Consider the following 53,075-nt stretch of genomic DNA (forward strand, 5'->3'; position numbering starts at 1 on the left):
TCACCAGCGCGTCTCGCCCGCGAAATACCGGGCCGCCTTGCGCAGGATGTCGCGCTCCTCCTCGAGCTCGCGAATCCGCTTGCGCGGCGCGGCGTTCTCGTCCTCCGGTGAACCCGACGACGACGCGGCCGCGGGAGCGGCGGCGGTGTGGGTTCCGGTGCGTCGGCCGTCGTCGAGCCGGATCCAGTTGCGCAGCGTCTCGTGGTTGACCCCGAGGTCGTCGGCCACCGACTTGATCGTCGCGCCGGGTCGGGACCGGTAGAGCGCGACCGCCTCGGCCCGGAACTCCGGCGGGTAGTGCTTCATCACCATCTGAACGGGACTCCTGTCCACCCGGATCGCCAGGACCCAAGTGTGTCCGGTGTCCAACATCCAGGGGCAAGTCCCACTCTTCTTTGCGCGTGTCCTGTGTGTCTCCGTAACGTCGTGCCGGATGCGCGCGATGACACGGAGGAGTTGCGCAGCTCTCCCATTGTGATTGCCGGTTCCGCGTTGCGCGGTGAACTGGAAGGAGATCGCTGTGCGCAAATCCAGTGCCAGATCCACCCTCGGAGCGGTGGTGAGCGTGGTTGTGGCGGCTTCGTGGTCGCTGGTGGGTGTGCCCGCCGCACACGCCACGACGACCTGTGACGGGCTGCCCGCCACCATCGTGGGCTCCGCGAGCGGCGAGACCCTCACCGGTACGAACGGTGACGACGTGATCGTCGGCTTGGGCGGGGACGACACCATCGTCGGGTTGGCGGGCAACGACCGGGTCTGCGCCGGGGACGGTGACGACACCGTCTACGGCGAGTTCGTCGTGGTACCCGACGTCCTCCCCGGCCTGCCCGCCCCCGGCCCGCTGGAGAACCTCTCCGACCGCGTGTTCGGCGAGGCCGGCGACGACGTGCTGGTCGGCAACTCCGGGACCGGTGTCATCAGCGTCTCGGCGGCCTACGTCGCCGACAACGACCACATCGACGGCGGACCGGGTTCGGACGTCATCTCCGGCGGGTTCCTCGACGTGACGATCACCGCCGTCTCCGGGGGGATCGTCGGTCTCAACGACACCCTCATCGGCGGCGACGACCCCGACACCATCTACGGCTACGGCAGGACCATCACCGTGGGGACGGGCGCGGGTCTGGCCGGAGCGGTGTTGATCGGCAACCTCAACGACACCATCTCCGGAGGCGGTGGCGGCGACACCATCTACGGCGACGCGCAGACCGCGACCCTGGGCGTCAGCGCGCCGGTGACCGCCGAGACCTCCAACGACACCATCACCGGCGGCGAGGGCAACGACACCATCTACGGCGACTACGAGACCTTGAACTCCCTCTCGGGCGCGAAGGCGGTCACCAGCGGCCACCGCGACACCATCGACGCCGGACCGGGCGACGACGTGCTCTACGGCGACGCCAAGAACGGGAACGCGAACTTCATCAGCCTGGTCGTCGGCAACATCGACAGCGTCAACGGCGGGATCGGCACCGACACGGCCGACGCCGGCCCGAGCCTGGACACGTGCACCAACGTCGAGAACAAGGTCAACTGCGAGCTGTGACCGCGGCGACGACCGCGGCGGTGGGCACGTGCTCACCGCCGCGGTGAACGCCGGGTGAAGGTCGAGATCAGCTCGCGGAGCGCGAGCAGCCGGCAGCGGTAACCCTCGCGGGCGAAGCCGGGTGCAATCCGCGGCGGTTCGGGATGTGTGGAAGGCCGGATACGGTCTCCGTGATCAGTGCGGCCCGGCCAATCGGCACTATGACTGGTGTGTTGTGACTGATTCGTGCTCTGCGGCGCGATTTGTTCGCCGAGTGCCGCTCGAGGTCGTTGTCAACGACCGGGAACGCAAGCCTATCGGGTGAGGACTCTCCCGTGGTTCGACGCGATGATGTTGCCGCGGTGGTGGTCGCGGGATGGGCGTATCTTTGCAGTCGCTGCAAACGTTTCAGTGATGGGCCACAGGGTTCTCCGGTTGGCGGGTGCGTCGTGGAGCTGGGCGGGTGAGGTTGCGCCAGATGCTTGCCGGGAGCGTCGGGGCGGGGTCACGGGGTGGGATCCAGGATGGGGGCGGGGTTCGGCCGAGGTCGTCGAGGATGTGTTCGGCGCATTCGATGGCGCTGTCGGCGGCGAGTTCGGTGCCCACGCCTCTGCCGCCCGCGCCGCAGCCGGCCAGGTAGAGGCCGTCGACGGGGGTGGTGACGGGTGGGCGGTGTTTGCCGACCTGTCGTGGGGTTTGGCCGGTAGAGATGGCTGGGCCGTACTGCTTGCCGATCCAGTGTTCCATCCATCTGGTGGTGGTGCGGTCGACGAAGAGGATGTGGTCGTCGATGCCGGGCACGATCCGTCGTACGGCTTTCATCAGTGCGTCGTTCCCATGCGCGCGGTGACGCGGACAGTTCGACATCCGTTGTGGGGGCGGGAATGCACACGGTCAACAGTTGATGCCCAGGGGTGCGAGCGAGGCGTCGAAGTTGGTCGGAACGGTGCAGTGGAGCGGGATGACGTCTGGTATGTCCCCCCTTGTGAGGGAGCCCATCATCGAGGTGGGCATCGTGGCGTCGGCGCGTAGCGGGTCGATGGAGTCGCTGACGGCGCCGACGAGACAGCCGGCGTCGACGAGCTTCCTGCTCAGTCCGATTTTCGCCTGGATGGCGATCATGGAACCGGTGATGCCCTTGGCGTGGTCGACGAAGGCAGGTGGCAGCGTGGCGGGATCGCACAGTTGTAGCGCGGTGGTGCGCACGCTGGAGGTGGAGACCACGATGTCGGCGTCCAGTCGGGTGCCGTCGAGCAGTTCGACACCGTGGACGCGTCCGTCGTGGATGAGGATTCGTTTGACCCCTGTGCCGGTGCGGACGTCGGCGCCCAGTTCCTCGGCGATGCGGCAGTAGGTGGTCGGTACCGCTTTCGAGCCGCCTTGGGCGTAGGACAGGCTGTTGTCCAGCAGTCCCCGCCGAAAGCAGTGCAGGGCTTCTCCTGCGGAGACGTCGCGAGGCGACAGGACGAAGCCGAGTCCTGCGAGGAAGTAGAACGCGTTGGCGATCGTGGGGTCGTTGGTGTGGCGCCTGACGAAGTCCTCCAGATCGCGGTACGGCCAGGCGTCGGTGAACCTGTCGTCAGCGGTGACGGCGCGCGTCAGGAGCCGCATCGCGTGGCGACGGCCCGAGGGGACAGTCGGCATTCCCGGATGGCCCGGAGTGCGAAGGGCGGCATGCGCCATGCCGAAGCCGGAACGGTGAGCGATCGGTGGCCGGGGCGTGGTCCGGCCCACCGGAGTTCGAAGACGTCGGGTGGCGTCGGAACTCGATGGCGGCAGGGCGTTTCACCCGCTTCAGGACCTGCCCGAGCGGGCCGCGTTCCCCGCGGGGAAAGAGATGCGTGCCGAAGTCGATCTGGAAGCCGTGTTTTTCATAGCTGGCACAGGAACCGCCGAGGTAGCGGTTCTTCTCCAGCAGGGTCACTCGGAGCCCGGCGTGCGCCAGCAACGCGGCCGATGCAGAACCGCCGATGCCCGCTCCGACCACAATCACATGGGGCTTGGTCACCGCGAGACGGTAACGCACAAGGGGTGCTACATGGGCGAAGAAGCCGCCGCCGCGCACGTCGGTGCCGGAGCCTGCCTACGGACGGATCGACGCGATGCCGCAGGAGGATCTGAGCGTGCCACGCAAGCAGATGCACACCACGATCCGGATCCACCACCGGCTGGCGTGCAGGGATTCTGCGACGGTTGTCGTGTGTTGCTGCTTGGTCGACGACGCCACCAGGACAAGGTGCTCATCGCCGATGAATGCCGTCCGGGATGTCCTGTCGATCGCCGACTCGACTGGGATCTCGACTACCTCGGACTGGTGTTGAGGACGTCATCACTGGTGTCCGACGAGCGCTTGCCCACGGGATGCCGCTGCCGCGGCAGTGCGTCACCGCGGCGCAGGCGGCGTTGGTACGGCGACTGGCCGGATGTCGGGGAACTCGGCTGGCGTGGTCATGGCTGAGCTGGGAGGCGTCAGTGGCGGGAGTCGGGTTGGGTGTGAGGGGACGGCCGTTGGTGTTCGGAGGAAGTGAGGGCGGCGCCATGGCGGCGTTGGCGTCGGCCGTACTCGGTGATGGCCTGCCACAGGTCGCGTCGGTCGACGTCGGGCCAGTGGTCGGGGGTGAAGTAGAGCTCGGCGTAGGCGGTGTGCCAGGGCAGGAAGTTGGAGGTGCGCTGTTCGTCGCCGGTGCGCCACAGCAGGTCGACGTCGGGCATGTCGGGGTGGGGCAGGTGGCGGGCGAAGTCGTCCGGGCCGATGAGGCGGGGGTCGACGTCGCCGACCCGGGCTGCTTGGGCGAGTGCGGCGGCGGTGCGGGTGATCTCGTCGCGGCCGCCGTAGTCGAGGCAGATGGTCAGTGTCAGTCCGGTGCGGTCGCGGGTGCGGTGCTCTTCGCGCTCGAGGGCGTGGACGAGGTCCTCGGGCAGTCTGTCCGGGCGGCCGGACCAGCGCTGGCGCACGTTCAGATCACGCAGGGGGCCGTGGTCGAGTTCGTGTTGGACCGTTTGGAAGATCGTGGTGACTTCGTCTGTGTCGCGTTTCCAGTTCTCGGTGGAGAACGTGTAGAGGGTCAGGTGCCGCAGGCCGATCTCCAGGGCGCCGTAGACCATCTCGTGCGCGGCGGCGGTGCCGACACGGTGGCCTTCTTGGCGGCCCAGGCCGCGCTGTTGGGCCCAGCGGCCGTTGCCGTCCATGATGATCGCCACGTGCTCGGGCATCTTGTCGGCGGCGATGTGCGGGGGTCGGGCACCGTCGCGGTGCGGTGGCGGGGGCCGCAGCCCGGCGTCCTCGGCCGCCGGGCCAGGACCGCTCGTCTTCACCACCACCGCCGCGGCAGGCCGGACCGCGGGCACGGTCAGCGGCGTCAGGCTCCAAGCCACGGCGGAGCGGAGGCGGGCGGGGAGCAGCACACGGGCGCGGGCCGCGACGGACGGGCGCGGCGGGCGTGCGAGCAGGGTGGGGCCGGCCGCGTCGACGGCGTCGAGTTGCAGGCGCATCAGCCCGGCCGCCGTGTCGAGCACGATGGCGGCGCCGGGGTGCATCCCCCTGGTCATGGCGGGCCTGGTCAGCCATCGGCGGCCCAGAACGGTCATCTCAGCGATCAGGGCCGCCACGGCCGGACTCCAGCGGCGTCGGATCAGGTCCTCCTCCGCGCCGGGGAAGGGCTCCATGGCTTCCCGTGGCAGGAGCAGGTGGCCTTGGGCGAGGTCGGTGCTCAGGTCGGTGAGGGTGTCGGTGAGTTGGGCGCCGTCGACGAAGTGCCGGTAGTCGGCCTGCCGGTCCAACCGCAGCGTCATCGGCGCGCCGGCCTGGTCGAACAGGTGCCGCACCTGCTCGACCCAGGGCGCCACTTCCCGGCTGCACCAGGCCCGCCACTGGGCCCAGTCGGCGAAGCGCAGACCGCGGGCGTCCTCCCGCGTCGTGGCCATCGCGCCCCGCAGGTCGGACAGGTCCAGACGCCACCGCGCCGCCGTGTCCACCAGGGCGTGCCGGATCGGATCGGTGCTCGCGCCCACCGCCAGGTCGTGCTCCAGAGCCTTGGTCCACGACTCGACGTCGGCCGCGCGCCGGGCCGGTTCCACCCCTGGTCGGTCCGCCAGGTCGTCCAGGGCGCTGGCGGCCGCCCACAGCGCCCAGCACGCCGGGCGCAACACGGCCGGCATGAGCTGGACGAGGGCGTGGATGGCGGGGTCGTGCGCTCGTGTGGTGCGGCGGCACAGCGCGTACGCCGCCCGTAAGAGCGGATCCTCGCCCACCACTGCACGGCCGGTGGCCCGGCCCCGCCGCGCGGGCCTGACGTCGTCGAAGGGTGCCGGGGTGGGCTGGGCGTGGGGGTGTGTGCGCATCGGGGGACCGGGACCTCAGGGTGTTGTCGTGTCGGATGCCGGCCCCAACGACGAGGGCGCGGCGGTTCGACGTGGCGGGGTGAGGAAGGAGTCGCTTCCCGGCTCGGGGGCGAGGGTCTGCGCGGTGGCGGGCAGTGTGCTGCGGGTGCTGCGGCGGAAACCCATCAGGGCGATCAGGGCCGCCACCGCGAACCAGGTGAGCTGGATGGCCAGGTGGCCCGGGACCGGGTTGGTGGAGAACCCCGCCGCCGTGCCGGCCTGCATGGCGCCGTAGGAGGGCAGGAAGCGCACGATCGGGTTGTCGGCCCCGGAGCTCACGATCGGGTTCTGCAGGGCGAGGTCGATGATGCTGGTCATCACGATGGCGAACATCCCCTCGACCTCCCGGCGCAGTACCGAGCCGAAGCCGACCCCGAGAGCGCCGTAGGTGAGCCCGGCGCAGAACAGCGCGGCGGCGAGCAGCAGCGGCTGCCGGGGTGTCCACGCCAGGCAGGTGACCGCGGTGGCGTAGGCGGCGACCGCCGCCGAGACCAGGGCCAGCGCGGTGACCTTGGCCAGCACGAGGTGGGTGCGGGGGTAGCCGGCCATCGCCAGTCGGCGGTCGAAGCGGCTGCCGGAGAACGTGGCGGCGAACATCATGAAACCGGTGATGAGGGTGACGGCGTTGAGCGCCCCGCTGATCTCGGTCAACTCGTTCCCAGGCGGCGCCAGCGTCTCCCCGGTAACGCGCAGCCGCAGGGGCGCCGGGGTGTCGGGCATCGCCAGGTAGGCCAGGGTCGTCCACAGGGGGATGAACAGGACCACGAGGAGCGTGGCGAACCGGTTGCGGCCATGCTCGACCAGCGCGAACCGGGTGGCCGTGGCGAACCAGGATAAATGGGCCCTCACGCCGACGCCGCCTCGTCGCGACGGAGCACACCGTCGTCCAGGCGCCACAACTCGTCCAACCGCTCGGTGTCGTAGGCCAGGTGGGAGACCACCAGCACCGAACGCCCCGCATCGCGCAACCGCGCGGCCAGGTCCCAGAACCGCTGGTAGGTGTCCCAGTCGAACCCCTGGTACGGCTCGTCCAGCAACAGCACCCGCGGATCGTGCATCAGTGCCAGCGTCACGTTCAACTTCTGCCGCGTCCCACCACTGAGCACCCCGACCCGCTCGTCGACGTACCCGGCGAAGTCCAACACGTCCATGATCTCTTCGGCGTACCGCAGATCGGGCAGGCGATAAGCCTTCCGGAAGAACTCCAGGTGCTGCCGCACGGTCAGCGCGTCGTTGAGGACCACGTGCTGCGGGCAGTACCCGAACGCGCCAGTGTGGTGGACCGTGCCGCGCGTGGGCCGCAGCTCACCGGACAGGATCTTCAGCAAAGTCGACTTGCCCGCACCGTTCTCCCCGACCACCCCGCACAACGCGCCCGGACGAAGCCGCAGGTCCACGCCCCGTAGGACGGCACGCCGGCGGTAGGCATGACGCACACCTCTGACCTCCATGCTTGTTCCCCCGTGCACCCGGATCTACCGTGACCGGATCGCCCAACGATCATGGCGCGGGAAGGGTACGGATCTTCACCCTAACGGGTCACTTTCAGCGGGTGGTTGGTCTCGCAAGTCGTTGATCGCGCAATGGGGGACAGGCTCGAGCGTCGGTGCGAGGCCTGATGAAAGGTGAGCATCCAAGGGCGAAGACGACACCCGGCGTGACGCGTACAGACGACGCAATGCCCCAGACCCGCCCGACGGAATAATCGACCGCCTCTCTGTGACAAGCACAAAATGGCTGGTAAGGCACGGGCGACTCGCGCAACGACACCCGCTCCAAGAGCGTGGTGGCCGAACGACCGACACATCCGGTGGAGCATGGACTGACACCCTGCCCTGCCCCGACGCCTTGGGAATCGGCGGGCAGGATCCGGTGGACCGGAACGGTGCAACCCGACCGCGCCGCCCTATTCCGAGCCCGCAGCGTCCGCACGGCACGCACGGAGACGTGGGACGGAACTCCCCAGGTTCCGATACCTGGGTCCTGTGCCGCTCGAAAAGTCATCGCTGCTGGTCAAGCGGCATGTCTGTACTCGTTGATGAGGTCGCCGAGGATGCGGGTGCGGTGCAGTCTGTGGGGGGCGAGGTCATGTACTGCGGCGGAGTGTTGCTGGGCGTCGGGTGGTAGTTGGTGGCGGCCCTGGTGGGGTCGGTGTCGGTTGTAGTGGTTTTCGTAGGTCTTGAGGACCTGGCGTGCGTGGGCTTCTCCCAGGATCAGGGTGTGGTCGAGGAGTTCGCGTCGGAGGGGGCCGATGGCCCGTTCAGGGTGGGTGTTCATCCGCGGTGCCTGTGGTGCGCTCTTGATGATGCGTAGGTCGTCGGCGTGGAAGACGATGTCGAACGCGTGGTTGTACTTGCCGTCGCGGTCACGGAGCAGAGGCGCAGGGGCGCCATCCGGTGTCCGGGGTCGGCGGTGAGGAACTCGCGCCATGTCGGGCCGCGGCGCGTGGTACCGGGTCGATGCCCGCATCGTGCAGGATCTGCCAGACCGTCGAGTGGGCGATGTGATGGCCGAGTCGGGCCAATTCACCCTGGATGCGCTGATGACCCCACCGGGGGTTCTCCCCGGCGAGTCGCAGCACGAGTGACTTGATCGCCGCTCGTGTCGGTGGGCGGCCGGTACGTCGGCGCGCGGAGTGGTCCCACTTACGGGTTACGGATCTGCGATGCCAGGCGAGCAGGGTGCCCGGCGTGACCGGGAAGATTTCCGGCCAACGTCGACGATCTACCAACCCGGACAGGGCGGCGAACCAGAACCGGTCCGCGGGCTCGTAGCGGACCGGACCCGTGGGTTGCCGCTGAAGGACCGCGTTCTCGTGGCGCAGCACGAGTAGTGCGGCGTCCTTGGCCGCCTCGCTGCGCAGCACCGTCGACGGCACGGACAGCGGTCGACGGGTCACCTTGCACAGCAGGGACACGATCACCCGGACATGCTCTCAAGACGGTGAAGCCCTGGCTCTACCAGCGGCGATGACTTTCCGAGCGGCACAGGTGATGCGAAACCGGTTCCACGCTGCCGCAAGCCGGGGGCGTCGCCTGGGAGGTTCCGCAGGTGGCCGGGTACCCGCGGGAATTCGAACGGCTCGGAGCGGACAGCCTCCGGGGGATCAGCCGCCGATCACGCCGATCGCGATGCCGATCATCGCGGTGTTGTAGATGAACGAGAGCACGCCGTGCGCGAGGACCCGCAGCCGGATGCCGGAGGTGCGGGACTCGACATCGGAGACGGCGAACGTGGTGCCGACGGTGAACGAGAAGTACGCGAAGTCGATGAACGTCGGGTGCTCGGTGCCGGGGAACACCAACGGCTTCTCGGGCAGGGCGCCGTAGTAGGCCTGCGCGTAGCGGTCGGCGTAGCCGAAGTGCAGGATCGCCCACGCCAGCAGCACGGCGGGCACACCCGCGGCCTTGCCGATCGCCGCCGCCGGGGTGCCCTCTTCGATGAGCACGATGGTCAGGCCGGACATGATCCCGATGATACTGGTGAACAGGGTGAACAGGGTGCCGCTGCGACGGCCCAGCGCGCTCTTGACCCACGCGCCCCGGTCGTTGCCCGCCCGCTTGGCGCGACCGAGGCGGATGACGCGGATCGCGAGGTAGACGACGGCGACGAGGTCCCACAACGCGATCCATCTGCTGTCGTGCACCTCCGCCAAGAAGATGGGGACGCCGAGCAGGACGAGCGTGCCCTCGATGATCCGGGACAGCACGGTTGACGGGCTGAAGCGCATGGCCTTCCTTCGTCGGAACGGCAGGGGTGGTTGTCGTCGCCCACCTCGTCCGGATGACGGCGGTCATTCCGTGGAGGGGACGACGTGGGGAGGAGTTGCACCGCACGCGGCCGAAGCGCGTGCGCACCGGGCAGTGGCATGGTCGAGTTCGACGCGGTGCCACCGTCCGTGGTCGGGTGGGACGAGCGCCAGGCGGCCGGTGGGCCGGCGCGGTGCGGGAGGTGATCAGCGGGCAGGGACGTCCCGGACCGGGACCGCGGTGAAGGCGTCGGCCGGGGCGTGGGCGTCGAGGAGCCGTGCGAACTTCCGCGCGCCGGCCGGCCACGGGTTCGTGACGGGACCGTCGGAGTCGAGCTTGAACCAGGACCGGACGCCGCCGGGCCACACGGTGCGTGCCAGCGCGGCGTCCAGTCGGCGCCGATAAGCCGCCATCGCCGCCGGGGTCACCGCGGTGGGCGCACCGAGCCGCGCGTTGAGCTCCAGGCACCTCATGATGTAACGGACCTGGTGTTCCTTCATCGACGGGTTGCTGTTGGTCGGGGTGAAGCTGTGCGGTCCGGCGATCAGGTACATCGACGGGAACCCGGGTACGGCGAGCCCGAAGAACGCCTCCGGACGACCTCGCTCCGCCCAGTGCGCGTGCAGGTCGACGCCGTTCCGGCCCCGGACGGTGATGCCGCTGAAGAACTCCGGAGCGCGGAACCCGGTGGCCCACACGATCACGTCGGCATGGCGGTGCGTGCCCGTGACCGTCCGGATGCCGTCGCCGGTGACCCGGTCGACGGGATCGGTGACCAGTTCGACGTGGGGCAGGGTCAGCGCCGGGTAGAACCGGCTGTCCACCAGGATGCGCTTCTCGCCGATGCGGTAGTCCGGGGTGAGCTTGTCGCGCAGCGCCCGATCGGGGACCTGCCGTCGCAGGTGGGCGAGGGCGAGCCACCGGGCGGGACGGGCCGACCAGCCTTCGCGCGTGATGGGGGCCAGCAGCAGGTCGGCCCCGAGGTACAGGCCCGCCCGGTAGAGCCGGTGCAGACCCGGCAGGTGGGCCAACGCCCACCGGCTCACCGGGCCGAACCGGTCGGCGGGTTTGGGCAGGACCCAGGGCGGCGTGCGCTGGTACAGCGTGACCGTCGTCGCGGTGCGCGCCAGTTCCGGAACCATCTGCGCCGCCGACGACCCCGTTCCGACGACCGCGACGTGCCCGGTCAGGTCGGCGTCGTGGTCCCACCGCGCCGAGTGGAACGCCCGACCGGTGAAGCTGTGCGCGCCGGGGAGGTCGGGAACGGCGGGCCGGTGCAGTTGGCCCACAGCCCACACCACCGCGTCGGCGTGGAGGAGCTGCCCGTCCGCCGTGGTCAGCGTCCAGGTCCCGTCCGCGTCGACGTAGGTCGCCGACGTGACGGAGGTGTTGCTGCGCAGGTGCCGGCGCAGTCCGTTCCGGTCGGCGACGGCGCGCATGTAGCCGAGGATCGATCCCTGGTCGGGGAAGCGCACCTCGGCGTCGCGGTAGGGGTCGAAGCCGAACGAGTACAGGTGGGACGGGACGTCGCAGGCCGAGCCGGGGTAGGTGTTCTCCCGCCACACCCCGCCTACGTCGTCACCCTCCTCCAGGATGACGAAGTCGTCGATCCCCGCTGCTCGCAGCGCCGCCCCCATGGTCAGCCCGCCGAATCCGGCGCCCACCACCACGATCCTGTGCCTCGACATGGTCAGCCCGGATCTTCCTGTCGTCGAATCGGGTTCCGCGCGGTCGTCCGCGGAGCCGACGTGGCGATTCCGCGCGTGCCCGCCGGTTCGCCGTCGTCCGGTGACGAATACTCGTCCACCCGGGTGATCCGACTGCGCGAACCTGCTCGGAAATGCACGACTTCCGGCACGAAGGGGCAATGCCGGGTGGGCCGCTGTCCGGGGGTGTTGGTCGACGCCGGCCCACCGGGCGTGGCGGTGGAGCCGGCACGGGAGTCCCGGAGCCGGTCTTGAGGGAGCTCTGAAGCCGGTCTTGAGATGGCCTGAAGACGGCTCTTCCACACTTCTGCCCGACAGCGGGGCGAGGACCGGGAGAGGTTGCCGTGGAAGCGACGAGGAGAGCCCGCGAGGTGGTGCGGGAACGAGTGCGGGTGCTGGTGCACTCGGCGGACCCGTTGAGCGCGGTCGGGCTGGCCGGCGTGCTGCGGTCCAGGCCGGAGTTCGCCGTTCTCGTCCCGGGCTACGGGATGGACGGCGGGATGGACGGCGGGATGGACGGCGGGACGGGGGTGGACGACCGCGGGGTGGACGTGGTGGTGCTGGCCGCGGACCGGTTGGGCACCCGCGAGCTGGCCGTGCTGAGACGGGTGGCGGCCACCACGGGGGCACCCGTGGTCCTGGTGGCCGACGGGGTCGAGCCGTCCCAGCTGCTCGCCGTCGTGGCGCAGCACGTGGTGGCGGTGTTGCCGAGGCCTGCCGCGGCGGGCCGGCAGTTGGTGCAGGCCGTGCACGCCGCGGCGAACGGCGCCGGGGTGCTGTCCCCGCTCCTGCTCGGCGAACTGCTCAAGGATCTCCAACGCCTCCAGCGCGAGGTCCAGATCGCTCACGGCCTCGGCACGGGCGACCTGTCCTCCCGCGAGGTCGAGGTGCTGCGCCTGCTGGCCGAAGGGCTCGACACCAGCGACATCGCCGGCTTCCTCAACTACTCCGAACGCACCGTCAAGAACGTCATCCACGTCCTCACCACCCGGCTCAACCTGCGCAACCGCCCCCACGCCGTCGCCTACGCCCTGCGCGCCGGGATCATCTGACCGCCCGAGGCGCCACTGGCACGGGCCCGGACCGGTCCCGTGCGCGCCACGGCGGCACGCGAACCCGCTGCCCGCACCCGGAGCGACGCGGCGACGACCAGTACGAGGAGCATGAGATGTCCGAGGCCGCCGCGGTGGGTTTCTCCAGCCGCTGCTTCAGCCCCGCCGACTACCGCCTGGCGGTGCTGGCCAACCAGGCGCACGGCGGCGACGCGCTGGAGATCGGCTGCGACGACGCGGGGCTGCTGCCCTACCTGGAGGGCGAGCTGCCGCTGTTGGACCTGGACGGCTTCGAGCGGGTCACCGTGCAGGCGCCCCGGTTCACCGACGACGACGAGCGGGTGACCGCCGAGCGGCTGGGCTCGCTGGACCTGCCGCTGGTCGTGCACGCCGACCGGGTGCGCGACGTCGACGCGTGGCGCGGGCCGGGCCGTCGGGTCATGGTGGGGAACACCGGTGGGCCGGACCGCTTCGGCAGCGCGGCGGAACACCTGGACGGGATCTTCCGGGCCCTGCCGGAGGCCGGCTTCTGCCTGGACGTCGCGCACGCGTTCACCGCCGGTGGACCGGACCTGGTCGAGCGCTTCGCCCGGCGCTTCGGCGACCGGCTGGAGCAGTTGCACGTCGGCCGCCCTGACGTGCCCCGACGCCCTGACGCGCCCCGACGTCCCGGCGGGTCGCTGCCCGACGATCCGACACTGGTCGGGATCGCGCTGGGGGCGCTGGGCCGGCAGGTGCCGGTGATCATCCGACGCCCCGTGCCCACGGCGTGGACGCAGGAGCTGTCCCGCACCGTCCGGGTGCTGCGGGAGGTCGTCGTGGGCTTCCCCGCGGCGGTGCCGGTGTGAGCGGCCCGTCAGACCGACCGGTCGAGCACCCGCGCCCGCGCCCGCCGCTCGTCCCACGCGGCACCGAACCCCCGGTACAGCGCGAGGGCCTCGGTCAACGCGCCGTCCGCCTCGGTGACGAGCCCGCGGCGGGCCAGCAGCACCGCCTGGTCCTCCAGGGTCTGCGCCAGCTCGAACGCCCTGCCCACCGCGCGGTAGTGCGCGATCACCCCGGTCAGGCCGTCCGGGTCGCCGTCGAGCACGCCGCGGCAGCGCCGGGCGGCCGCGGCGGCCCTGGCCCGGGTCGTCTCGCGGGCGGCCTCCGCCTCACAGGCCGCGGCCGCCTCGTGCGCGGTCGCGGCGTCGCCGCAGGCCAGCGCGTACCGGACCAGGTCGGGCAGCCACTGGTGGCGCAGCATCATCTGCGCGTAGCGGGTGTCCAGGATGCCGCCCAGCACGGACGCGGCACGCGCCGGGTCGCCGTCGCGGTCGGCGGACGCCGCCCGGGCCGCGACCAGGAAGTCGCAATTCTCCCGGTCCGCGGCGGTGACCAGCGGCAGGTTCTCCCCGGCGTCGAGGTGCGCGCCCAACCGCGCGCTGTCGTCCCGGTGGGCGGCCACCAGCGCGGCCACGCCGTGCAGCAGCAACACCGGGCCGCCCTCCCGCAGCCCGAAGCCGGTGAACCCGGACGAGTCCTCCAGCACGGCGTCGATCTGCGCGACCACTTCCTCCCAGCCGCCCAGCCAGAAGTGGTGCACTGCCGCGGCCACGCGCAGCCCGGCAACGGGCGTGCCGTGCCCCGCGATCTCGAAGGCCAACCGCAGGTCGGCTTCCGCGTCCGCCGTCCGGTCCAGGCACTGGAGGGTGAAGATCCGGTTGTCCAGCAGCACCAGTCGCAGGTCCGCGAGGCTGATGTCGGTGCCGACCACCGCCAGCGCCCGGTCCAGGTGGCCGACCGCCGCGGTGTAGTCCCGGCGCACGGCGTCGACCTGCCAGAGCACCTCCAGCGCCTGGCCGACGGAGAAGCGGTCGTCGACCCGCTCGCCCAGCGCGACGGCCTCGCGGGCGCTCGCCGCCGACGCCTCCAGGTCGCCGACGCCCGCGCGCTGCACCAGCGCCAGCAGCGACACCAGCCGGGCCCGCCACACGTCGGGCAGGACCGGGTCCTCCAGCGCCTCGTGCAGCGCGACGAGCGCGGCTTCGGCCCGCGAGGCGCGGTAGGGCACGTAGGCCAGGACCCACCGCACCTCCGCCACCCGGTCCGGGTCGGTCAGCCGGGGCAGGGCGCGGCGGGCGGACTCCTCGGCCTCGACGTCGCGCCCCATCCGGAACAGCACGCTGCTCAGGTGTGCCGTCAGCGTCGCCCACCGGGCGTCCCGCACGGGGGTGGAGCCGGTGCAGCGGCGCAGCAGTTCGATCGCCACCAGCGGCGCCCGGTAGGTGAGCGCGGGCGCGGCGCCCGCCAACCAGTCCACCACCCACGCCGCGACGTCACCCTCGGCGGCGAGCAGCTGCCGGGCCACGTTCTCCACCGGGGCGCCGGCCTCGGCCAGGGTCTGGGCGGCCTGGTGGTGCAGCGCCACGCGCAACCCGCCGGGCATCCCCTCGTACAGCGCCTGCCTGATCAGCGGGTGCCGGAACGCCAGGCGCAGGCCCGCGTCGCGCAACACGCCCGCCTCGACGGCCTCCTCGAACGGCTTGACCAGCTCCGACACCGGCCTGGACAGCACCAGCGCCAGGTCGTTGACGGCGAACTCGCCACCCAGCAGCGCCGCTGACCGCAGCACCTCCCGCGTGGCCTCCGACAGGAAGCCCAACCTGTCCGCCACCGCCGACACCAGGGACACCGGAACGCGGTCCAGCGCGTCGGGCCCGACGTCCGCGGTGCCCTCCCCGACGTGGACGACCCCCTCGCGGACCAGGGCGTCGGCCACCTCCCGCACGTACAGCGGGTTGCCGCCCGCCCGTGCGGTGATCCGCCGCAGGCCGGGGCCGGGGACCGCGCCGACGAGGTCGCCGACCATGCCGGCCACGTCGTCCTGGTCCAGCGGCTGCGGGGTGAGCAGCTCACCGCCGCGGACGCGCACGTCGCGGCGCAGCTGCTCCACCTCGGGCCGCCGGGGCAGCGGTCGGGCCGCGCCGACCAGCAGCAGCGGCAGCCGGTCGACCCGCACACACAGCCGGTGCCACAGCTCCATGCTGGCTTCGTCGGCCCACTGGAGGTCGTCCAGGGCCAGGGCCAGGGGGGCTTCCTGGCACAGCTGCTCCACCAGGTCGACCAGCCGGTCGATGGCGGTCAGGACCGGGTCGCCGCCGCCGAGGACCGACCTCCCGGGCTGGTCGTCGCGCAGGGCCCGCGAGATCGCCACCCGGCGCGGGTCGGGGGAGCGGGTGTGCACCCCGAGGCAGTCCAGCGCCAGCCGCAGCGGGAAGCCTCGGCCCAGCTCGTCGGCCACCGCGTGCGCGACCTGCGCCCCGGCCTCCGCCGCGTGCGCCAGCGTCGCGGCCACCAGCGCCGACTTGCCGATGCCCATCTCGCCCTCGACCCACAGCGCGCGGCCGTGCCCGGCGCGCACGTCGTGGAGCGCTTCCCGCACCACGCGCTCCTCGCCCTCCCGGCCGACCAGGACCGGGGCGCCGGGCAGTTGCGGTCGGGGCAGGGTGACCGAGGAGCGGGCAGACGCCGCCGCGGGGGTGACCACGACCGCCGCGGCGGTCGGCGGCAGCAGCGCCGGGTCGTCGCTCAGGACCTGCTGGTGCAGGGCGCGTAGCCGGGGGCTCGGTCGCACGCCCAGCTCGTCGACCAGGACCTGCCGAGTCTGCCGGTACACGTCCAGCGCCTCGGCGCCGCGACCGCAGCGGTACAGCGCCAGCATCAGCAGGGCGCGCGGCTGCTCGCGCAGCGGGTGCTCCCGGACCAGGGAGCTCAGCTCCGCCACCACGTTTGCGTGCAGCCCGTTGGCGAGGGCGGCCTCCGCCCGCAGCTCCCGCGCCGCCACCCGCAGCTCGCCGAGCCGCTGCCGCTGCGCTCGCGCGAACGGCCCGGTCAGGCCGGACAGAGCGTCGCCGCGCCACATGGCCAGCGCCGCGTCCAGCGATCGCAGCGCCCCCTCGGCGTCCTGCTCCGACAGCTGCCGCCGCGCCCGTTCCCCCAGCCGCTCGAAGGCCACGGCGTCCACGTCGCCGGGGTCGACGCGCAGGCTGTAGCCGGAACCGACGGACACCAGCAGCCGTGCCGCGACGCCGCGCCGGCGATCCGGTTCGAGGGCTTTGCGCAGCTGGGAGACGTAGGTGTAGAGGCTGCCCTCGGCCGTCGGCGGCGCCTCCTCGCCCCACACCCCGTCGATCAGCTCCTCGCGGGGCACCACGGAGCCGACGCGCAGGGCCAGCACCGCGAACACCGCGCGGGGCCGCAGGGAGCCCAGCTCCACCTCCTCGTGCGGCCGCGCCCAGGCGCGCACCGGGCCGAGCAGTTCCACCCGCAGGGCGCTGTCCGTCGTTGCCGTCATGCCGTTGCCTCCGTGCCGTCGACGGACGTGTGCCGGGTGAGCGCGTTCATCATCCGTTCCGGGGATCTTCGCGCACAGGCCCCGCTCGCCGGCGGTAGCCGCGGCCCGGCGGTGCGGGGGGGACGTCGCGCACCGCCGGGCCGGGGGCGACGCGCCGTCACGCCGCGAGGACCGCGGCCAGGGCGAGTGCCGCAGGCACCGACTGCACGAAGAGGGTGCGGCGGTTGACCGTCGCGGCCCCGTACGCACCCGCGACGACGACGCAGACGAGGAAGAACACCGCGAAGGCGGGGCCGACGGGGTCGGGCGCGACGATCGCGACGACCAGGCCGGCGGCGACGAATCCGTTGTACAGGCCCTGGTTGGCCGCGAAGGCCTTGGCCTCGTGGGCGAACTCCTCGGTGGTCCCGAACGCGGCGCGGGCACGCGGGGTGGTCCACAGGACCATCTCCAGCACCACGATGTAGAGGTGGACGAGGACCACCAGGGCGGTCAGGGCGTCGGCGAGGATGCGCACCGCCGGACCGTACCGCCGCGCCACCGCGTTCTTCCCCTTAGGACGGAGAGGGGTGCACTTCGGGGTAGGCGGTGCGAGTCGTGCGCGGGAGGTTCGTGGCGGGCGTCGACTCGCGGGGGAGGTCAGGCGGCTTCCAGGGCGGCGGGCGCGGGCAGTTCGGCGCGCAGCACCCGCAGGGCCTTGTGCACCCGGCTCTTCACCGTGCCGACCGGCACGCTCAGCACCTCCGCAGCACCGGCCGCGGTGCGGTCGGCGAAGTAGACCTCCACGACCGTGCTGCGGTGGGTCGGGGGGAGCGCCTCCAGCACCGAGCCGACCACGACCCGGTTCAGCACCTCGTCGGCCGGGCCGGGCACGCTGGTCGGGTCGCCCTCGGGCATCTCGACCTCGGTCGGACGGGCCCGGCGGCTGCGGTACTGGTCCACGACGATGTTGTGCGCCACCCGCATCAACCACGCCCGGACCGAACCCCGGTCCTCGGTCATCCGGTCCAGGTTGCGCCACGCCCGCAGCCAGGTCTCCTGGACGACGTCCTCCGCGCGGTGGTGGTCCCCCCGGGTCAGGCGGCTCGCGTAGCCGAGCAGGGCGGAGCCGTGGGCCTCGACGAGCTCTTCGAAGGCGGACATGGTGTTTCCTCCCGATCACGTTCCCGATGGGAAGAGAGTCGCGTCGCGCGAGGAAAAAATCGGTGGGCTTGTCCCTCTGCGGGGCGGGGAGGTCCCCGCCGATCTCAGGGGACCTCCCCCTCCTCCGGGGTAGGGGAATCCCCACTCCGGCGCCGGCTGAGCGCGAGCAGCCGCGCCCCGCCGCCGACCACCAGCGCGGTGGCGAGCAGCGCCAGGCCGAACCACAGCGCGCGCCTCGCCGGTCCGGGGTCCCGGTGCGGCGGCAGGGGCACGACCAGGTGCTCGACGTTGGGCGGGGGCGCGGTCCGGGTCGTGCGCAGGGTGGTGACCGCGGCCACCGGGTCCACCACGCCGCGCCCGGCCAGCGGGTGCGACTCCACGCCGGAGACCCGGTCCGCCGTGGCGAGCAACCTGTCGGCCACGTCGCCGGCGGACAGGTCGGCGTGGTAGCCGCGGACCAGCGCCGCCGAGCCCGCGACGTAGGCGACGGCCAGTTCCGGCGCGGAACCGGCGCGGTGCCCCTTGCCGGCGGGACCGATCCCCACCAGCCCGGTGGCCGGGGCCGCCAGCGCGGGTTCCGCGCCCAGCGCGACGCCCGCCACGAGCCCGTCCTCGCCCAGCGGCGCGACCGCCAGCACCCCCGGCAACGCGGCCGGGTACGCCGTGGCGCCCGGTTCGCGCGCCACGGCCGACGCCACGACCACGACGTCCCTCGCGACCGCCGCGGCCACGGCGGCGCGCAGCTCCGGGTGGTCGGACGGGGTCACCAGCCCGACGGCGACCACCCCGGCCCCGCCGTCCACCACCGCGCGGATGCCTGCGGCCAACCGCGCCGGGTCCACTTCGGCCGGCTCGTCCGTCACCCGTGCGGGCAGCACGGTCGCGCCCGGCGCCACCCCGGTGAACGCGGTGCCCTCCTGCGGCCTGGCCGCCAGCAGCCCCGCCAGGAACGTCCCGTGACCGGAGCAGTCGGTGTTCCCGGTACCGCCGCGCAGGTCCGTGCCGGGCCGCACGGCGCCCGCCAGGGCGGGGGCGCCCGCGCTCACGCCGGTGTCCACGACGCCCACCACCACCGCGCCCTCGGTCAACGGCCACGCGCGCGCGGCGCCCATCCTGCGCTGACCCCACGACTCGGCCGCGACCACCCGGTCCTCGGCACCCGCGCACCGGTCCTGCGCCCGCGCGGTCGGCCCCGGCGTCGGGCCGGTGGACAGGCCGACCGCCAGGACGGCGGCCAGGACGGCGGCCAGGACGGCGGCCGGCAGCACCCGCGCCCCCCGCGTCACGACTCCTCCGCCCAGCCGACCTGGAGGCCGGTGCCCTCGCGGCGCGTCACCAGCAGGCCCCGTCCGGGCGGCAGCTGACGGCCCCTGGCCCCGTTGAGCAGGGGCATCTCGTTCGGCGGCATGGACAGCGCCAACTCCGGGGTGTTCGACTCCTGGAGCCGGCGCACGACCGGATCCATCGACGTGCGGCCGGAACCGGCGGCGGCCCGCGCGAGCACGACGTGCAGGCCGATGTCGCCGGCCTGCGGCAGCAGCTCCACCAGCGGGTCGAGCGGACCGCCCAGCGAGCCGATCAGCAGGTCGTAGTCGTCGACCACCACGAACACCTCCGGACCCGACCACCAGTCGCGCTCCCGCAGGCGGCTCGGCGCGATGTCCGGGCCGGGGACGCGCTCCTTCAGCTCCGCCGCGACGGGGCGGATCACCTCGGCCGCGACGGCGCCGGACACCGCGACACCGCGCCGGTACTCCTCCGGGACGCTCTCCAGCAGGGTCCGCCGCGGGTCCACCACGACCACCTGGGCCTGTGCCGGCGAGTACAGCTTCGGGATCGCGGACACGACGAGCCGCAGCGCGGCCGTCTTGCCGCTGCCGCTGTCGCCGACCACGGTCAGGTGCGGTTGCTGGGAGAAGTCGTGCCACACCGGGAGCAGGTCCAGCTCGCCCGCGCCCAGGGCCACCCGCGGTCCGGGCGCCGGTTCGGGCAGCTCCGCGGCGGGCAGCACCGCGGGCAGCATCCGCACCGCCGGGGCGGACGGCCCCAACCAGGACTCGTCCACCGCCTGCACCAGCTCCCGGGTCGCGTCCGCCAGGTCGTCGACGCCGCCGCTGCCGTCCACGCGCGGCACGCCGCCGAGGAAGTGCAGCTTGTCGGGGGTGAGGCCGCGTCCGGGTGCCTTCGGCACCAGCGCCGCGGTCCGCATGTCGATCACGGAGTCGATCGCGTCGCCGAGCCGCAGCTCCAGGCGCGTGCCCAGCTGGTCGCGCAGCGCGCTGTGCACGTCCGACCAGCGGTTGGCGGTGATCACCAGGTGCACGCCGTAGGACAGGCCGCGCTGGGCGAGGTGCCGGATGGTCAGGTCGTGCTGCTCGAAGTCGGTCCGCAGCGAACCCCAGCCGTCGACGACGAGGAACACGTCGCCGTGCGGGTCGTCGGCGAACTCGCCTGCCGCCCGGCGCGCCCGGTAGGCGCCCATGCCCTCCACGCCGTGCTCGGTGAACACCTGCTCGCGGCGCGCCAGGATGCCCTGGACCTCCGCGATCGTGCGGCCCACCCGCTCGGCCTGCATCCGCGACGCCACGCCGCCGACGTGCGGCAGGCCGTCCAGCACCGACAGCGAGCCGCCGCCGAAGTCCAGGCAGTAGAACTGCACCTCGTTCGGGGTGTGGGTGAGGGCGAGCGAGGTGATCAGGGTGCGCAGCAGGGTGCTCTTGCCCGCCTGGGGGCCACCCGCGATGCCGACGTGCCCACCCGGACCGGACAGGTTCACCAGGTACAGGTCGCGCATCTGATCGAACGGCTTGTCCACGACGCCGACGGGCACCACGAGCCCGCCCCGGGCCGGCCAGCCGGCGGCTGTCAGGCCCAGGTCGGGGTCGGGCACCAGCGGCGGCAGCACCTGGTCCAGCGACGGCGGCTCACCCAGGGGCGGCAGCCACACCTGGTGCGCGGGCGGGCCCTGGCCCACCAGGCGGTCCACCGCGACGTCGAGCACGGAACCGCTGCTCTCGGTGGTGTGCACGGTCGGCTCGACCTCGGGGGCCGGGGGCATCGGCAGCCTCGCCCCGCGGAACGGGACGACCTGCCGGCGCACCTCCTCCTGGCGCTGCTCCCGGGTGCGCCTGCGGTGCTCGCCCGACACGTAGGCGGCCTTGAACCGGACGAGCGTGGCGACGTCGCTGCGCAGGTAGCCGTTGCCGGGGGCGCTGGGCAGCTGGTACGCGTCCGGCACGCCGATCACGGAGCGGCTCTCCATCGCCGAGAACGTGCGCAGGCCGATCCGGTACGACAGGTGGCTCTCCAGCTTGTGCATGCGGCCGTCGTCGATGCGCTGGCTGGCCAGCAGCAGGTGCACGCCGAGCGAGCGGCCCAGCCGGCCGATCATGACGAACAGGTCGGCGAAGTCCGGGTTGGCGGCCAGCAGCTCGCTGAACTCGTCCACGATGAGGAACAGCGTCGGCAGCGGGTCCAGCGGCGTGCCGGCCAGGCGGGCGCGCTCGTAGTCCAGCAGCGAGCTGTAGTTGCCCGCGGAGCGCAGCAGCTCCTGGCGGCGCATCATCTCGCCGTGCAGCGAGTCCTGCATCCTGGTCACCAGCGGCGCCTCGTCGGCCAGGTTCGTGATGACCGCGGACGTGTGCGGCAGCCGGTCCAGCCCCAGGAAGGTGGCGCCGCCCTTGAAGTCGACCAGGACGAAGTTGAGGACCTCCGAGGAGTGCGTCATCGCCAGGCCGAGCACCAGCGTGCGCAGCAGTTCGCTCTTGCCGGAACCGGTGGCGCCGATGAGCAGGCCGTGCGGGCCCATGCCGCCCTGCGCGGACTCCTTGATGTCCAGCTCGACGGTGGACCCATCCTCGGCGATGCCGAGCGGGATGCGGAAGCGGTCGGACCCCAGGCCCGTGCGCCACAGCGCGGTCGGGTCCAGCTCGTCCAGGTCGCCCACGCCCAGCAGGCGGGGCAGCTCGAAGTCGGCGACCATCGGCTCGGCCACCTCGGTGGTGCCCCCGAGCCGGTAGGGCGAGACCACCCGGGCCAGGGCCGCGGCCTTCGTCGGGCTGAGCCGGTCCGGCGCGCACAGGGCGGTGCGCACCTCCTGACCGGTGCGGTCGAGCCGCACCATGTGCACATGCTCGGTCGTGACCTCCAGGCGCAGGCGGGACTTGCCGCCGGTCGCGCCGAGGCCGCCCGACACGTCGAGCACGACCGCGTTGCGGTAGCCGGCGCCCGCGAGCCGCGATTCCACCGGCACCTCGACGCCGTCCAGGACGACCACGACGTACGGCTCCTCGCGGCTGGGGGACGCGCCCGACTCGAACCGGGCGCGGGGTGACAACTCGGCGTCCAGCAGTTCCGTCAGGCTGTCCAGACCGCCGACCAGCAGCCGCGCGCTCCCGGCGCCGTCCTGCTCGGTCGGGTGCTGGGCGTGCGGCAGCCACTTGACCCAGTCCCAGTCCGCGACCCGGTCGGCGCTCGCGCACACCGCGACCCGCAGGTCCTCCGGCGAGTGGAACACCACCAGTTGAGCGAGCAGCGCGCGCACCACGTCGCGCACGGCCCCCTCCTCGCCCGCGAACCGGACCTGCGCGAAGCCGCGCAGGTACAGCGCGGTCGGCTGGTTGGCGACGGTGGTGTAGGCGTTGATGAACCGGCGCAGCGCGCGGGCCGACAGCGGTTCCAGGTCGGCGACGGGCTTGGTGTTCAGCGGGGTCATGGTCATCGCCAGCCGCTGCGAACCGACGCCGACGCGCACCTCGGCGAAGTCGGCGTGCGCGGCGCGGCGCTCCCACAGGCGGTTGGTCATGGCCACGGACCACAGGCCCGCCGGGTCGGGGTGCCGCCAGGCCAGGGCCGTGCGCTGGCGCTGGGCCGCCGAGCGGACCTGCACCCTCGTCTGCCCCAGGTAGCGCAGGTAGTCGCGGCGCTCGCCGCGCATCCGGTTGCGGCGCTCCGCCCCGCCGCGGCCGACCTGGCTGAACACCATGCCCACCGCCATCAGGCCCATCATCGCGGCCATCCCCAGTCCCATGCCGATGTTGGAGCGGCCCATCATCATGATCATCATCACCGCGCCGCCCGCCATCATCGGCAGCATCATCAGGGCTTGGCCCATGCCGCCGCCGGCGCTCTCCGGCAGCACCGGCGGCTCCTGCAGCGACAGCTCGCCGCCCGGCATCTCAGGCGGTTGCTCCCGGCCCTGCCTGCGGAACAGCGTGGTGGTCATCGCACTCGGCCCCTTCGGTCGGAACTCCCTCCCGCCCACTACACGTGCGCCGACCCACCGGAGGGTTCACCGGACCACCGCTGAACCCTCCGGCCCGCCGGAACCGTGACCGGGACATGGCCACCATTCAGCCCGCCGCGACCGCGGGCTCCGGCGAGATGTGCAGGCTCACGATCTGCGGGCCCACGTCACGGGTGGAGCTCGCCGTCCCCGCCCACGTCCCGATCGCCGACCTCATGCCCACCGTGCTGGGCCACCTGGACCCGGCGCTGGCCACGAGCGGCCTGGCCCACGGCGGCTGGGTCCTCCAGCGCCTGGGCGAACCCCCGCTCGACGAGGACCGGGGCACGGCCGCCGCCGGGCTCTTCGACGGCGACCTGCTGCACCTGCGACCGCGCGACGACCTGCTGCCGCTGGTGGACTTCGACGACCTCGTCGACGGCGTCCACACCGGTCTGTCCAGGAGGGACGACCGGTGGACCGCGGCCCTCACCCGGCGCGCCTGTGTGGCGCTGGTGGCGGTGTGCTCGCTGCTGGCTGTGGCGGTGACGACGTTCGCGGCGTCGGGCACGGCGGTGGTGATCGCGGCGGGCGGCCTGGCGCTCGGCCTGCTGGCCGCCTCCGCCGCGTCCGCCCGCGCGTTCGGCGACAGCGCTTCCGCCGTCGTGCTGGGCGGGTCGGCGGTGTCGGCCGCGGCGGTCGTGGGGCTGGCCGTGCCGGTGGGCGGCGCCCCGCCGGGGGAGTGGTTCACCGGCCCGGGCGCCCTGGCCGCGGGCCTGGCCGTCGCCGTGTCCGCCGGCGCGGTCCACGGCGTGGCGGCCCCGGCCGCACCGGTCTTCCCGGCCGTGGCCCTGGCGGGCGCGCTCACGGCGGCCGGCGCCGGCGCCGCGGCGCTGGGCGGGCTCGGCGGCGCGGGCTCGGCGGCGATCGTCGTGACGGTGGCCCTGCTGCTCACCAAGGCCGCCCCCACCGCCTCGGCCCGGCTCTCGGGGCTGGCGGTGGAACCGGTCCCGACGAGCGCCGAGGAGTTCCAGCGTGGACTCGACCCGCTGCCCAGCGGCGACGTGCTCGACCGGGCCGGCCGCGCGGACTCCTACCTCACCGCCGCGCTGGTCGCGCTGGGTGCCGTGCTCACCGGTGGCCTGGTCGTGGTGGGCTCCACGACGACGTGGGACGCGGCCGCGTTCTCCGTCGCGGTCTCCGGGGTCCTGCTCCTCCAGGCCCGCGAGCTCAACGGCACCCGGCACCGGCTGTCCGCCCTGGTGCCCGGGATCACCGGCCTGGGCGCGCCCGCGTGCGCCTGGGCGGCGGTGCTCCCGCCCGCCGGGTGGGTCGCCGTCCTGGTGGGGCTGTTCCTGCTCGCCCTGGCCGCGTTCGCGGGCGGGCGCGTGCTGCCCGGGCGCAGGCTCGTGCCGCGCTGGGGCCGGTGGGGCGACCTGGCGCACTGGGTGTGCGCGCTGGCCGTGATCCCACTCGTGCTCTCGCTCACCGAGGTCTACGGGCTCATCCGGACCGCGTTCGCGTGAACCCTTGCGCACCCCGGCCGCGTGATCCCGGTAGAAGGCCCGTCCGGATTCCCCGGCGGGACCCCGGAGGACCGGGGAGAGAGCGACCCCGACCAGCCCGACCGGATCAACGACCCAGGAGAGGAGGGGACCGGTGTACGACAGGCGCGAACAGGTCCAGGCCCACAGCTTCCTGGTGGGCCGGCTCGACTCGGCGGTGCTGCGCAGCGACCCGGACGCACCGGACCGCCCGCTGCGGCGGACGTCCGCCGGCGTGCTCGGTGGCATCGCGGTCGGCGGCCTGGTGATCGCCGGCGTGCTGGTGGCGAGCCTGTTCACCTCCGGCAGCGGCACCAAGTGGCGCGAGGCCGGCTCGCTCGTCGTCGACGGGGACACCGGCAACCGGTACCTCCTGGTCGACGGCAGGTTGCGCCCAGTCCTCAACTACGCCTCCGCCCGCCTCGTGCTCGGCGCCGGCATGAAGGTCGCCAAGGTGCGCACGAAGGACCTCGACGGTACGCCGAAGGGCACCCCGATCGGCATCCTCGGCGCGCCGGACGCGATCCCGACGGCCCCCGCCCCGCAGCCGTGGACGGTGTGCGCCGGGACCGGCGAGGACGGTCCGCTGGTCTCGGTGACCGTGGGCCCCGCCGCCGGCACCGCGGAGGTGCCCGCCGACCGGGCGCTGCTGGTCCGCGTCGACGGCGAGCTGCACCTGGCGTGGCGCGACCGCAGGTTCCGCGTCACCGCCCCGTGGGCGCCCCGCGCCCTCGGCCTGGACCCGGACAGCGCCCTCGACGTCGACGCGACCTGGCTCAACGTGCTGCCCGCCGGCCCGGACCTCGGCGCCCCGCAGGTGCGGCGCGGCGGCCGGGGACCCGCGGTGGGCGGTCGGCCCACCACCGTCGGGCAGTTCGTGTCGGTGCCCGACGCGGTGGGCGGCGGCTCGTTCGTCGTCGCCCCGGACGGGCTGGTCCCCGTCACCGGGGCGGTGGCCGCGCTGGTCGCCGCCGACCCCGCCGCCCAGGGCCTCCCGGCCCTGCGGATCACGCCCGCCGAGCTGGCGGAGCAGACCGTGCTCCCGGCACCGGCGTGGCAGGCCGAACTGCCGCCCGAGCCCCCGTCACCGGTGCTCGCCGGGGACGACGTCGCCTGCGTGCGGTGGTCGGACGACACGGCCGCGCTGGTCGTGGCGCCACCGCCGAGCGGTCCCGGCCGTGGCGCCGACCCGGAGGGCGTGACCCGTGACGAGCGCGTCGCGGACCGCGTCGAGGTCGCCCCCGGCGCCGGCCTGCTCGTCCGCACCCGGCCCGCGCCCGGCGTCGCCGGCGCGAGCACCTACCTCGTCACCGAAACCGGTGCCAAGTTCCCCGTGGCGAACGACGACGCCGCCGCGGCCCTCGGGCTCCCGGTCGACTCGGCGCCGGCGGTCCCCCCGGACCTGCTCACGCTCCTGCCGACCGGTCCCGTGCTCGACCGCATCACCTGAACCACCTCACCGCAACGACCGAGGAGACCACCATGTCCCAATTCGCCTACGACGACGCGATGCTGGTGAACATCATCAGCGGCACCGGTGCCGCCCTGGACAAGATGGGCAGCGTCAACAACCAGGTGATGGGCATCGCGGGCCAGCTGCCCACGGTGAACAACTCCACCTCCGGTATCCGGTTGGCCGCGGCACTGGGCGACTGGAACTCCAGCTTCAGCCGTGTGGTCAACGACCTCAGGACGCTCAACGACAAGGCCAACCAGCTGCTCCAGGTCAACCGCACCGCCAACGCCGACGCCGACGCCGCGGCCGGTGGCGCCGCCGGCTGACCCGCCGCGCGCCCCACGGACCACGCGCCCCACGGACCACGCAGACCACGCAGACCACGCACGAGAGGACGCACGACCATGACCTCGTTCGACATCAACAACAACGGCTACCTGGACCTCAACGAGCAGCTCCTCCTCCACGTCAGGACGACGGGCGACATCCTCCAGGAGCTGAACACCGTCCTGAACAACATCTCCTCGGCCACCAAGGGCCAGGCCACGCCGCTCTGGCTGGAGCTCCAGGCCAACTGGAACAGGACCTACCAGGAGATGCAGACCAAGCTCAACACCAACACGATGGCGTCGATCAACGTGCACGAGATCTTCGGCGGCGGCGACAACCGCGGCGCCACGATCATGCTCAGCTGACCGAGCCCGGGGCGCCGGGAACACCTCCCGCGTTCCCGGCGCCCCACCCGGTCGTCCCCCGGAACAGCCGTCCACCCAGAACAGCCGTCCACCCCGAGAACGGCCGAGAGGAGGCGTCGCCATGACCGCGAAGATCACCTTCGACGAGGCGATGTACGACAAGCTGATCAGTGCCATGAACGAGTTGGAGACGAGCCTGGAGAGGAAGGCGACCACCACCGACGACATGACGCTCGACGCGGACTTCACCGTCCTGCCGGGCGAGCCGCGGTTCGAGGCGGCCGTGAAGCTGCTCAACAAGGGGCGCGAGTTCGGCGGGTCCGTCGAGCAGCAGAACGAGAGCCTGCGCCAGGCGATCGTGAAGTTCCGCAACGCGCTGGTCGCGGCGAAGGGCGTCTTCAAGGAGACCAACGACCTGGCGACGTACGACGCCGCCGGCTTCATCGCCCAGTACCCGGACTTCAACGTGGGCGGCGGCGCCGGCGTCTCGCCGGTGCCGATGCCGATGAAGTGACCCGGTAACCGACCACCCAGGACCGATCCGGAGGGGAAGACCATGGCACCGCCCGATCTCCCGAGCACCAAGGACTTCAGCAGGTCGACGTACGAGCAGATCGTGTTCGCCGTCACCGGTCTGGGGGAGGACATGCACGGCCTCCTCAAGACCGCGGGGGATTCGGGTGGGACGACGGGCTGGCTCAAGTTCGCCGAAGCGCCGGGCGCGGCGAACTCCGTGTCCTACCGCGCGTGGGACAAGTACTACTTCGGCGTCGACTACAACCACGCGACCTTCAACAACTGGAACTCGGCGATCGCCGACAACGACCAGGTCGCCTCCGCCATGTTCAAGGGGCGCGGCGGCCTGATGGACGCCCAGCGGCTGTGGGACGCGAGGGACGTCACCAAGGTCTACGGCAAGTGGCTCGGCGACAGCCTGGAGGTCGTCAAGGGGTGGACCGCCAGGTTGGACAGCGACGACTCCGCGTTCAAGGGCAAGGCGGCGTACGCCATCGGGAACAGCCTGCGCCGGCTCGCCTTCACCCTCGACGACCTGCACGACCAGATCATGGAGGACCGCAAGCCGTCGGTGCCGGGCGCCCTCGGCAACGCCGGCGACGCGACGATGCTGTTCGGCACGCAGATGTCGTACTACTGGTGGCGGGCGGAGCCGTTCCTGCGGACGGCGCCGCAGCGGGCGGCCAGGAGGTTCGTCCGCAACGTCATGGAGCACCTGGAGTTCAGCGGGCTGTTCGTGTCGAAGAAGGACTCGGTCGCGGGGTACGTGCTCGACGACTACAGCCGCTCGGAGGCCGAGGCGCGGATCCGGGAGGTGATGGCGGAGTACTCGTCGGACGTCTCCGTCCTGCCCTCGAACACCCTGCCCGAGGGGTTCCCCGTGGTGCGGGGCGACATCTCGACCAAGGCGCTCTGGGACCAGGCCAACGCCGCGATCGGCACGTACGTGGCCACCGAACTGAAGAAGCTCAACGCCACGGCGCAGGAGGAGTTCGCCAAGCTCAGTGAGTCGTTCACCCGGAACAGCCGCTCGCTCGCGGAGGTCAAGAACAACCCGCCGCCGATGCTGGGCAGCCCGCTCCCCAAGCCCGGCGCGATGAGCCTCGGCAAGGAGGGCGGCCTGGACCTGAAGGACCTCCTGGCCAAGGGGGACGGCAAGGGCGGTGGCCTCGACCTCGCCGACCTCCTCCGCGGGGGTGACGGCAAGGGCGGCGACGGCCAGGAGACGGCGATGCCCTTCACGCAGATGTCCCCGCGGACGCCCGCCGGCCAGGGGGCCGGCGCCGGCACGGCCGGCGGCCTGGACTTGGACGACGTCCTCGGCGGGGGTGGCCCCGGTGGCGGCTCGGGTGCCGACGTCGGCATGGGCGGCCTCGGTGACGGCCTCGACGGTGGTCCGGGTGCCGACGGCGGTCCGGGGCTGGGCGGCCTGGGCAACCCCGGCGGCCTCGACCTGCCGGATCCGCAGGGCATCGGCTCGGACGGCCTCGGCGGTCCGGGCGGCGCGAACGGCGGCGGCAACGGTGGCTTCGGCGCGGGTCTCGGCGCCGGCCTGCCCCTCCCGGTCCCGCCCGGCCTGCCGTCGAAGGGCAGGGGCGACCTGGCCGGCACGGACCGGAAGCCCCAGTTGCCCGGTGCCCCCGGGCTGGACTTCCCCGATCCCGCCAACGGCGGCGCGAACGCGCCGCAGGGCTGGGACCGGGACCTCGACGAGGGCTGGAAGCCCGAGGTGCGCACCCCGACCGACCTCGACCTCGGCTCCCCGCCCCCCGGTCTCAAGGCCCCCGCCCTGGACCTGCCCGGCGGCTCGTCGGCGGGCGGGGGCGCGAACGGCGGGATCCAGTTCGGACCCGGGACCCTGCCCGCCCCGCTGGGCGCGGGTGGTGAACCCCTGCTCGCGGATCTGCCCGGTGGGCCCGCTTCGGGCGGTCTTTCAGGAAGCGGTCTCGGCGGGAGCGACGATTTCGCCGGGGGCGGGGCTACGTTCGACCCGGCCGGCGGCGCAGGCCCCCTGAACGGCGGCGCCGACCCCCTCGACGGGGGCCGGAACGACTGGTCCGACCTGTCGGGCGGGGCGACTGCGGGCGCCGGGCGGACCGATGGCGGCGCCGGTGCCGGGGGCCGCGACAACAGCGGAGGGGGGATGCCCTTCTTCCCGCCGATGATGGGCGGGATGGGCGGAGCCGGCGGCAACCAGCAGCAGCAACAGGAGCGCGAGCGCCAGACCTGGCTGTCGGAGGACGAGGAGGTCTGGGGCACCGACGTGAACGTCGGCTCCGGCGTGATCGGCCGGCCCGACGCGGGCGACGTCGAGACCGACGAGGTCCTGGCTCCGACGCACGTGCACCTCCGCTCGACCGCGCCGCGCGGCAGGGCGTCCACCGAACGCGAAACCGGCCAGGTGGCGGAGCCCACCTCGAACTGAGAAAGGGGACCGGATGACGACCCCGCTGCACAACGAGATGGCGGCCGCGCTGGCCGAACTGCGGGAGCAGCAGACCCGCATCACCGAGGCGGTCACCAGGCTGAAGGCGGCCGAGGTGACCGCGACCAGCGACGACCGCCTCCTCCAGGCGACCGTCGACAGCCAGGGCAGGTTGACCGAGCTGAAGTTCACCGGCAGGCGGTGGCGGGACCTCGCGCCCAAGGAGTTGGCCGCCCGCCTGGTCGACGTGGTCAACCGCGCCCAGGACAAGGCGGCCGAGCAGTCCGCGGGCATGGTGGCCGGCCTGATGCCCGCCGGCATGGACCTCGACGCGCTGCGCGCCGGCGCGCCGGGCCTCGACGCGCTGTTCGAGGCCGCGATCGGCGACGTGACGACGGGTCGGTGGGCGCGGTGAACGACCGGCTGACCGTCGACACCGACCTGCTCAAGAGCGGCGGCGTCTACATCGACAGGATCGCGCAACTCGCGAGGTCCATCGCCGGCGACCTGGAGCAGGCCACCGAGATGTACCGCAACGCGGGCGGGACGTCCGAGCTGGGTGAGAAGTTCGACCAGAACTACGTGCCCATGGCCCAGCAGGCGGCGGGGTTCCTCGTCCTGCTGGAGGAAACCATCGGCGGTGCCGGCGAGCGGACCGTCGACACCGCGCGCTCGTTCGCCGACGCGGCGGACGAGGCCGACGCGGTCACGAGCAAGAAGTAACGGCGCAGGAGCGGTAGTCATGGCGATGATGGTCTCGGACGAGGTCCGCAAGCTCTTCCAGGTGCTCACCGGTGAGGAGTGGCCGGACGCGAACGAGGACCACCTGCGTGCCCTGGCCGATGCGTGGGAACGCGCTGCGAAGCGGCTCGTCGACGAACTGGCCCCGCAGATCAAGCACGCCGTCGTGACCACCCGGGGCACCTTCGAGGGCCAGGCCGAGCAGGCCTTCGCCGCCAGGATGAGCCCGTTCGTGGAGGGCCGGGAGAACTACCTGGCCGCCGCGGCGGCGCAGTTCGGCGACATGGCGAAGCTCCTGCGCGACCTGGCCCTCGAAGCCGAGTACGTCAAGCTCGTCTCCTCCATCACGCTCGCCACGCTCGTCGCCGAGATGGCGTGGGCCACGTCGATGGCGTTCGTGACCGGCGGCGCGAGCATGGCGTGGCTCGCCGCGCGCGTCGCCGTCGTCCGCTTCCTGCTCCAGCACCTGCTGGGCAGGCTGCTCATCCGCCTCGCGCAGGCCGTCGCGTTCGGCGTCGCCTTCCAGCTCGTCATCGACGTGCTCGCCCAGGGCATCCAGTTCGGCATGGGCAACCGCACCTCGTGGGACGCCGAGATGACCAAGAACTCGGTGGGCGTCGGCGCCCTGGGCGGCGCGCTCGCGCCGTTCCTGGGGAGCGTGGGCAACACCCTCGCGGGCCTCACCACCAAGGGCCTGGACAGCGTCCTGGGCAAGGTCATCGGCGGTCGGAACTGGCACAAGGACCTCCCCCAGGCCATCAACGAGATGGGTACCGAGGCGTTCCAGGAGACCCTGACCGAGGGTCTCTACAAGTACATCACCGAGGGCGAGTTCGAGATGAACCCGTACTCGGCGTCCTCCGGCGCGGTCTCCGGCGCCGCCAACGTGGCGGGCGACGAGCTGGGCATCGCCCTCAAGGGCGCGGGGACCCTCCCCGGCGTCGTCCCGCCGGCGGTGGAGACGACCCCCGACTCCGCCGGCCTCGACAGGGCCGGGGACACCTCGTCCGACGGTTCCCGGGGTGTGGACGCACCGTCCGCCGTCGTGGGCGGTTCGCCGTACGCGGAGGCGGGCACGCCGCTCGTCCCGGGTTCCTCCCACCACGGCGGGGGCAGCGGCTCCGCACCCGGCTTCCGGGGGGACGACGTCCGGCGCTCCGACGACCCCGCGGTCGGTGAGCGCGGCGGAGCCCTCGGCGGCCCCGTCCGGCACGTTCCCGACCAGGCCCCGCAGGGCGACCGGGTGGTCGTCGGCGACGACACCCCGACGACGGGCGCCGGCCCCGACGCCGCGCCGGTGCCCGTCGCCCCCATCACCCCCACGAGGCCCGTCGCGCCGGTCGTCCCGACCACCCCGCCTGCCCCGACCACCCCGGTCGTCGGGGAGCAGGCGTCCACCCGGAGCGGTGACAGCCGGCAGCCGGGTGCCCAGCAGCCTCCGGCCGACCGGCCTTCCGGCGACCAGCGCTCCGCCGCCGAACAGGACAACGCGACCGAACCGCGCACCGCGGCGCCCGCGCCGGGCGCCGGCACCGCACGGGAAACCGGGCCGCTCGACCCCCGTGGCATCGAGCGCACGGAGGCCACCACGCCACCGGTGGGTTCCGCCGACGGACCCGCGAACACCACCCGACCGGACGCCGCGCCCGCGGTGGCCACCGCCTCGCCGGAGGGCGTACGGGTGGACACCCCCGCCGGCACCGCGCCGTCGACGGCCCCCACGACCACTCCTCCGCCGGCTGACGCGTCGGGCGGTGTCGAGCAGCCGGGTCGCGTCGAGCAGCCTGGCCGCGACGCGGTGGGAACGGAGCCCGTCGCCGCACCAGGTGCGCCCGCCACCGCGACGCCGGAGTCCTCGGCGGTCGTCGAGAGCTCCTCGACCGCCCCCGCCACCCCGCACACCGCACCCGTCACCACGAACCGGACGGACACCGGGGTGTCGCCGGGCGACGCACCGCAGACCGCCCCCGCCCGTTCCGGCGCGGACCAGGTGACGACGACCGAGTCCGGCCGCGAGGCCGTGGCGGGCGCGTCCCCGGTCGACGTGCGCTCGACGTCCACCCCGGCCGCGGTGGGCACGACCACCTCGCCGGACGACGTCGCATCGCCCGACCAGGTGGCTTCACCGGACCGGACCACGGCACCCGACCGCGCCGCGTCCCCCGACCAGGTCACGTCGCCGGAGCGGACCGCGTCCCCCGAGCAGACCGCGACAGCCGGCCCCGTCACCGTGCCCGTCACCGCCCCTCCCACCACGGCGCCGCGGTCCCCCGCCAAGGGCAAGCGGGCGGCCGCGCGCGAGGACGGGAAGACCGTGCCCCGGCCGGTCGCGGACGACACCGCGGTCGTCGAGGACGAGGCCACCCCGCCGTCGACGGAGGCCGGCACGAAGGCCCCCGTCACCGGTACGCCGGAGACCCCCGCCCGGGAGGGCGCCGCCACGGCGTCGACCGGCCAGGAGGTCGCGGCGCCCGCCGGCACGAAGGCGCCCGAGGCCCCGAGGACGAGGTACCCCGAGGCGCCGAGGCCCTCGGGGGCCACGAACCGGCGGCCGTCCCCCGACGGGGAGACGACCGTCGAGACCGCGTCCGCACCCCGGCCGGCCGGCCCGGTGGCAGGACCGCTGTCGGTCGGGGGACTGGTCGCCGAACTCCGCGGGTCCGTCGTGCCCGACCCCACCGCCCCCGAGGGCGTGCCCCTGGCCGGTCCGGACCTGTTCGGCCTGCTCGCACCGTCGGCGCCACCGGATTTCCTGGCGGATTTCGACTACAGCGGCATCACCGCTGGGCAGTCGGTGTCCTTCTTCGAACTGCTGGACATGGCTACCGACCGGACCCCCACCGCTGCGGACATGGACCCGGCCGCCCTGCCCGAGGCGGCGGAGGACATGGTCTCCGTCCCCGACCGCGAGGACAAGCTGCTGGACGCGTGGGCTCCCGGTGACGTCCCACCGCTGCCGGAATCCACCGAGATGCCGTGGACCGTGCACGCGATCTGGCTCGGCGGACCCCTGCGAGACGAAGGCCGCACGGTCAACTTCCGGCGGAACTACGGCTGGGCGGCGAAGGGGTACAAGGAGGTCGTGCAGGCCGTCCTGTGGACCGACGTGCCGCGCAGCCGGTTCGAGGAGGCCCGCTCCCAGGGGGTCCCGGCGTCCGGTGGTCCGGACCCGCTGGCCGACGTGCGGGACATGCTCGACTGGGCTGCCGAGAACGGGATCGTCCTGGTCAACGTCGACGAGGTGTTCAACGCCAACTCGCCGATGCAGCTGCACGACATGTACCGGGTGGAGACGAACAAGCAGGTCGGGCCGGGTTACGCGGCGGCGAGCGACATCCTCCGCATGGAGATCCTGCGCCGGTTCGGCGGAATCTACAGCGATGGTGACAACGGCATCGAGGACCTGTCCGAGATCGAGGACGTCCTCGACTCGCAGGCGGAGTTCGCCGTCAACGGCAACGACCGGGGAGAGGTCGGCAACTCGGCCTTCGTGATGCCCAGGAACCACCCGTTCGCGCAGCTCTACCTGGACGAGGTGCGGAACCGGTATGGCGAGAACCAGCAGGACCTCCTCCCCCCGTCCGTCGCGACCATGAGCGACGCGTTCTTCGACAGCCCGCTCGGCCGCATCCACAGGCACTCGGTCATGGTGCGCACGGGGCCGACCATCCTGACCGCGCTGACGACGAAGCTGGGGTACCCCAACGGGTTGCCCGACTACCCGATCGTCACCGGCATCAGGATGAACAGCGACGGCAGTTGGGCCGCCCCGTCCGCGCCCGCGGTCCGCGCCGCGGAGCCCGGTCGGTCGGCGACCGTCGACCTCACGAAGAAGGTCGTGCAGACCCTGATCCGGGAACTGCACAACCGGGACGGCGACCTGCACCTGACCCTGGTCGAGGGCGCGGTGAACAAGCACCCGAGACCCGACCTGGTCTGGGAAGCCGCGCTGACCTTCATCGCCTCGCGTCCCGAGTTGGCCTCCCTGGTCCGCACCGTCACCGACAGCAAGCTCTTCATGGGCAAGCACACGACCGTCTCGCTGCCGGAGACCGCCCGTGCCCTGCTGCGGGTCGAGGACGTCGAACCGGTGCATCGGCTGGGCGAGTACCAGAAGCCCGCCACGCTCGTCCCGCCTGCCGGGGAAGGGCTCCTCGGTGACACGGCGCGGGAGCTGCGCGACTTCCTCGCCGCCACCGACCTGCGCGACGAGCGGAACGGCAGGACCTGGCCGGGTGACCCGGGCGAGGCGACCCGGGTGATGGCTGACCACGTCGAGTCGACGCTGCCCGACCGGGACGCGCTCGACAGGTTCGTGTCCACCGCGCGGGAGCAGCTGCGCGACGAAGCCGGTCGCGCGGCGTTCACCGCGCCCCTGGACGCGCGCATCGACGAACTCACCGGGCTCATGGTCGCTCCGGCCGAGCAGGCGGACTACGAGCGGCTGGCCGGCGAGCGCGGCCGGTTGGTCTCCGAGCGGGAGCGGCTGCTCGCGCGCCTGAGGGCCGTGGGTCGCATTCCGCTCGACGGCGATACCACTCGGGACGTGACCGGTACGGAGGGCCCCGTCGACGAGTTGCTGGAGATCCACGCCGACGACGTCGTCGAGCGGGTCCGCGCCAACGTTCCGGGTGCGACCCCGGCCGTCGAGCAGGTCGTGCGCGTGCTGGCGTTCTCCGGTGGGTCGCGGAAGCTGCACGACCCGCGGTCCGAGGAGCAGACGCTGGCCGCGTTCGGCCTGGTGGAGTCCGAGTTCTCCGAGGCGCTCACGACCCTGGGCGGCGGCGAGTTCGTCCGCGCCGACCGGGAAGGTCTGCACCTCACGAGCCGCGGGTGGAAGACCTTGGTCCCGATCAGCGTGCCGCCGGAGGCGCACGCCCCCGGCGAGTTGCCGCCGGTGGACCTGGAGCAGGCCCGGACGACCCTGCTGGACGCGATCCAGCAGGTCGGCGCACCGCCGACGAAGACGCCGGAGCCGGGGACGCCGGAGCCGGCCGGGGCGGAGCAGTCGCCGAGCCGCGTGGCCACGCCCGTCGAGGACCCCGCCGCGATCCTGCACATGCACAGCGGCGCGCGGCAGCGGCTCGACGCCCTGCCCGAGCGGGTGGCGGAGGGCCTGCGGCGGCGCGCGGAGCAGGTGCTCGAAGGCGTGAACTGGGTGTCCCGCTCGCCGTGGCGGAATTACCGGGGCGCGGTCGACGTCGTCGCCCAGTGGATGTACGAGGGCGGCCAGGACACCGCTGCCGAAGTGGCGGCACTGCTGTACGAGTACCGCTCGGTGCGGGCCGACGACACGACGGCCCTCCCCTCCGACACGCCTCCGGCGTCGGCGGCGGACACCGTCGGCGCCGGGGTGCGGCCCCCACGGGCACCGGGGCAGGACGGCACGGAGCGCCCCGGTGCAGGCGGTGCGCGGCACGTGGACGGGACGGGCTCCCGGCCCGCCGACCCCCCGGCGCCGCAGCGGTCGTTCCGGGACGCGCCCAGGCCCGACGAGCCGAGCGGGCTCACCGCGGAGCTGGTGGAGGCGGTCGAGACGCGTGACGCGCCGGGCTACCGGCCGCCCGTGATCGGGGCGTCCGGACCGCACGCGTCGACCGCGACACCGGTCGCCGCCGAGGCGCCGGCGTCGGCGGTGCGCAGCGCGATCCTGGACGACCCCTCGTGGCGGTACAGCACCGCCTCGTCCGCCGACTGGTTCGACGCGAGGAACCCGGTTCCCGGCGCCTCGATCGAGCGGGCGCGCACCGGTGCCGGCGCAGTCACGCGCGTCCGGGGCGAAGACGCGGTCCTGGCGGCGGACGCAGACCCGGTGCGCCGTGCCGGGGACGCGACGTCGTGGCGGGGGCGCATCGCCTACGACCACAGGTCGTTCGACGTCGGCGGCGTGCCGGTCGAGGACCACACGGTGCGGCTGCACCTGGAGGCCGAGGACGGGATCGCGCCGGAACGGCTGGCCGAGCTGGCCGCGAACGCCCGCGCGGGCGTCGACGAGGTGTTCAACCAGGGCTTCCGCCTGCCCAGTGGCGGCCAGTTCCACGTCACGGTCGAGTTCACCGACGACCCGGCCGACGCGCACGGGACGATCACCGTCTTCCCGGAGGGCGGCGGGTCGGGCCGCTACCACGCCACCAACCAGGTCGAGTGGCCCGCCGACGCCGGTCCCAGGGTCCTGGCGCACGAGATCGGGCACTTCCTCGGCCTCCGGGACGAGTACGTCAACAGCAGCCCGTCCGCGCCGGTCTTCCAGGGCGAGCCGCGCGTCGTCCGCACGAGGTTCGGCGGCGACGTGCGCATCAGCGGCCGGGTCGTGGACGACAACGGACTGATGACCGAGCGCTTCGACCAGCCCGATGTGCGGGTCAAGCCCCGCGACCTCTGGGCGATCCGGAGCCGCTTCCACGACCTGCGTGCCGCGCTGCCCGAGGTCGCGGCCGTCGCGGACGCCGGGTCGCCGACGTCGGGGGCCCCGACCGCCGCCGAGGTCCCGAGGATCGTGGTGACGTCGCCGGACGGTGACGCGCAGGTGGTCGGGGTGCCCGACGCCGTGGCGGCGGTCGCGGACACGGGCGTCCTGCTGCCGGGGACCTGGCTGCCGTCCTTCCTGGAACGCGGCCAGGCGCTGGGCACGACCGTGACCGCCGACGTCCGGGGTGTGGAGCGTGTCCTCGCGGCGATCACCGACGCGCTGCCGAAGCGGGACGGCGTGACGCCCGAGGGGGTCGACGGGATCGGCGACGCCCTCGCGCGGGAGTTCGGCACCTTCCTGGGCGCCGGTCGGGTGTTCCAGGTCAGGGTGGGCAAGCAGTGGTTCGACGCGGCGGTCGCGGCGAAGCTCCGGCCGGCGTCGGACGTCACGGCGACGACCGAGCCCCAGCCCGCGTCCACCACCGGGAAGGCCCCGAAGGGCGAGTCGGTGGCCGACCGCTCGGTGGAGTCCGGTGCCACCGCGACGACCAAGACGGCGCTCACCGCGTCCCGCGACGTCTCCCTCGGCGCCACCGCGAGCCAGGGCGTCGGTGCCTACGGCACGGTCTCGGTCGGCGTGCCGCTGGCCCGGCCGGAGTCGAGCGTGACCGTTACCACCGCCACGAAAAACGAGCGGGGCGTCGGCAACGTCGAGAGCTCCAAGCTGGTCACGTTCCCGGTGGAGTACGCGATCGCCGTGACCGCCGACCGGGGCGCCGTCACGGAGGTGGAGGTCGCGCCGCGCGGTGCCACCGCGGTCGACCCGGAGGTGGTGCTGCGACTCCCGGACTTCCTGGTGGACCTGGAGAACCGGGACAACGGCCTCGGGGTGGTCACCCCCGACTCTCCCGACTGGGGCGCCGACCTGGAGCACCCCGTCGCGGAGGCCGTGGTCGTCGCCGACCCGGGTGCCGCCTTCGCCGCCGTCGCCGGGAAGCTCCACCCGTCGATCACCAAGCCCGGGGCGGACGGGCGTACGGCGCTGCGCGACTTCCTGAGCGCGAAGGGCATCACGGAGAACCTCGGCGAGATGCTCGGCACCTGGGTGTCCTCGCCCGACCTGCTCAGCCCGCACGGCGGCCACGCGACCGCGGTCCGGATGAGGGCCCGGCTGCTCGACGCCGAACTGGTCGGCACCCACGCGTCCCCGAAGCTGAAGGTGCAGGACGGCATCACCTCCACCGCCTCGGTCGGTGCGACGGTCGGCAGTGGAGTGGACCTGACCGTCGGCGGCGGGGGCGGGGTCATGGCCCCGACCGCATCACTGGGCGTGGCCGGGCTGTCGGTCTCCGCCTCGGCGCGCAAGACCGAGTCGTCGGCGGCGGGCAACGCCCTGCAACGCGCCACCGCCATCGCCCTCAGCAGCGAGGCCGGCCTGTACCGGATGACGGCGGAGGTCGAGGTGCGCACCCCGCAGGGGGACAGCGCGACCTTTCCGGTGACCACCTACCAGTGGGTCGGTCTGCCGGAAGCCGCCGCGCAGGGCCTGCCGGTGCCGGAGGGCACCCGGAAGACCGTCGCGGTCCCGACGGACGAGCCGCGCCACCAACCCCCGTACCTCGCGGCGGGGTTCGTCGGCGGCAACACCAAGGTCGGGAAGTTCACCGACCTGCACCGGGTGCGGGAGGAGGTCGAGTCCGCGCTGCTGCGGCTGGAGGGGTTCGACGACTTCCTGCCGCGGTGGGACCGGGGCGGGGACGGGGCCCCGCGGACCGACCGGAACGCCGGCGACTTCGCCGAGCGGATGGCCAACCAGCGGCTGCTCGACGCCGCGCTGTCGCCGTTGGCGCTGCGGGCGCAGAAGGGCAGCCTGTTCGGCCGCGGTGTCGTCGTCCGGCTCAAGCGCCGCGGGGTGTTCTCCAGCCAGTACCTCGAGGTGGTCGTCAAGGCGGGGCTGTCCTCGTCGACCCACCTCGGCCAGGCGGACAAGCGCGTCGTGCGCGGTACGGCCTCGGCCTCACCCACCCTCGACAGCTCGACGAGCACGACCAAGGGACTGACCGTCACCGTCGAGGGCCGGGGCGGCGAGGTGTCCACCCCCGGCACGACGCGGCTCGTGACGACCGCCGGCGGCGGTGTCTCCGTCAGCGCCGGCCGGACCGTGACCACCGCTTCCGGCCACACCGTGAGCAGTTCCTGGGGCGACGCCGACTCGTCGACGGCCCAGGTCTTCGCGCACGACGTCGAGTTCGACGTGGAGATCACCTCCTTCAGCCGCGACCGCTCCTGGCTGCGCAGGGTCACACCGGGCACGTGGGGCCGCGAACTGCCGGAGCCCAGGACGGTCGCCCGCACGGCGGGCCCGGCGGAGGGCCCGGATTCCGCCGACCCCGGCACGGCCTGGCGGCAGGACCAGCCCGTCCGCATCCCCCCGATCACGGGTGAGGTCCACCTGTGGGTGCCGGACGGCTCCACGCCCAAGTCGGGACCCTGGGCGCTCGAACCGGGCAGGCCCGAGGTCACCTCCCTGGGCGGCGGCGTGCGGATCGCGGACCTGCTCGACCCCGCGACCCCCCGGACCGGGCAGCCGGCGTGGTCGTCCGTCGAGGCCGTGGTGAACACGGCGGAGCTGGTCGACCAGGCGGTCGCCGCGCTCGACCGGGCGGCGGGGGGCGACACGTCGTTGACCACGCCGGGTTCACCCTCGCGCCACCGCCTGGAGAAGCTGTTCCAGCAGGAGAACGTCGAGGCGGACCTGCGCCACCTGGCCGGGGCCGGAGTGCTGGTCACCGGACTCGTGCACAAGCGCCGCGTCAAGGACCGCACGGGGGCGATCGGCGTCGTCGTCGCGTTGGACAACCCCGTCCCGGTGCGCGTCTCCGACACCACCAGGACCGAGAGGAAGCTGGCGGGAGGCGCCAAGGCGAGCACCTCGACGACCCGGACCAAGGGCGTCTCCCTGATCGGCACCGGGTCGACCACCGCCCGTCCCGACGTGGTGTCCCCCAGGAACGCCGCCGCGCTGCTGGGCAACGTCCGCTGGAACCTGTGGCAGAAGTCCCGGTCGGACTCGCGAGAGGTATCCGGCAGCGTCGACCGCAAGGCCAGGAAGGAGACCGGGGAGCGCACGGTCCTGGTGCAGATGGACGCGACGTTCACCATCGTCGCCGAGAGCCGCGAGGGCAACCTCGTGCACCGGTCGGAACCGTCCTCGGAGGCGGTGCGGGTCACGCTCCCCGGCTCGTCGTTCGTGCGGGTCGACGAGCAGGTGGCCAGGGAGATGGGGCTGCTGCCCGAGGTGCGGGAGCCCGCACCGCGCGAGTTCGGCGTCATGGGGGCCCCGAAGGGCCTCGCGCGCCCCGGCATGGCCGGTGGCCTCGGCCTCGGCTTCGTGGACGACGCGCCCGACGTGTCGGGCATCCTGCGGGACCTGGTGGCCGAACTCCGGGAGACGGCCGGCGGGTCCTCGCAGCGGCTCGTCCCGCGGTCGGTCCTCGACGACGTCATGAACGGCGTCCAGCGCCTGGGCGACTTCACCTCGCCGACCTCAGTGGCGGCGCTGATCGACAGCGCGCTCGACGGCGGCGGGCGGCTCCTGCTGTCCGTGCCCGGCAAGACCTTGGGCAAGGAGAACTACCAGGTGACGCTGCGGGCCTACGCCGGCGCGCCCGAGTTCACGGGGGTCGTCAACGACGGCACGGAGATCTCGCGCACCGTCAAGGGCACCCGCAGCGCGAACAGGAGCAGCTCCTCCACGACCGGCTGGAGCCTCGGGCTCAAGGGCGTCTTCTCCGGCATCCTCAGGTCTTCGGACGGGACGATGGGCGGCCTGGGCGGTGCACTGGGGGGCTCGTCCGGCACGTCCAGGCACCGCGCGGTGACCGAGACCGAGGCCACGCACGTGATCCAGGCGATGATGGCGAGCGGCCCGCTGGCGGGCTACCGGGTGCCGGTCCTGCTGGAGCTGGTCGTCGAGGGCGACGACGGGGTGGTCGCGCGGGTCGACAGCGGTGACGGCGTGCTGGGCCTGAAGGTGCACGCGGACAGCGTGAAGATCGACGGCGGCGGGCGGTCGCCGAAGCCCCACGTCACGATCGCGTCCCGGCGGGGGCCCGAGGAGGGCACCCCGGAGGCCGTCGCCCGGTGGCAGCGGTCCGGCAACCCGGTGGTGATCCCCCCGGGCGCGTCCGTCGAGTCGCTGATCGCGGGAGCCGAACTCCAGGAGGTCGCCTCCCGGGCGTTGCGGCGGGCCGGCGCGGGCGAGGGCGTGCTGGGCGTCGGCACCGGGGCGTTCAACGCCCTGCTGGCCACGCTCAGCTCGGCGGTCCTCCAGGCGAGCCTGTCCGGCATGACGACCGCACCGCTGGAGGTGCCCGGTCTGGTCAGGTCCGGCATCCGGCCCTCGCACGCGGCCGGGATCGCGGTCCACGCGAAGCTCTCCCAGCCGGTGCTGGACTCCCTCAGCGACACCGTCGGTTCCCAGACGTCGACGAGCACCACCCGCACCAGGAGCGGAGAGAGCCAGCGGTCGGACCGCGCCGAGGTGGTCGCCGCGGTGGCGCCCGGCAACGTGGTCGAGCGCCGCAGGCACGAGGACGGGACGCCGGATCCGGCCCGGTCGGCCCTCTTCTCGACCAGCGGGGTCGAGGTCAGGCAGGCGCCTGAGGACTCCGACGCGAACTCCGGCAGCGCGACCGCCTCGACCACGCACCAGGCCGACCGGGTGACGGGGCGGACCGGGTTGGTCGAGTTCGACGCCGAGTTCCGGATCGTCGCCCGGGTCGGCGGCGGGGAGACTGTCGTCTTCGACCTGAAGATCCCCGGCGCGAGCGACTTCCGGGTGGCCCTCTCCGACGTCGAGGCGGTGCTCGGCCGGAAGGTCGACGCGGACGTCCTCGCCGCCCAGGACCGCGTGCGCGACACCGCGGACACCTGGCGGGAGGCGGAGGAGAAGGTCGGTGAAGCGCGGCACGACGCGCAGGACCTGGTCGGGCTGCTCGCCCCGGACCTCGCCGCGTCCCAGGTCGAGGTCATGGCACGCGACGTCGAGCTGCGCGGCGCCGAGCAGGCTGTCGCGCGGGCGGCGCGGGCGGCGGAGGAGCGCAGGGCCGATCTCCGCACCGCACGGGCGCGCTACACCGAGGTGAAGGCGCGCCACGCGGACCTCCGGGCCGACGCGGACGCGGACCGGCAGGTCCCGGAGCGCTCGTCGTCGGAGGTCAAGCGCGCCACCGCCGACGTCCTGCGGGGCGTGCACCGCCTGGTCGAGGCGAACGGCGAGCTCGCCCGGGCACAGCGAGCCCTGGTCGAGGCGGGCAGCGCCCAGGAGCAGGCCGTCACGGCGTTGGCGGGGCTGCGGGGGCGGATCACCGCGGCGGAGGACGCGATCGGCAGGGCGAGGGAGCTGGCCGACGACGCGCAGGCCGCCTGGTGGCGGGCCAAGGCGGAGGTGGAAGGGCTGCTCGGCGCCTTCAACGCCCGGGTCGAGCTGCACGAGCGGGCCGAGTCGGCCCGGCGCCGCCTGGGGAAGCTGTCGGAGCAGCGGTACGAGCAGGTGATGCGCGAGGCCGTCGGCATCGCGAGCACCCACCACCTGGCCCCGGTGCGGATCGACGAGCTGTCGCCGCGCGACCGGGCACGGGCCGAGGTGGTGGACGACGTGTACGACGTCGTCGCGCTGGAGCCGCTGGAGCCGCTGGAGCCGCTGGAGCACGGGGAGTCCGCGGAGGCGCACGGCACCGGCGGGGCTCGCGAAGCCGTCGAGGCGCTGTCCCGGCGGTCGGCGCGCGAGCAGGGACTCGACCGCCGTGCGGGGCTGGTCGGTGGTGCTCCCCTCGGCGGCCCGGGGACGCCCGACGGTGATCCCGGCGACGCGATGCCGCTGGACAGCGGTTCGGACGACTCCGGCGATGCCTTCGAGGGGGCCGGCTGGAAGCGGTCGGACGCCTGGAGTTCGGCGCCCGACTTGGTGTTGGAGGTATCACGCGGCAAGTCGCTGACCGCCGACCAGGTGCACACGCTGAACCGGTTCGCGACACTGGTGGACCGGGTGGCACGGGGCCGGCGGCATCACGGGTTCCCGGCGCCGCTGGTGGAGGTGGCGGGCGGCGGTGCCCGGGTCACCGCCGGACGCATCGCCGTCTTCCTCGCCACCAAGGGCGGCACCGTCGACGTGCGGCTGGTGGAGGGTGGTTCGGGGCCGACCGAGGTGCGCGTGGACTGGGTCGTGCCCGCGCCGGGTGTCGCGCGTGAGTCCTACCCGGTGGAGTTGCTGTGGAGGGCGACGCCTCGGACCAGGGGCATCCTGGAGCACCCCGGGCACCCGCTGTCCCTCGACCTCCCGGCCGGGGCGGGGAACCTCACCCCGGAGCAGAGCGGCCTCGTCGCGGACTTCGCGGCGGACTTCGCGGACGCCGTGCTCGATCGTCAGGGGACCGGTTTCCGGCCCCCGGTGGTGGAGGTGTCGGGCCGGTACTCGTCGCTGGTGGAAGAGGGGTTGCGCGCCGCCGGGATCCCGTTCACGGTGGTGGCGGGTGGTCGTGCCGACGGTGTGGACGTGTTCGTCGACTGGCGGACCGGTACCCCGGCGCCAGGGGCGGCGCACCCCGGTTCGGTGCGGGGCGTGGCCCCCGAACTGTCGCTGCGGACGTCGGACGTGCCGGTCGACGCGGGCCCGGCGGCGTTGCCGGACGAGATCGGGGTGGTGGCGGAACAGCTCCTCGCGGAGAGCCGGGCGAGGATCGCGGACTCCTACGCGCCGCCGGTGGTGGAGGTGACCGGTGCGCACGCGTACCGCGTCGTGGAAGCGCTGGTCCAGGCGGGTGTGGTGGGTGCGCAAGCGGTCAGGGGCGGCCGTGCCGGGTACACCGACGTGCACGTGGACCGGGACCTCCAGCACGGCCTGTCGGGCATGCTCGGCATCGAGGGGGCACCGGTCGAGCAGGCCGCGGTCCCCGCGCCCCACCCGGTCCTGGACGACCAGCGTTGGCGGCGCAGCCTCAGCAGGAGCGCCCTGTGGTTCGACCCGCAGCGGCCGTTGGCCTTCCGTTTCCGGTCGCAGGACCCGCGGCTGGATGCGGTCGAGCGGGCCGAGGTGGAGGAGCTGGCGGGTCAGTTGGTCGAGGCGACCGCGGTGCGTGCGCGGTGGGGCCTCCCCGTGCCCGTCGTGTCCGTGAGCGGCGTGACCGCGCAGGACGTCGTCGACCTCCTGCGGGCCAAGGGGGTGCCCGCGCAGCCGGCCCCGTCCTCCGGCGTCACCGACGGGCTCGACGTCCTCGTGGACTGGGGCGACCAGGTGTCGCCCCCCGGCAGGGCGATCGGTGAGCGGGAGGCGCGCTGGCTCCGGCTGGGCAACGCGGTGCCCTCGGACCGCATCGCGCAGGAGTGGGCCGCGGCTCCCGTCACCGGCTACCTCCGGGGGGAGCGCTACCTGCCGCTTGAGGACTCCGACAAGCCCACGAAGGGCGCGATGGTCGTCGCGCCCATCGTCGACCGGGACGGAGAGGTCCTCGACCGAGGGGGCTGGTGGTCCCAGGGGCAGCGCATACCCATCGCGCTCGACGAGCGTGACATGGTGGTCGACGGCGTGCCGGTGAAGGACTTCACGCTCAACCTGCGCCTCATCCCGGCGACCACCATCCCGGACTACCTGGTCCAGGACCTCGAGGTCCGAACTCTGGAGGGCGTCGAGGCGGTGTACAACCGCCGGGGGTACCGCCTGCCCAGCGGTCACCAGTTCCACGTCACGGTGAGGTTCACCGACGTGACGCAGGCCCACCAGTCGGTTTGGCTCTTGGACGACCTGAACACCCGGTCCTCCCAGAGCTTCTGGTCCATCGGCTTGGAAGCGCTGGTCCTCGCCCACGAAATCGGCCACCACCTGGGCCTGCACGACGAGTACGCGGAGACCTCGGGCACCCGGGTGCCCGTGTTCATGCGGACCCCCAGGTGGTACCGGGACCACGGCGCCGGGGACACCGACATGAGAGAACCCGTGCGCAACCACGTGGTGCACGACGACGGCATCATGTCCAACACCCCAAGGGATCGCAAGCCGGAGCTCAAGCCGAGGAACCTGTGGCTGTTCGAGAACCACCTCGCGGCACTGCGCTCCACCGACCCCGTCGCCCGGAACACGACTTTCACCAAGCCGTTGCGGTCACGCCGCACCTTGGCGGCGCCGTTCGGTGGCGGTTCGTCCGGTGCGACGTCGGCGATCGGCGGATCGGGCGCCGTGCCGGAGCTGGAGTGGCGGCGGTCGGGTGCGTGGAGCGGGGCGCCCGACCTGGTGCTGCGCGTGCCGGTCGGCGGACGGCTGTCGGACCTGCAGCGAAACGCGTTGCGCGGGTTGGCGGCGTCGGTGGACGCGCAGGGGCGGGCCCGGAAGGCGCACGGGTTCCCGTCGCCGTCGGTGGAGGTGTCGGGCGGGATGGCCCGGGTGGTCGGGGGGTTCCTGACCATCGCCGGGGTCGACGTGCGGGTGGTGGAGGGTGGTTCGGGGCCGACCGAGGTGCGGGTGGACTGGGTGGTGTCCGCGCCGGGCGTCCCGCGTGAGTCCTACCCGGTGGAGCTGCTGTGGGGGGCGACGCCTCGGACGAGGGGCATCCTGGAGCACCCGGGTCACCCGCTGTCCCTGGACCTCCCGGCCGGGGCGACAGGCCTCACCCCGGAGCAGAGCGGTCTCGTCGCGGACCTCGTGATGGACGTCCGCGACGTCCTGGACCACCGCGCCGCGACCAACGTCGCGCCTCCGGTGGTGGAGGTGTCGGGCCACTACTCGGCGCTGGTGGAAGGGGAGTTGCGCGCCGCCGGGATCGCGTTCACGACGATCAGGGGCGGTCGCGCCGACGGTGTGGACGTGTTCGCCAACTGGCGGACCGGGTCCGCCGATCCGGGCGCGGCGCACCCCGGTTCGGTGCGGGGCGTGTCCCCCGAGCTGTCGCTGCGGACGTTCGTCGACGCGAACGGCAACGAACTGGGCCTGCAGCGGAACCAGCTCGACGCGATCCAGGCGCTGGCAGGGCAACTCCTCCGGGAGGGTGCGGACAGGTTCCTGGGCGGCTACGCGCTGCCCGCGGTCGAGGTAACCGGTGCGCGCGCCCAGCTTGTGGCGGAGGGGTTGCTCCAGGCGGGTGTGCGCGCGCGGGTGGTGCGAGGCGGTCGTGCCGGGTACACCGACGTGCACGTGGACCGGGACCTGCGTGATCCGCTGGCCGCGCCGGCCACCGGACCCGCGGCGGTCGACCAGGGGGCAGGTCCGATCCCGAGCGGCGAGCAGTGGCGGCACGGCAACAGCCGGAGCGCGCTGTGGTTCGCACCGCAGAGGCCGTTCTCGGCCGCCCTCGACGCCCGGGGCTCCTGGCTGAACGTCGACGAACGGGGCGACCTGCTGACGTTGATCGGGCAGCTGGGCGAGGCGGCGGCGGTGCGCACGCGGTACGGCTACGCCCCGCCGGCGGTGCGGGTGACGGGCCCGCGGGCCGACGAGGTCCGCGACCGGCTGGTGGCCGAGGGGGTGCCGGCCGTCGCGGAACCAGGCCGTGCCGACGGTCTCGACGTCTTCGTGGACTGGGGCAGGCGGGTGCCGACCCCGGCGGAGATCGCGTTGCTCGGCGTCGCCGGGAGGCCGGTCGAGGCCCGGGAGCTGCACTGGCTCCGGCTGCGCGACGCGGTGCCCTCCGAGGACATCGCCTCGCGGCGGCTCTTCGTCCCGGTCACCGATTCCGTCCGGGGGCAGCGCGACGTGGTGGTCGCCGCCGGCGCCACCGGACCGAGCGGGGTGACCCCGCCGGTCCTCGACCCGGACGGCAAGGTGCTCGACCGGGGCTCCGTCACGCTCCACCGGGAGACCGTGCCCATCGGGTACGACACCAGGGACCTCGTCGTGGACGGGGTGCCGGTCAGGGACTTCACCGTGAAGGTGCGGCTGGAACGGGCCGACGACACCACCGAGGTCGACCTCGGCGTGGCGGAGCTGCGGGCGCACGCCGCGGTGGCCGAGCGGCTCAACCAGGGCTACCGGCTCCCCGACGGCCACCAGTTCCACGTCACGCTGGAGTTCGGCGACGACGCGCCCCATGTGGTCGTCACGGCGGACCGGTGGAAGGGGCTGCTGGGCTCCGAGCCGCACGAGATCGCGGACTACTTCGCCGGGTTCCTCGGGGCGTACGAGGGGAACACCGTTCGTGGCGTCCTGCGATCCCCCGGCACGTCGGCGGATTCGGGCCTGCGACCGAGGCACCTGCGGCGCGTCGAGGACCTCAGGGAGGCGATGCGGGCTGCCGCCCCGGAGGGACCGGCCCGGCCGTCCCCCGACCGCGGGGCCGTGCGGGCGCGACTGGCCGAGCGGGCGGGCGAAGCCCGGCTGGAACTGGCGAACCTGCAGGACGACCCCGCTGTGTGGCAGGTGGTCACCGACGCCATCACCATGGCCAGCGGCCATCACCAGACGGTGGTGGTGATCGGGACCCCGTCGCCCGCCGAGCAGGAGCGGGTCCAGGTCGTCGACGACGTGTACGCCGTGGTCGCGCTGGAGTCGGTGAGGTCCGGTCGGGAGCGGGCCGAGAAGCTGTCCCGGTGGTTGGCCGGGGAACTGGGGACCAAGCGCTACCAGGGACTGCCCGGTGGCGCACGTCCCGTCGACGTCCCGGGCGGCACGGGCGAGAGCTCGCGCGGCGCGACGTCGGCCGGGGACCCCGGGCCGCTCCCGGCGGCCACCGTCGACCGCGAGGGCGGGGACACCGCCCGGGAGCCCGGACCGGAGGCGGAGCCGATCGTCGTGCCCGCGCCCGCGAGCGACTTCCACGTGTTCGACCCGCGGGGCGGGTCGGGTTCGGGCTGGCTGCCGGCGACGCCGGACTACGACGTCAGCAGCACCGGCGGTGTGCCGCCGTTCACCCGGCGCCTGCGCGACGCCGTCATCCGCCCGACCGGAGACTTCCCGGCCATGCTGGTGGAGCTGCCCGCGGAACCGGTGGCGAAGCCGCCGCTGATCTTCTCCGCGGACGGGTCGATCGCCGTGCCGCAGGCCGACGCGGACGGCTACTACCAGGAGTTCTACGCGACGCCGGGAGCCGTGCAGAAGGCGAACGAGCGGCTGAGTTCGGTCGGCAGCAAGCTGGAGCTGCGCACCGTGCCGGGGAACGTGGTGACGCGCGGCTCGACCGAGCTGGTGATGGTCCGGCCGCACCTGGCGAAGCCGTCCGGCGCGCTGAGCGAGTTCTCCAAGGACCTCCTCGGCGACACGCCGCAGCAGGCGGTGCTCCGCCCGCGGCACGACCGCTCGATCCCGCCGACCTCGGTCGACGTCAAGGTCGACGCGGGGACCAAGTCCGAGTTCTTCGGCATCCGGGAGCTGGCCTTCATCCTGGGCAAGGTGGGGCGGGATCGGAGCTACGGCCTGGTCCCGCGCGCGGTGGTGGTCGACACCATGGCCAACCGGGCGGTCGGCGACCTCCACCCGGGCGCGGAGTACGGCACGGCCCTGCGGCCGGACAACCAGGAGGCGCGCCGCCGGGTGGACGAGGCCGCCGAGCGGCTGGGCGTCAACCAGTTCGCCTGGGCGAAGCCCGGTGAGGCCTACCTGATCCAGTCGGTGGCCACCCAGGAGGTCGGTGCCGACGGCAAACCGGTGCCGGGGTACGTGAAGGACTACTCCCGCTCCGCCGCGCCGGAGCCGCGGTCCCAGGCGGCGCCCGGTTACTACCTGGGCGCTCCCGTGCTCAACAGCGACGACGACAGCGCTCAGGTCACCGTGGAGTTCACCTGGCAGGAGGGCTACCGGCTGCGCCTGCTCAACGAGGCGGTCGAGGCGAACCTGGCGCGGTACGGCGACGGCGTCGCCGAGGTCCGCGACCGGGTGCTGGCGGACCCGGCCTCATCCCGGACGCAGCAGGAACTGGCGAAGGCGCTGGCCGACATCCACCGGCTGCGGGCGGCGTTGGCCGACCCGGGTCTGGACGGCGACGGGCGGCGGCTGAGGAACAGCGAGCTGCACAAGGCCGAGGGGAATGCCCGGATGGCGTTGAACCTCATCGCGGGTGACGCGCTTCCGACGCCGGGCGCCCTGTGGTTCGTCGGCCAGTACGGCCAGGAGACCGGGCAGACGTTCTTCGACCGGTGGGGTCGGGTCGACGAGCCGGACAAGCCCGGGGTGCTGGTCAACCCGCTTGCCGTGGTCGTGACGTCGCACTTGCTCAAGGCGAGCGAACTGATCCCGGTGGAGGAGCCCGGGAAGTACGACCTGGAGAAGGTCAGGAGAGGCGACCAGAAGATCGAGTTCCCCGGCAGGGTCGCCAACGTGGTGAGGACCGCAGTCGGCCTGGCGCTGTGGCGGAAGTTCAACGGCCTCTCCCGGTCCCTGCCCCGGATCCACGTGCACGGTTACGGCAACTCGCACGTGTTCGCCAAACGCACCGGCCTGCAGCGCGCCGAGGTGGTGGCTGCGAAGGCCGAGGCCGTCTTGGTCGAAGTGCTGGAGAAGATGCAGAAGGGCTTGTCCGACGACCAGCGGTTGACCTCGGCGGACATCAGGATCGTCACGTTCTCCCACGCCCGGGAGGTGCCGCCCGGATCGACCTCACCGGAGGCCGATCGGCGTCAGGTGAGACTGGAGATGGTGGTCCCCGAGGACTCGCACTCCGGGGAGAAGGTGTTGGGGGAGAACGCTCCCCCCACGCCGGCGTCGGAGGCCACCGACCGGCCGGCCGCCGTCCCGGTCGTCGACGCGGTCGAGGTCTCCCGGTGGTCGGACAGCGGTTCGGAGAGCGAGGTCGACGCTTCCGCCGTCCCGGTCGTCGACGCGGTCGAGGTCTCCCGGTGGTCGGACAGCGGTTCGGAGAGCGAGGTCGACGCTTCCGCCGTCCCGGTCGTCGACGCGGTCGAGGTCTCCCGGTGGTCGGACAGCGAGTCGGACAGCGGTTCGGAGAGCGCGTCCCCGGTGTCGGACCTGTTCGTGGACGCGGAGTCCGGTGTCGCGGAGAGCGCGCTGGAGGCGCCCTCCGTGCCCGACCTGATCGAACGGCTCCGCGGCATGGGCACGCGGTCCTACGCGGAATCCGACAGCGGATCGCTCGGTGACGTCGACGTGCGGCCGTCGACGCCGTCCCCCGGCGGGACGGAGCACGAGATCCTGCGCCGGTCCCTGGCCGAGCAGGCGAAGTCGGCCGAGTCCCGGTTGGGCAAGTTGCCGCAAGAGCGCTACGACGACCTGGCGAGGGCCGCCGCCGAGATCACCCGAATCCACCACCGACCTCCGCTGGTGGTCGGAAGGCTGTCGCCGGAGGAGCAGGCGCGGGACGCCCTGGCGAAGGACGTGCGCTCCGTCGTCGCGTTGACCTTGCTGGAGTCGGAGGACGACGGCACCGGGCGGTCGCCGGAGGAGGTCGCCGAGGCGCTGTCGCTGTGGTGGGCGCGCGAGCTGGGCGCGGTGCGTGCCGGTGACGGGGACGTGGCCGACGGCCGCGCCGATCACGGGGAGAGGTCGGGTGCGGTCCGGGGCGACGAGTCGTCGCCGCTGGACGACGTGCTCGACTGGTACTTCGGCTCGGACCCGGACGTCGCCGGTGTGGCGTCGGGTGTCGAGGCACGCCGGGCCGAGGTGCGTGCCGAGGCGGATTCGGCACGTGAACTGCTGGACGGCCTGCCGGCGCGGTCGCGTCGGGAAGCGGTGGACCTCGCGACCTACGTCGCCAGTGGACATCACCGGGTCCCCGTGACCGTCACCGGACGTCTGTCGCCTGAGGAGGAGGTCCTGGCCTCGGTCTTCGACGACGTGCGCGACGTGGTGGCGTGGAAGATGTGGACCGAGGGCCCGCAAGCGGGTGCCGAGCTGGCGCGGGAGTTGGCCCGGGAACTGGGCACCGCCCGTCGTTCGGGTCTGCCCGGTGGCCTCCCTCCCGCCGATCACGACCTGGTCGACCGGGTCGGGGAGAGTTCGCGAAGCGCCGGTGACGCGTTCTTCGGCGACGGCGCGGGGGCCGTGGACGGCGGTATGCCGGGTGTCGACGCGTCGTCGGCGCCGGATCCGGTCCTGGCCGACGAGCGGTGGCGCCACAGCCCGGCCAGGAGCGCGCTGTGGTTCCACCCGGAGACGCCGTTCCTGGCCGTTCTCGAACCGACCGGTTCCGGCCTGGACGGGGAGCGGCTGAGCGAGCTGGGGGAACTGGTGGACCGGCTGGCCGAGGCGTCGGCGGTGCGCACCCGGTACGGCCACACCCCGCCGGAGGTGGGGGTGTTCGGGGCGGATGCCGAGGCCATCGTCGAGTGGATGGTGGCCGCCGGGGTGGCCGCCCGGTTCCTGGAGGGACGCCGGGACGGCGTCGGTGTCTTCGTGGACTGGGGGAACCGGGCGCCGGAGCCCGGGGAGATCGCGCGGCTCGACCGCGAGGTCGCCCCGATCGGCCGGGAGGAGTCGCGGTGGCTCCGGATGCGCAACGCCGTGCCCGGGGACCTGATCCGCGGTAGGGACTCACGCGGCGTGGTCGACCGGAGCGTCCGGACCGCGCGGGAGGTGGCGGTCCCGCTCGATGACGCGGGAACGGTCCGGTGGATCGTCGAGCCGGTCGCGTACGACCTGCGCACCGTGGTCGTGGACGGGGTGGAGGTGGCGGAGTTCACCGTCAAGGTGCACCTCGGCCAGGACCCGACCGTCGCACCGGGCGAGCTCGACGAGGTGATGAGCCGGTTCGCCGAGACCGTCGAGAACAGGTTCAACCGGGGCTTCCGGATGCCCGGCGGGCACCAGTTCCACGTCGCCGTCGAGTTCACCGAGGTCGACCCCCACGTGAGCTTGTCGGTGCCGGACTGGAGGGACCTGGCCGGCACCGGTCCGCACCGCATCGCCGATCGCTTCGGGAAGCTCCTCGGGCTGGGTGATGACGCCGGGGACGGCGCAGGCGTGGGGTCCGAGGACCCGTCGGGTATGGGCCTGGGGCTCATGCCGCGACACCTGTGGTCCCTGGAGAACCAGGTGCTCGCCGCCGACGCCGACGCCTCCGGGGGGCACGTGGGAGGCGCGTCCGCCGACGAGGTGGGCGTGGCCCGGCCCGGTGACGACGGGCTGTTGGACGGGTTCGACTTCGGGGGCGATTTCGACTTCACCGGGATCGACGACGCGTTCCTCGACGGGCTCGACCTCGACGACCCGGATGTGCCCGACGGGCAGGTGCGGTCGGGCGATATCGGAGCCGACGGCGGCGCGCAGCCTGCGGGTCGCGACCTGTTCGACGTGAATCGGCCGGACGTGAACCGGCCCGATGTCGACACCCGGGTGGGCATTGGTGCGCAGGGGGTCGACGAGCGCCGGTCGCCGGAGGTGGTGGGTCCGCGTGCGCAGGAGGTCGTCGATGCCCTGGGGGTGGAGGGTGTCGAGGCCGTGGTGGTGCGTGGTGGGCGGGCTGGTCACACCGACGTGCACACCGCCGTCGAGGCTTCCGAGGGCCCTGTCGACGTGGTGCTGGTGACCGACGGTTCGGTGAGCACCGATCAGTACCGGTCGAGCGCGTGGGACAGGAGTCCTGAGCTGGTGCTGCACACACCTCTCCGAGTCAGGTACGTGTCGCGGGAACGCAAATCCGAGTTGCTGCTGCTCGTCAACGTGGTGGCCGAGCAGGGTCGGGTGCGTGCCGAGCACGGTCTCCCGGCTCCTGTGGTGGAGGTGTCGGGCTATCTCGCCGGGACGATCGAGAAGCTGTTCGATCGTCGTGGCGTCAACGTCCGGATCGGACAGTGGACCGGGATCACGGTGGTTCGGGTTGATTGGTTGGTGCCGTCGTCGGTGGTGGTGCCGGGGGCGTTCCCGGTGGAGTTGTTCTGGCGGGCGACGCCGCGGTCGAAGGGGTTGCTGGAGCATCCGGGTCATCCGGTGTCGTTGGATTTCGCGCCGGGTGCGGTGGGGTTGACGCCTGAGCAGCGCGCCGAGGTGGAGGCGCTGGTCGGGGACCTGCGGGATTCGCTGGGTCTGCGGAGTGGTGCCGGTCGGCCGCTTCCGGTGGTGGTGGTGTCGGGTGCCCATGCGGGTGTTGTCGAGCAGGTGTTGCGGGGTGCCGGTGTTCCGCTCTCGGTGGTCGGTGGTGGTCGTGTCGACGGTGTGGATGTGTTCGTGGACTGGCACGCCGGTGTCGGGGGTGTCGACGTCGAGCGGTTGAGCTCGCGGTGGGGTGCGGATCCGGTGTTGT

At 73.2% G+C, this 53,075-nt stretch carries 28 protein-coding genes; 12 read left to right on the forward strand and 16 right to left on the reverse strand.

Translation table 11 applies throughout. From position 1 onward, the window contains the following. Complete coding sequence (locus CKY47_RS35190) at positions 1-546, reverse strand: transposase (protein WP_306750714.1); 546 nt, start codon at positions 544-546, stop codon at positions 1-3. A gap of 10 nt (positions 547-556) precedes the next feature. Between CKY47_RS35190 and CKY47_RS35195 the strand changes: the two genes are divergently transcribed. Further along, a complete protein-coding gene (locus CKY47_RS35195) occupies positions 557-1,546 on the forward strand; it encodes a calcium-binding protein (RefSeq protein WP_306750715.1) in 990 nt (329 codons plus the stop codon). Between the two features lie 387 nt (positions 1,547-1,933). Here CKY47_RS35195 and CKY47_RS35200 read toward each other — a convergent pair whose 3' ends face one another. The 10 genes from CKY47_RS35200 to CKY47_RS35240 form a co-directional block, all read right to left on the reverse strand. Beyond that, positions 1,934-2,347, reverse strand: coding sequence for a hypothetical protein (locus tag CKY47_RS35200; RefSeq protein WP_306750716.1), 414 nt, complete (start codon positions 2,345-2,347; stop codon positions 1,934-1,936). Positions 2,348-2,419: 72 nt separating this feature from the next. Then, positions 2,420-3,136, reverse strand: a complete 717-nt coding sequence (locus tag CKY47_RS35205) for a phytoene desaturase family protein (protein ID WP_306750717.1) — start codon at positions 3,134-3,136, stop codon at positions 2,420-2,422. Further along, positions 3,105-3,533, reverse strand: a complete 429-nt coding sequence (locus CKY47_RS35210) for an FAD-dependent oxidoreductase (RefSeq protein WP_306750718.1) — start codon at positions 3,531-3,533, stop codon at positions 3,105-3,107. Before CKY47_RS35210 ends, CKY47_RS35205 begins: the two co-directional genes overlap by 32 nt. 461 nt (positions 3,534-3,994) lie before the next feature. Then, positions 3,995-5,776 carry a polyprenyl diphosphate synthase gene (gene uppS, locus CKY47_RS35215; protein ID WP_306750719.1) on the reverse strand — a complete coding sequence of 594 codons (1,782 nt, stop codon included), beginning with the start codon at positions 5,774-5,776 and terminating at the stop codon, positions 3,995-3,997. Positions 5,777-5,881: 105 nt separating this feature from the next. Next, the gene (locus CKY47_RS35220) at positions 5,882-6,754 is read right to left on the reverse strand and encodes an ABC transporter permease (RefSeq protein WP_306750720.1); all 873 of its coding nucleotides are present in this window, start codon (positions 6,752-6,754) and stop codon (positions 5,882-5,884) included. Next, on the reverse strand, positions 6,751-7,356 hold the full coding sequence (locus CKY47_RS35225; protein ID WP_306750721.1) for an ATP-binding cassette domain-containing protein: 606 nt from the start codon (positions 7,354-7,356) through the stop codon (positions 6,751-6,753). The genes CKY47_RS35220 and CKY47_RS35225 overlap by 4 nt, the downstream gene beginning before the upstream one ends. 562 nt (positions 7,357-7,918) lie before the next feature. Next, positions 7,919-8,374: an integrase core domain-containing protein gene (locus CKY47_RS37140; RefSeq protein WP_371320791.1), complete on the reverse strand. Its 456-nt coding sequence runs from the start codon at positions 8,372-8,374 to the stop codon at positions 7,919-7,921. Next, positions 8,271-8,828, reverse strand: a complete 558-nt coding sequence (locus CKY47_RS35230; protein WP_306750722.1) for a hypothetical protein — start codon at positions 8,826-8,828, stop codon at positions 8,271-8,273. The genes CKY47_RS37140 and CKY47_RS35230 overlap by 104 nt, the downstream gene beginning before the upstream one ends. A 183-nt stretch (positions 8,829-9,011) precedes the next feature. After that, complete coding sequence (locus CKY47_RS35235) at positions 9,012-9,635, reverse strand: DUF1345 domain-containing protein (protein WP_306750723.1); 624 nt, start codon at positions 9,633-9,635, stop codon at positions 9,012-9,014. A 225-nt stretch (positions 9,636-9,860) separates the two neighbouring features. Further along, positions 9,861-11,342 carry a flavin-containing monooxygenase gene (locus tag CKY47_RS35240; RefSeq protein ID WP_306750724.1) on the reverse strand — a complete coding sequence of 494 codons (1,482 nt, stop codon included), beginning with the start codon at positions 11,340-11,342 and terminating at the stop codon, positions 9,861-9,863. Between the two features lie 389 nt (positions 11,343-11,731). Here CKY47_RS35240 and CKY47_RS35245 point away from each other — a divergent pair, with 389 nt between their 5' ends. Together CKY47_RS35245 and CKY47_RS35250 are read left to right on the forward strand one after the other, a co-directional pair. Further along, entirely contained in the window at positions 11,732-12,412 is a 681-nt protein-coding gene (locus tag CKY47_RS35245; protein WP_306750725.1) for a helix-turn-helix transcriptional regulator, read from the forward strand. A 116-nt stretch (positions 12,413-12,528) separates the two neighbouring features. Then, positions 12,529-13,260 carry an IolE/MocC family protein gene (locus CKY47_RS35250; protein WP_306750726.1) on the forward strand — a complete coding sequence of 244 codons (732 nt, stop codon included), beginning with the start codon at positions 12,529-12,531 and terminating at the stop codon, positions 13,258-13,260. Between the two features lie 8 nt (positions 13,261-13,268). Here the strand turns inward: CKY47_RS35250 and CKY47_RS35255 are convergent, their stop codons facing one another. From CKY47_RS35255 to eccCa, 5 genes are all read right to left on the reverse strand, one after another. Further along, positions 13,269-16,748 carry an ATP-binding protein gene (locus tag CKY47_RS35255; RefSeq protein WP_306750727.1) on the reverse strand — a complete coding sequence of 1,160 codons (3,480 nt, stop codon included), beginning with the start codon at positions 16,746-16,748 and terminating at the stop codon, positions 13,269-13,271. Between the two features lie 157 nt (positions 16,749-16,905). Next, positions 16,906-17,265, reverse strand: a complete 360-nt coding sequence (locus tag CKY47_RS35260) for a DUF1304 domain-containing protein (RefSeq protein ID WP_306750728.1) — start codon at positions 17,263-17,265, stop codon at positions 16,906-16,908. Positions 17,266-17,387: 122 nt separating this feature from the next. Then, positions 17,388-17,891, reverse strand: coding sequence for a sigma-70 family RNA polymerase sigma factor (locus tag CKY47_RS35265; RefSeq protein ID WP_306750729.1), 504 nt, complete (start codon positions 17,889-17,891; stop codon positions 17,388-17,390). A 104-nt stretch (positions 17,892-17,995) separates the two neighbouring features. Then, positions 17,996-19,177: a S8 family serine peptidase gene (locus CKY47_RS35270; protein WP_306750730.1), complete on the reverse strand. Its 1,182-nt coding sequence runs from the start codon at positions 19,175-19,177 to the stop codon at positions 17,996-17,998. After that, positions 19,174-23,115 (reverse strand): type VII secretion protein EccCa, encoded by a 3,942-nt coding sequence (gene eccCa, locus CKY47_RS35275; protein ID WP_306750731.1) that lies wholly within the window; start codon positions 23,113-23,115, stop codon positions 19,174-19,176. Before eccCa ends, CKY47_RS35270 begins: the two co-directional genes overlap by 4 nt. A 116-nt stretch (positions 23,116-23,231) precedes the next feature. Between eccCa and eccD the strand changes: the two genes are divergently transcribed. The 9 genes from eccD to CKY47_RS35320 form a co-directional block, all read left to right on the forward strand. Then, on the forward strand, positions 23,232-24,641 hold the full coding sequence (gene eccD / locus CKY47_RS35280) for a type VII secretion integral membrane protein EccD (RefSeq protein WP_306750732.1): 1,410 nt from the start codon (positions 23,232-23,234) through the stop codon (positions 24,639-24,641). A 133-nt stretch (positions 24,642-24,774) separates the two neighbouring features. Continuing rightward, entirely contained in the window at positions 24,775-26,109 is a 1,335-nt protein-coding gene (gene eccB, locus CKY47_RS35285; protein WP_306750733.1) for a type VII secretion protein EccB, read from the forward strand. A 32-nt stretch (positions 26,110-26,141) separates the two neighbouring features. Beyond that, positions 26,142-26,441 (forward strand): hypothetical protein, encoded by a 300-nt coding sequence (locus CKY47_RS35290; RefSeq protein ID WP_306750734.1) that lies wholly within the window; start codon positions 26,142-26,144, stop codon positions 26,439-26,441. A gap of 78 nt (positions 26,442-26,519) precedes the next feature. After that, the gene (locus tag CKY47_RS35295; protein ID WP_306750735.1) at positions 26,520-26,810 is read left to right on the forward strand and encodes a hypothetical protein; all 291 of its coding nucleotides are present in this window, start codon (positions 26,520-26,522) and stop codon (positions 26,808-26,810) included. A gap of 121 nt (positions 26,811-26,931) precedes the next feature. Then, positions 26,932-27,324, forward strand: a complete 393-nt coding sequence (locus CKY47_RS35300) for a hypothetical protein (protein ID WP_306750736.1) — start codon at positions 26,932-26,934, stop codon at positions 27,322-27,324. A gap of 42 nt (positions 27,325-27,366) precedes the next feature. Then, entirely contained in the window at positions 27,367-29,751 is a 2,385-nt protein-coding gene (locus CKY47_RS35305) for a hypothetical protein (RefSeq protein ID WP_306750737.1), read from the forward strand. Between the two features lie 13 nt (positions 29,752-29,764). Next, on the forward strand, positions 29,765-30,166 hold the full coding sequence (locus CKY47_RS35310) for a YbaB/EbfC family nucleoid-associated protein (protein ID WP_306750738.1): 402 nt from the start codon (positions 29,765-29,767) through the stop codon (positions 30,164-30,166). Continuing rightward, a complete protein-coding gene (locus CKY47_RS35315) occupies positions 30,154-30,474 on the forward strand; it encodes a hypothetical protein (protein WP_306750739.1) in 321 nt (106 codons plus the stop codon). Before CKY47_RS35310 ends, CKY47_RS35315 begins: the two co-directional genes overlap by 13 nt. Positions 30,475-30,493: 19 nt before the next feature. Beyond that, positions 30,494-53,075: WXG100-like domain-containing protein (locus CKY47_RS35320; RefSeq protein WP_306750740.1), on the forward strand; the 22,582-nt coding region annotated here is incomplete at its 3' end.

Source organism: Saccharothrix longispora (assembly GCF_030852425.1).
Taxonomy (GTDB): Bacteria; Actinomycetota; Actinomycetes; order Mycobacteriales; family Pseudonocardiaceae; genus Actinosynnema; species Actinosynnema longispora.

What these genes read in the sequence shown, in the direction of transcription:
- CKY47_RS35295 (WP_306750735.1), top strand. Translation starts at nt 26,520, where the DNA reads ATGACCTCGTTCGACATCAACAACAACGGCTACCTGGACCTCAACGAG.
- CKY47_RS35250 (WP_306750726.1), top strand. Translation starts at nt 12,529, where the DNA reads ATGTCCGAGGCCGCCGCGGTGGGTTTCTCCAGCCGCTGCTTCAGCCCC.
- CKY47_RS35255 (WP_306750727.1), bottom strand. Translation starts at nt 16,748, where the DNA reads ATGACGGCAACGACGGACAGCGCCCTGCGGGTGGAACTGCTCGGCCCG.
- CKY47_RS35200 (WP_306750716.1), bottom strand. Translation starts at nt 2,347, where the DNA reads ATGAAAGCCGTACGACGGATCGTGCCCGGCATCGACGACCACATCCTC.
- CKY47_RS35205 (WP_306750717.1), bottom strand. Translation starts at nt 3,136, where the DNA reads ATGCGGCTCCTGACGCGCGCCGTCACCGCTGACGACAGGTTCACCGAC.
- CKY47_RS35305 (WP_306750737.1), top strand. Translation starts at nt 27,367, where the DNA reads ATGGCACCGCCCGATCTCCCGAGCACCAAGGACTTCAGCAGGTCGACG.
- eccD (WP_306750732.1), top strand. Translation starts at nt 23,232, where the DNA reads ATGGCCACCATTCAGCCCGCCGCGACCGCGGGCTCCGGCGAGATGTGC.
- CKY47_RS35290 (WP_306750734.1), top strand. Translation starts at nt 26,142, where the DNA reads ATGTCCCAATTCGCCTACGACGACGCGATGCTGGTGAACATCATCAGC.
- CKY47_RS37140 (WP_371320791.1), bottom strand. Translation starts at nt 8,374, where the DNA reads ATGCGGGCATCGACCCGGTACCACGCGCCGCGGCCCGACATGGCGCGA.
- CKY47_RS35300 (WP_306750736.1), top strand. Translation starts at nt 26,932, where the DNA reads ATGACCGCGAAGATCACCTTCGACGAGGCGATGTACGACAAGCTGATC.
- eccCa (WP_306750731.1), bottom strand. Translation starts at nt 23,115, where the DNA reads ATGACCACCACGCTGTTCCGCAGGCAGGGCCGGGAGCAACCGCCTGAG.
- CKY47_RS35240 (WP_306750724.1), bottom strand. Translation starts at nt 11,342, where the DNA reads ATGTCGAGGCACAGGATCGTGGTGGTGGGCGCCGGATTCGGCGGGCTG.
- CKY47_RS35310 (WP_306750738.1), top strand. Translation starts at nt 29,765, where the DNA reads ATGACGACCCCGCTGCACAACGAGATGGCGGCCGCGCTGGCCGAACTG.
- CKY47_RS35265 (WP_306750729.1), bottom strand. Translation starts at nt 17,891, where the DNA reads ATGTCCGCCTTCGAAGAGCTCGTCGAGGCCCACGGCTCCGCCCTGCTC.
- CKY47_RS35235 (WP_306750723.1), bottom strand. Translation starts at nt 9,635, where the DNA reads ATGCGCTTCAGCCCGTCAACCGTGCTGTCCCGGATCATCGAGGGCACG.
- CKY47_RS35225 (WP_306750721.1), bottom strand. Translation starts at nt 7,356, where the DNA reads ATGGAGGTCAGAGGTGTGCGTCATGCCTACCGCCGGCGTGCCGTCCTA.